Source organism: Nocardia sp. NPDC050412, from assembly GCF_044458825.1.
GTDB lineage: Bacteria > Actinomycetota > Actinomycetes > Mycobacteriales > Mycobacteriaceae > Nocardia.
Window position 1 is genome coordinate 1 of the sequence record NZ_JBITIJ010000022.1, and the last position, 56643, is coordinate 56643.

General features: G+C 63.1%; 58 protein-coding genes. 26 read left to right on the forward strand and 32 right to left on the reverse strand.

Annotated features, from left to right (window positions below):
• Positions 1–70 precede the first annotated feature (70 nt).
• Positions 71–481 carry a rhodanese-like domain-containing protein gene (locus tag ACIBI6_RS37380; RefSeq protein WP_396959676.1) on the forward strand — a complete coding sequence of 137 codons (411 nt, stop codon included), beginning with the start codon at positions 71–73 and terminating at the stop codon, positions 479–481.
• On the opposite strand, the gene ACIBI6_RS37385 is transcribed toward ACIBI6_RS37380, so the two are convergent.
• From ACIBI6_RS37385 to ACIBI6_RS37395, 3 genes are all read right to left on the reverse strand, one after another.
• The gene (locus tag ACIBI6_RS37385; RefSeq protein ID WP_396959678.1) at positions 478–765 is read right to left on the reverse strand and encodes a hypothetical protein; all 288 of its coding nucleotides are present in this window, start codon (positions 763–765) and stop codon (positions 478–480) included. The genes ACIBI6_RS37380 and ACIBI6_RS37385 overlap by 4 nt on opposite strands.
• 370 nt (positions 766–1135) lie before the next feature.
• The gene (locus tag ACIBI6_RS37390) at positions 1136–1579 is read right to left on the reverse strand and encodes a hypothetical protein (RefSeq protein ID WP_396959680.1); all 444 of its coding nucleotides are present in this window, start codon (positions 1577–1579) and stop codon (positions 1136–1138) included.
• A gap of 18 nt (positions 1580–1597) precedes the next feature.
• Positions 1598–2029 carry a hypothetical protein gene (locus tag ACIBI6_RS37395; RefSeq protein WP_396959682.1) on the reverse strand — a complete coding sequence of 144 codons (432 nt, stop codon included), beginning with the start codon at positions 2027–2029 and terminating at the stop codon, positions 1598–1600.
• Between the two features lie 7 nt (positions 2030–2036).
• Here ACIBI6_RS37395 and ACIBI6_RS37400 point away from each other — a divergent pair, with 7 nt between their 5' ends.
• Entirely contained in the window at positions 2037–2471 is a 435-nt protein-coding gene (locus ACIBI6_RS37400) for a hypothetical protein (protein WP_396959684.1), read from the forward strand.
• A 120-nt stretch (positions 2472–2591) separates the two neighbouring features.
• On the opposite strand, the gene ACIBI6_RS37405 is transcribed toward ACIBI6_RS37400, so the two are convergent.
• From ACIBI6_RS37405 to ACIBI6_RS37435, 7 genes are all read right to left on the reverse strand, one after another.
• Complete coding sequence (locus ACIBI6_RS37405) at positions 2592–2978, reverse strand: hypothetical protein (protein WP_396959686.1); 387 nt, start codon at positions 2976–2978, stop codon at positions 2592–2594.
• Positions 2979–3141: 163 nt separating this feature from the next.
• A complete protein-coding gene (locus ACIBI6_RS37410) occupies positions 3142–3654 on the reverse strand; it encodes a hypothetical protein (protein ID WP_396959688.1) in 513 nt (170 codons plus the stop codon).
• A 12-nt stretch (positions 3655–3666) separates the two neighbouring features.
• Positions 3667–4980, reverse strand: coding sequence for a hypothetical protein (locus ACIBI6_RS37415; RefSeq protein ID WP_396959690.1), 1314 nt, complete (start codon positions 4978–4980; stop codon positions 3667–3669).
• A 5-nt stretch (positions 4981–4985) separates the two neighbouring features.
• Positions 4986–5285, reverse strand: coding sequence for a WXG100 family type VII secretion target (locus ACIBI6_RS37420; protein ID WP_364352360.1), 300 nt, complete (start codon positions 5283–5285; stop codon positions 4986–4988).
• Positions 5282–5620: an ESX-1 secretion-associated protein gene (locus ACIBI6_RS37425; RefSeq protein ID WP_364352363.1), complete on the reverse strand. Its 339-nt coding sequence runs from the start codon at positions 5618–5620 to the stop codon at positions 5282–5284. Before ACIBI6_RS37425 ends, ACIBI6_RS37420 begins: the two co-directional genes overlap by 4 nt.
• A 302-nt stretch (positions 5621–5922) precedes the next feature.
• Complete coding sequence (locus ACIBI6_RS37430; protein WP_396959693.1) at positions 5923–6444, reverse strand: hypothetical protein; 522 nt, start codon at positions 6442–6444, stop codon at positions 5923–5925.
• A gap of 56 nt (positions 6445–6500) precedes the next feature.
• The gene (locus tag ACIBI6_RS37435; protein ID WP_396959695.1) at positions 6501–7046 is read right to left on the reverse strand and encodes a DUF3558 domain-containing protein; all 546 of its coding nucleotides are present in this window, start codon (positions 7044–7046) and stop codon (positions 6501–6503) included.
• Positions 7047–7445: 399 nt separating this feature from the next.
• Here ACIBI6_RS37435 and ACIBI6_RS37440 point away from each other — a divergent pair, with 399 nt between their 5' ends.
• Entirely contained in the window at positions 7446–7670 is a 225-nt protein-coding gene (locus tag ACIBI6_RS37440; RefSeq protein ID WP_396959697.1) for a hypothetical protein, read from the forward strand.
• Positions 7671–8136: 466 nt separating this feature from the next.
• Positions 8137–10185 carry a DUF262 domain-containing protein gene (locus tag ACIBI6_RS37445; protein WP_396959699.1) on the forward strand — a complete coding sequence of 683 codons (2049 nt, stop codon included), beginning with the start codon at positions 8137–8139 and terminating at the stop codon, positions 10183–10185.
• On the opposite strand, the gene ACIBI6_RS37450 is transcribed toward ACIBI6_RS37445, so the two are convergent.
• From ACIBI6_RS37450 to ACIBI6_RS37470, 5 genes are all read right to left on the reverse strand, one after another.
• Positions 10174–11727, reverse strand: a complete 1554-nt coding sequence (locus ACIBI6_RS37450; RefSeq protein WP_396959701.1) for a protein kinase — start codon at positions 11725–11727, stop codon at positions 10174–10176. The two genes, ACIBI6_RS37445 and ACIBI6_RS37450, sit on opposite strands and share 12 nt — an antisense overlap.
• Positions 11728–11791: 64 nt before the next feature.
• A complete protein-coding gene (locus ACIBI6_RS37455; RefSeq protein WP_396959703.1) occupies positions 11792–14956 on the reverse strand; it encodes a type I restriction endonuclease subunit R in 3165 nt (1054 codons plus the stop codon).
• Between the two features lie 6 nt (positions 14957–14962).
• Complete coding sequence (locus tag ACIBI6_RS37460; RefSeq protein ID WP_396959705.1) at positions 14963–16240, reverse strand: restriction endonuclease subunit S; 1278 nt, start codon at positions 16238–16240, stop codon at positions 14963–14965.
• Positions 16237–18234 (reverse strand): N-6 DNA methylase, encoded by a 1998-nt coding sequence (locus tag ACIBI6_RS37465; protein ID WP_396959707.1) that lies wholly within the window; start codon positions 18232–18234, stop codon positions 16237–16239. Before ACIBI6_RS37465 ends, ACIBI6_RS37460 begins: the two co-directional genes overlap by 4 nt.
• Positions 18231–20234, reverse strand: coding sequence for an N-6 DNA methylase (locus ACIBI6_RS37470; RefSeq protein ID WP_396959709.1), 2004 nt, complete (start codon positions 20232–20234; stop codon positions 18231–18233). The genes ACIBI6_RS37465 and ACIBI6_RS37470 overlap by 4 nt, the downstream gene beginning before the upstream one ends.
• Before the next feature lie 192 nt (positions 20235–20426).
• Here ACIBI6_RS37470 and ACIBI6_RS37475 point away from each other — a divergent pair, with 192 nt between their 5' ends.
• From ACIBI6_RS37475 to ACIBI6_RS37490, 4 genes are all read left to right on the forward strand, one after another.
• Entirely contained in the window at positions 20427–22922 is a 2496-nt protein-coding gene (locus ACIBI6_RS37475; RefSeq protein ID WP_396959711.1) for an AAA family ATPase, read from the forward strand.
• Complete coding sequence (locus ACIBI6_RS37480) at positions 22919–23299, forward strand: hypothetical protein (RefSeq protein WP_396959713.1); 381 nt, start codon at positions 22919–22921, stop codon at positions 23297–23299. Before ACIBI6_RS37475 ends, ACIBI6_RS37480 begins: the two co-directional genes overlap by 4 nt.
• Positions 23289–23948 carry a hypothetical protein gene (locus tag ACIBI6_RS37485; RefSeq protein ID WP_396959715.1) on the forward strand — a complete coding sequence of 220 codons (660 nt, stop codon included), beginning with the start codon at positions 23289–23291 and terminating at the stop codon, positions 23946–23948. The genes ACIBI6_RS37480 and ACIBI6_RS37485 overlap by 11 nt, the downstream gene beginning before the upstream one ends.
• 163 nt (positions 23949–24111) lie before the next feature.
• Positions 24112–26775, forward strand: coding sequence for a DEAD/DEAH box helicase (locus tag ACIBI6_RS37490; RefSeq protein ID WP_396959717.1), 2664 nt, complete (start codon positions 24112–24114; stop codon positions 26773–26775).
• Positions 26776–27246: 471 nt separating this feature from the next.
• On the opposite strand, the gene ACIBI6_RS37495 is transcribed toward ACIBI6_RS37490, so the two are convergent.
• Entirely contained in the window at positions 27247–27615 is a 369-nt protein-coding gene (locus ACIBI6_RS37495) for a YbaB/EbfC family nucleoid-associated protein (RefSeq protein WP_396959719.1), read from the reverse strand.
• A gap of 56 nt (positions 27616–27671) precedes the next feature.
• The gene (locus tag ACIBI6_RS37500; protein WP_396959721.1) at positions 27672–27929 is read right to left on the reverse strand and encodes a hypothetical protein; all 258 of its coding nucleotides are present in this window, start codon (positions 27927–27929) and stop codon (positions 27672–27674) included.
• 1111 nt (positions 27930–29040) lie between these two features.
• On the opposite strand from ACIBI6_RS37500, the gene ACIBI6_RS37505 reads away from it, so the two are divergent.
• The 4 genes from ACIBI6_RS37505 to ACIBI6_RS37520 are packed head-to-tail and all read left to right on the forward strand — an operon-like array spanning position 29041 to position 31254.
• Positions 29041–29376, forward strand: a complete 336-nt coding sequence (locus ACIBI6_RS37505) for a WXG100 family type VII secretion target (RefSeq protein WP_396959723.1) — start codon at positions 29041–29043, stop codon at positions 29374–29376.
• Positions 29373–29678, forward strand: a complete 306-nt coding sequence (locus ACIBI6_RS37510; protein WP_396959725.1) for a WXG100 family type VII secretion target — start codon at positions 29373–29375, stop codon at positions 29676–29678. Before ACIBI6_RS37505 ends, ACIBI6_RS37510 begins: the two co-directional genes overlap by 4 nt.
• Positions 29675–30955 (forward strand): colicin E3/pyocin S6 family cytotoxin, encoded by a 1281-nt coding sequence (locus ACIBI6_RS37515; RefSeq protein ID WP_396959727.1) that lies wholly within the window; start codon positions 29675–29677, stop codon positions 30953–30955. Before ACIBI6_RS37510 ends, ACIBI6_RS37515 begins: the two co-directional genes overlap by 4 nt.
• Positions 30956–30957: 2 nt before the next feature.
• Positions 30958–31254 carry a DUF6980 family protein gene (locus ACIBI6_RS37520; RefSeq protein ID WP_396959729.1) on the forward strand — a complete coding sequence of 99 codons (297 nt, stop codon included), beginning with the start codon at positions 30958–30960 and terminating at the stop codon, positions 31252–31254.
• A gap of 90 nt (positions 31255–31344) precedes the next feature.
• Here ACIBI6_RS37520 and ACIBI6_RS37525 read toward each other — a convergent pair whose 3' ends face one another.
• The 5 genes from ACIBI6_RS37525 to ACIBI6_RS37545 all read right to left on the reverse strand — a co-directional run bounded on the left by ACIBI6_RS37525 (position 31345) and on the right by ACIBI6_RS37545 (position 34291).
• Positions 31345–31479, reverse strand: a complete 135-nt coding sequence (locus tag ACIBI6_RS37525; RefSeq protein WP_396959731.1) for a hypothetical protein — start codon at positions 31477–31479, stop codon at positions 31345–31347.
• A gap of 243 nt (positions 31480–31722) precedes the next feature.
• Positions 31723–32241 carry a hypothetical protein gene (locus tag ACIBI6_RS37530; protein ID WP_396959733.1) on the reverse strand — a complete coding sequence of 173 codons (519 nt, stop codon included), beginning with the start codon at positions 32239–32241 and terminating at the stop codon, positions 31723–31725.
• 58 nt (positions 32242–32299) lie between these two features.
• Positions 32300–32971: a DUF3558 domain-containing protein gene (locus ACIBI6_RS37535; RefSeq protein ID WP_396959811.1), complete on the reverse strand. Its 672-nt coding sequence runs from the start codon at positions 32969–32971 to the stop codon at positions 32300–32302.
• A 226-nt stretch (positions 32972–33197) separates the two neighbouring features.
• Complete coding sequence (locus ACIBI6_RS37540) at positions 33198–33404, reverse strand: DUF397 domain-containing protein (protein WP_396959735.1); 207 nt, start codon at positions 33402–33404, stop codon at positions 33198–33200.
• Positions 33401–34291 (reverse strand): helix-turn-helix domain-containing protein, encoded by an 891-nt coding sequence (locus tag ACIBI6_RS37545; protein ID WP_396959737.1) that lies wholly within the window; start codon positions 34289–34291, stop codon positions 33401–33403. Before ACIBI6_RS37545 ends, ACIBI6_RS37540 begins: the two co-directional genes overlap by 4 nt.
• Before the next feature lie 289 nt (positions 34292–34580).
• Here ACIBI6_RS37545 and ACIBI6_RS37550 point away from each other — a divergent pair, with 289 nt between their 5' ends.
• From ACIBI6_RS37550 to ACIBI6_RS37570, 5 genes are all read left to right on the forward strand, one after another.
• Positions 34581–34724 carry a hypothetical protein gene (locus ACIBI6_RS37550; RefSeq protein WP_364352378.1) on the forward strand — a complete coding sequence of 48 codons (144 nt, stop codon included), beginning with the start codon at positions 34581–34583 and terminating at the stop codon, positions 34722–34724.
• 368 nt (positions 34725–35092) lie between these two features.
• On the forward strand, positions 35093–35767 hold the full coding sequence (locus tag ACIBI6_RS37555; RefSeq protein WP_396959740.1) for a hypothetical protein: 675 nt from the start codon (positions 35093–35095) through the stop codon (positions 35765–35767).
• Between the two features lie 35 nt (positions 35768–35802).
• Positions 35803–36078 (forward strand): hypothetical protein, encoded by a 276-nt coding sequence (locus ACIBI6_RS37560; RefSeq protein ID WP_396959742.1) that lies wholly within the window; start codon positions 35803–35805, stop codon positions 36076–36078.
• Positions 36075–36203 carry a hypothetical protein gene (locus ACIBI6_RS37565; protein ID WP_396959744.1) on the forward strand — a complete coding sequence of 43 codons (129 nt, stop codon included), beginning with the start codon at positions 36075–36077 and terminating at the stop codon, positions 36201–36203. The genes ACIBI6_RS37560 and ACIBI6_RS37565 overlap by 4 nt, the downstream gene beginning before the upstream one ends.
• A 164-nt stretch (positions 36204–36367) precedes the next feature.
• Positions 36368–36898, forward strand: coding sequence for a hypothetical protein (locus ACIBI6_RS37570; RefSeq protein ID WP_396959746.1), 531 nt, complete (start codon positions 36368–36370; stop codon positions 36896–36898).
• Between the two features lie 136 nt (positions 36899–37034).
• On the opposite strand, the gene ACIBI6_RS37575 is transcribed toward ACIBI6_RS37570, so the two are convergent.
• The 4 genes from ACIBI6_RS37575 to infC form a co-directional block, all read right to left on the reverse strand.
• Positions 37035–37832 (reverse strand): TrmH family RNA methyltransferase, encoded by a 798-nt coding sequence (locus ACIBI6_RS37575; RefSeq protein WP_396959748.1) that lies wholly within the window; start codon positions 37830–37832, stop codon positions 37035–37037.
• Positions 37833–37870: 38 nt separating this feature from the next.
• Positions 37871–38251, reverse strand: coding sequence for a 50S ribosomal protein L20 (gene rplT, locus ACIBI6_RS37580; protein ID WP_364352405.1), 381 nt, complete (start codon positions 38249–38251; stop codon positions 37871–37873).
• Between the two features lie 102 nt (positions 38252–38353).
• Positions 38354–38548, reverse strand: coding sequence for a 50S ribosomal protein L35 (gene rpmI / locus ACIBI6_RS37585; protein ID WP_040689021.1), 195 nt, complete (start codon positions 38546–38548; stop codon positions 38354–38356).
• Between the two features lie 61 nt (positions 38549–38609).
• Positions 38610–39296 carry a translation initiation factor IF-3 gene (gene infC / locus ACIBI6_RS37590; protein ID WP_364352521.1) on the reverse strand — a complete coding sequence of 229 codons (687 nt, stop codon included), beginning with the start codon at positions 39294–39296 and terminating at the stop codon, positions 38610–38612.
• A 335-nt stretch (positions 39297–39631) separates the two neighbouring features.
• On the opposite strand from infC, the gene ACIBI6_RS37595 reads away from it, so the two are divergent.
• The 4 genes from ACIBI6_RS37595 (at position 39632) to ACIBI6_RS37610 (ending at position 43199) form a co-directional block, all read left to right on the forward strand.
• Positions 39632–39976 carry a DUF1844 domain-containing protein gene (locus ACIBI6_RS37595; RefSeq protein ID WP_364352409.1) on the forward strand — a complete coding sequence of 115 codons (345 nt, stop codon included), beginning with the start codon at positions 39632–39634 and terminating at the stop codon, positions 39974–39976.
• A gap of 68 nt (positions 39977–40044) precedes the next feature.
• A complete protein-coding gene (locus ACIBI6_RS37600) occupies positions 40045–40665 on the forward strand; it encodes a TetR/AcrR family transcriptional regulator (protein ID WP_396959751.1) in 621 nt (206 codons plus the stop codon).
• A 45-nt stretch (positions 40666–40710) separates the two neighbouring features.
• Complete coding sequence (locus tag ACIBI6_RS37605) at positions 40711–42252, forward strand: FAD-dependent monooxygenase (RefSeq protein WP_396959753.1); 1542 nt, start codon at positions 40711–40713, stop codon at positions 42250–42252.
• 233 nt (positions 42253–42485) lie between these two features.
• A complete protein-coding gene (locus ACIBI6_RS37610; RefSeq protein ID WP_396959755.1) occupies positions 42486–43199 on the forward strand; it encodes an alpha/beta fold hydrolase in 714 nt (237 codons plus the stop codon).
• 7 nt (positions 43200–43206) lie between these two features.
• Here the strand turns inward: ACIBI6_RS37610 and ACIBI6_RS37615 are convergent, their stop codons facing one another.
• Positions 43207–43770, reverse strand: coding sequence for a dihydrofolate reductase family protein (locus ACIBI6_RS37615; protein ID WP_364352421.1), 564 nt, complete (start codon positions 43768–43770; stop codon positions 43207–43209).
• A 174-nt stretch (positions 43771–43944) separates the two neighbouring features.
• Between ACIBI6_RS37615 and ACIBI6_RS37620 the strand changes: the two genes are divergently transcribed.
• Positions 43945–44142, forward strand: coding sequence for a hypothetical protein (locus ACIBI6_RS37620; RefSeq protein WP_364352424.1), 198 nt, complete (start codon positions 43945–43947; stop codon positions 44140–44142).
• A gap of 71 nt (positions 44143–44213) precedes the next feature.
• Here the strand turns inward: ACIBI6_RS37620 and uvrA are convergent, their stop codons facing one another.
• The 3 genes from uvrA to ACIBI6_RS37635 all read right to left on the reverse strand — a co-directional run bounded on the left by uvrA (position 44214) and on the right by ACIBI6_RS37635 (position 49634).
• On the reverse strand, positions 44214–47249 hold the full coding sequence (gene uvrA / locus ACIBI6_RS37625) for an excinuclease ABC subunit UvrA (protein ID WP_364352427.1): 3036 nt from the start codon (positions 47247–47249) through the stop codon (positions 44214–44216).
• A gap of 115 nt (positions 47250–47364) precedes the next feature.
• Positions 47365–49461 carry a glycogen debranching N-terminal domain-containing protein gene (locus tag ACIBI6_RS37630; RefSeq protein WP_364352430.1) on the reverse strand — a complete coding sequence of 699 codons (2097 nt, stop codon included), beginning with the start codon at positions 49459–49461 and terminating at the stop codon, positions 47365–47367.
• Positions 49458–49634: a hypothetical protein gene (locus ACIBI6_RS37635; protein WP_364352433.1), complete on the reverse strand. Its 177-nt coding sequence runs from the start codon at positions 49632–49634 to the stop codon at positions 49458–49460. Before ACIBI6_RS37635 ends, ACIBI6_RS37630 begins: the two co-directional genes overlap by 4 nt.
• A gap of 605 nt (positions 49635–50239) precedes the next feature.
• On the opposite strand from ACIBI6_RS37635, the gene ACIBI6_RS37640 reads away from it, so the two are divergent.
• Entirely contained in the window at positions 50240–50872 is a 633-nt protein-coding gene (locus tag ACIBI6_RS37640) for a response regulator transcription factor (RefSeq protein WP_364352436.1), read from the forward strand.
• On the opposite strand, the gene ACIBI6_RS37645 is transcribed toward ACIBI6_RS37640, so the two are convergent.
• On the reverse strand, positions 50869–51657 hold the full coding sequence (locus tag ACIBI6_RS37645) for a sigma 54 modulation/S30EA ribosomal C-terminal domain-containing protein (RefSeq protein ID WP_364352439.1): 789 nt from the start codon (positions 51655–51657) through the stop codon (positions 50869–50871). The genes ACIBI6_RS37640 and ACIBI6_RS37645 overlap by 4 nt on opposite strands.
• A 138-nt stretch (positions 51658–51795) precedes the next feature.
• On the opposite strand from ACIBI6_RS37645, the gene ACIBI6_RS37650 reads away from it, so the two are divergent.
• Positions 51796–53535 carry a GAF domain-containing sensor histidine kinase gene (locus tag ACIBI6_RS37650; protein WP_396959760.1) on the forward strand — a complete coding sequence of 580 codons (1740 nt, stop codon included), beginning with the start codon at positions 51796–51798 and terminating at the stop codon, positions 53533–53535.
• 6 nt (positions 53536–53541) lie between these two features.
• Here ACIBI6_RS37650 and ACIBI6_RS37655 read toward each other — a convergent pair whose 3' ends face one another.
• Positions 53542–54732 carry a beta-ketoacyl synthase N-terminal-like domain-containing protein gene (locus tag ACIBI6_RS37655; RefSeq protein ID WP_396959762.1) on the reverse strand — a complete coding sequence of 397 codons (1191 nt, stop codon included), beginning with the start codon at positions 54730–54732 and terminating at the stop codon, positions 53542–53544.
• 215 nt (positions 54733–54947) lie between these two features.
• Here ACIBI6_RS37655 and ACIBI6_RS37660 point away from each other — a divergent pair, with 215 nt between their 5' ends.
• A complete protein-coding gene (locus ACIBI6_RS37660) occupies positions 54948–56291 on the forward strand; it encodes a diguanylate cyclase domain-containing protein (protein WP_396959764.1) in 1344 nt (447 codons plus the stop codon).
• 10 nt (positions 56292–56301) lie between these two features.
• The gene (locus ACIBI6_RS37665; protein ID WP_364352451.1) at positions 56302–56640 is read left to right on the forward strand and encodes an antibiotic biosynthesis monooxygenase; all 339 of its coding nucleotides are present in this window, start codon (positions 56302–56304) and stop codon (positions 56638–56640) included.
• Positions 56641–56643: the final 3 nt, after the last annotated feature.

The window sequence follows — 56643 nt, forward strand, 5'->3', positions numbered from 1 at the left end:
CCCCGGGGACGCCGTCTCATGTCAGTCCTCGAAGGACAAGCGACGAAAGCGTTCCCCGGAGGTCCCGGCCATGAAAGAAGGTAGTGCTATCAGCGCCGAGGAAAGGCTCGACCAGGCGCGGGCCAAACTGAATCGCGTTGACCCGCAGCAGACGGCGGCACTGCTGGCCGAGGGCGCATTGGTCGTCGATATCCGCCCACACGCCAACCGGCTCGCCGAGGGCGAAATCCCCGGCTCGGTCGTGGTGGAACGAATCGTGCTGGAATGGCGGCTCGACCCGACCGGCGCGCACCGGCTACCCGGCCTCACCGAGCACACACCGGTGGTGCTGGTCTGTAACGAGGGCTACGCCTCCAGCCTCGCCGCCGCCGACGTCCTCGAACTCGGCCTGCACCGAGCCACCGACCTCATCGGCGGTTTCCGGGCGTGGCAAGCGGCTGGTCTACCGGTAGTCCCCGGCGGCACAACATCCGTCCCCTAGCCCTCCGCCTCGAGCTTGCGGCGCCAAGCCCTCCAGCCCGAACTGTCGCATATCCGGTGCGCGGGCGCAGAAGGTAGAACCTGCGCCGACCACCACCGGATATCCGCAAAAATGTCCCACGTGCTGCCCGCGGTTTCGTGGTAGCACTTGTGCCCGTCGTAGCCGGTACCGGATACACCCGATCCGACCGGCTGCACCAGACCAGGAAACGCATCCTTCATCTTGTCGAGCTCCGACTTACCCTCGCCCTTGCGGATGACGACCAACGCCAGGACAGCAGCCACGACACCAACGACGAACCAGCCAGTGGGATTCGACGACCTGGGCATTCCGGGGTACGGCGGCATACCTGGCTGCGGCGCAAATCCCGCCGGCGGCGGCCAACCACCTTGATTGACAGGAAAGTTGAGGTAAGGGATGTTGGGGTGCCGGTGCGGACCAGTTCTGCCCGTTGTAGTGCATGTTTCCCCGATTGTTGATCAACGGGATGCGACACTTCTAGCCGTAAACCGCACTACCCCGGCAGCAACCTTCTTTAAGTGTTTCGCAATCTCGGAACAATCTTCAGCTGGATGAATGCCTCTCGCAGCATTCTTGTCATACGGTGACCGCGCTTGAAGGAATACCGGGCGACGAGGTGACCCGCGGCGCCAGTCATTGGTTCGACAGCTCGTCAAGTATCGGCCCGGAGTCGGGAATTCGGTGCCACCACCATGGCCTATTCGATAAGTCCGCCTCTTCGAACTCTGCAACGAGATTCTTTTCATCCGGCTGGGTGATAGAAACAAATTGTTTATCGATTTCTGTTGTCAGGAAGGAAATTTTGCCCCGAATCGAATCGGGCATCTGCGACATCGACTTTTCGAGCGAGCTCCGCATAGACATTGCTGCCAGCAAATCATAAGCGCCCCAGACCTTCGGATCTGACGTGGGCTTAGCGCGGTCTTTATCGATCTTTTCTACATGTGCAGCCCAGGCCGCGACCAGCTCCAGTACAGTGAACGACCGCCGCCCGACCCGATAGGGCTGCGACTTGATGTCCGCGAGTTCCGTGTCAGAGAACCCTTCATAGTATTCTTCGGCTCCGATATTGCCCATGTCTCATCTCTGTGGGTATTAAGTGGTGCTTTTCCAAGGCACGTCTCGATTGACGATTACCCGGACACCATTGTAAGCGTATCGAACCGAGTTTCCTTTCCCTGGCGAAGTCCTTCCCTTTTCCAGAGCCTCCTCGATCTCCGGCAGGCTCGGCCGTCCCATCGCGGGGTTGTCGTCGCCCGCATGCCCGCGAGCAAACTCTGCGATCTCATCGCGAGAAAACCCCGTACCTTCGAAATTCTCGTCCGCAGCTGAACTCCCCGGAGCACCTGTGTCATTTTCGTCGATATACACTTTCATCAGGATGATGGCCGCCAGTTTCGCGGCTTCCTGAGTGAGGTCGGGGACTTTGTCGAACGCGGTGACCGTGAAGGCTGTGGCTCCCGCGGCTCCTGCCGCGGTGCCGATTATTTTGATGAGTTTGCTGGTGTCGTAGGTGCTTTTGAGCACTCTGGCGGTGTTGCCGGCGATCGCTACGACGCCGGCGGCGACGTCGCTGAGGGCGGCGGTGATCCAGGAGGCGGCGACACCGATGACGACAGTGGTTCCGGCTGCTATCAAGGCGTTGGTGACCGCGTCCCGGAATCTGTCGCGGGTTTCGGAGGTCGCGGTGCTGTATTCGGCGACGGGTGTGGCGAGGTTGAGGGATGCGGATTATTTTGGCGCCTGCATCTACTTCACGACCGCACGCAAGCGGGAGGCGCACGGCGAACGGGAACACGCCGCCGCGCCCAAGGATCGGCAGTTGGTTCCTCGGCTTCATCCTGCAAGGGGTACCGAACGCCGAAAGTACTTTGCCGACATGCCGTTCGCCGCCAGACTCACCTGGCGCCCGCTCGGCCGCACCTTCGCCAAGGAGTGCCGCTCGATCTATGGAACAGATCCCGAATAGATCCTCGCGCAGACTGGGGCCCACAACGCGAGTGTGCATCCTGTGATCATCTAAGTAGCGGTCCGGTTCCAGCAGTTGAGGTTTGGTCAGGCAACGAGGTACCGGCGCGAACTCATCGAGTCAGTTGCCAGAATTTTGATCCAACACTGCGATGATTCTCTTGAAATCACGTACCGAACGCTGGCAGAACTCTCGATCCGTCTTCCCTAAGAGGTCTACAGCTTGCGCTTCGGTTGCCAGTCCGTGAAGTTCTTTCTCAGCCATAACTCGTGAAGGTACGAGCACGCAGTTTCGTCGGGTAGTGTCGAACACCCAGTCGATCTCTCGATTGTCGGCAAAAGCGGCCTCATGCAACAGTTCAGCAACACGAACTGGCCGAGGTTCGGGGAAACGCCAGACAACAAGCGGCGGAGCGGGAGTGCCGTCATCACCGATGCCGCCCGCATGGCGATACCACTCCAGGTCTCCGTACCATTTCAGTCGAGTAATAAAGTCACCAGAATTCATTACCCTACTTCCTTCATCGTAGCGCCGTCATTATCTCCCATAATAATCTTCCGCCATCGCTCGATAGGAATGGGTTCGAACTATGCTCGGATCGTAGACATATTTGTCGTCGATATATACCGTAGTGGCGCCGGAGAACTATCGGTCGGTGACTGAGACCAGCTCAATCGTTGATATCATCTGAGTCGTAGTTTATTTCGAGGTCAGCTGGCCGAGACGGCCACGGAGGTGCCTGAATTCTGGCTCCTGACCATTTGTCTACGGTCACAACCGGATAATCTGACTGATTTGCGATACCTGATCGATTCCAAATGAGAATATCACCCCAGAAAACCTCAGCTGGTATCTCGGGACGCCGATCGGACACAAACATGTTCCACCCATTTCGGAAGCCGATTCGCAAGCTGCCGGACTTGAAGAATACTGGCGATACGATTGGCTCTGTAAGCGTCCGTTCGATTTCGGATTTCGGCCAGTAGGTGATCGCATGACGGTCGGGATCGTCTTCGGCAAGAGATCGTGGCGACAGTTCGGCACCGTATCCGGCAGCTATCCCGAATCCGGAATCCAGGTGGAATTCGAATCCATCGGGTCGCCATTCTATATTGGCAATGCGGCTTCCACGTAAAGGTTGTATTATCCACCTGTCGTCGTACTCTTTAATCTCCGAGTTCACATCTCCCCTTCGTCATCTGTCCAGCTCATCGCGGATATTTCCAATACTATCGTCCGACGCAGTGCCGTCCGGCTTCTTCACGTATACCTCACCGGATTCCAGATCGACCACAACATCTGGATTCTTATTCGCACCATCCCCGCGCCATGCCCCGTAAGACTTGATTCTGTGGATGGCTTCTCTGACATCTTTCGCTGGCACACCGTAGTAACTGGCGATCTTGTTGATCTTCGTTGTCTGTGAGGCCGTGGTAAACGCACCGCTAGGGCTGTTTGGATTGATGTCATCCGAATCGGCATCATCGATGAGTACCTTCATGGCGATGATGGCACCGAGTTTGATGGCGATATCGGTGAGGCTGGGGACTTTGTCGAACGCGGTGACCGTTAAGGCCGCGGTTCCCGCGACTGCCGCCGCGGTGCCGATTATTTTGATGAGTTTGCTGGTGTCGTAGGTGCTTTTGAGCACTCTGGCGGTGTTGCCGGCGATCGCTACGACGCCGACACCGGCGGCGACGTCGCTGAGGGCGGCGGTGATCCAGGAGGCGGCGACACCGATGACGACAGTGGTTCCGGCCGCTATCAAGGCGTTGGTGACCGCGTCCCGGAATTTGTCGCGGGTTTCGGAGGTCGCGGTGCTGTATTCGGCGACGGGTGTGGCGAGGTTGAGGGATGCGGAGGCCAGTTGGGTGGCGCCGCCGTTGAGGGTGGTGAGGTGGCCGAGGAGGGGTTCGAGGCCTTTCTTGTCCTGGATGTCGCAGAAAAGGTTGGTGATCTCGGTGATCCGGGATGCGGCATCGGTGATGGTTTTGTGTTCGGCGAACGTTTTCCAGGTCGATGCGGCCTTGGCGAGCTTGTCTTTGTTGCCGTTGGGCAGCTTGCTGCCGAACTCTTCCTGGATCTTCCCGACCAGGGCGTCGTAGAAGCCGGGGATACTGCCCTTTCCCTCGGTGACACCGTCGCCGTTGTTGCCGACCGAAGTCGGGATGGTGACCTTGTACTCCGACATCGCAGTCACGGTTGGCCGGTCGGGCATCGGGTTGGAGTTATTGCCGAGTGCCCAGTTGTATCCGGCTGCGTAGAGCATGTTGCCGAAGTTGGTGAGGGCATCGGCCAGGTTCGTGCAGGTCTGCATGGTTTCCTGGGCGACGCGATCGTAGGTCTTGCCCCATGCTTCGCAGCCCACGGTGTCACCGGCCATGCCCGCACATTCACCTTTGACCGCATCGTGGACCGGTTTGTCGGCGGCACGGAGATCAGTGGCCAGGGCGTGGCATTTCTTGCCAGCGTCGTAGTAGGTCTGCCAGTCGATAACGAGTACACCCATGTGTCTTATCCCTGGGAGAACATTTTGTAATTCGTGTCGTGGGCGGTGGTGTAGCGCGCGTGGGCCACCTTGGCCGCGTCGCTCACATCCTTCACACCCTCGACGAATTCCCTTGCCCCAATGACCCATTGAGCGTGGGCATCGGCATATGCCTGGGCGGCAACGCCTTCCCACCCGCTGCCGACCAGGGTGGCAACTCGGTCATCGATCTCGTCGAGATGCTCGCCGATGAACCCGGCCAGACCCGACAGGCGGGTCACGACCTCATCGAGATGGTCGAGATCGACCGAAAACTGTGAGCTCATGGCAAATCCAAACTCGAAGTGCTCACGGTGGCGGCGTTGCTCTCATCACGCGCCTGATAGGTGTCGGCAGTGACGCCGAGCTTTTCCGCCATCCCGGTCAGAGCGGTCATGATCTTGGTGCCGCCATCGCGAACGTCAGTCCAGCCCTCGGAGAACTCGTTGGCCGCATCCCCGGTCCAGCTGCCATCGGTCAGCGAAGCCACGTCCTTCGCAGCGGAATCCAACGCCGCGCGCAGCGCCTCGGCCAACTCGTAGACGTACTTGCCGACCTCCCGCACCTTCTCGGGCACCACCGAAAGGTTCTGGCCAGAGGTTGATGTCCCCCCATCACTCATGACGCGAATCGTAACCGATGCCTGTTGGGGTAGCGATAGAGCGAGGTGGGCGAGCTTGGGGCGCCGGGTGCGTAGGTTAGCGTGTCGCCTTCGGCAGCTGCCTTGTTGGGGGCCGCCCGCTTCGAGTTCCATAGCGTGGCTGTGGAACTCGACATTGAGTGGGGCGAATGCCGTCATGGACAGGTCTGTCTCCCCCCATGTGGGTTGCGAAATCCTGTGCCGCGCGTACATGTCCGCCGCTGCGGGGTAGTTCAGGCGTCATTGTTCGCGCTGGTCGGCGCGCCCCTGGATACTCGAATCACTCATTTCGAGGCACCGACGGCGGGGGGCGAAATCACGCCCAGTTGGTTCGGGGTACCGATCTGGCTGGGTTCTACATTCGCCTTCAACTCGTTGTAGCGAGCGGCGAATTCTTGATCCTGCTCGACGTATTTCTGAGCGATTGTGCGGTGAAGGTTTTGGATGTCGTCGACGATCTGGTAGTGCTGTTCCAGAATGTCGTGGACATTGTTGCTGGAGTCCGTGGCTGGATTGACAATCTTGGCCTTACCGCGAAAGCGAGCCACCAGCGTGCTGGCCGAGGTCATACCATCCGTCGTCTCGCCGAGACCCCAGTGCTCACGGCGCGAGATGTTTTCCGCGATTCGTTGGAGGTACCGGATCTCTTCTTTGAAGGCTTCGCAGTCGCGTTCGATGTAGACGAACTCGTCGGCGTTGACGCGCACTTCGTTGCTGAAACTGACGGTCAGCTTGCCGTCCTGAGCGTCCTTGATCGCGCTGGCCAGTGGGCCCGCAGATGACGGTGTCGTGGATTCGGCGCTCACAGTTCGTGTCCTCCCCAAGAGCATCCGGCCTGGATCGACCGGAGGTCGATGCAAGCCTAGAGCGTAGCCGGTATCGCTGAAACGATCCCCTCCGCGAGATGCTTAGCGATGTCACAAGAGTGTTGAGAGGCAGTCAGTTTGGCCGAAGGCGGATTGCCGACGCTGATCTCGAGGCTGCCGCCTTTCAGTTCGACGTTGATTGCGCAGTCCGCCTTCGAATCCTGGCCGGTGACGTGGGACGTCAGTGCCGCCCGCCCGGCCACAGTGACCTCCTCATCGACCGCGAAGTCTTTGTTGGCTCGCACCATCGCCAAGGTGATGTTGGTGGTGTCTATCGTGGCGGCGTATCCGTCGCCACCGGATTGAACCCAGATGCAGCCGCGCCACTTGAAGCCGGCGGGCCTATCAGTGGTGTCAGCCCCCTTGTTCTTCAGCTTCTCCGACTGAATGAGAGCCTGCGGGAGGTCTTTACATGCATCGAAACCCGCTGGCACATCCGCCGCGATGGTCGGTGTCGCCGACGCAATGTTCGTATCGCCATTCGACTCCCCACCGGAATTGCACGCCGAAATCAGCATGATCAGCCCGGCAGCGAGAACCACACCTCGGACCAAACCACTCCAGCTGGCCATCTCGTCCTCTCACACCGGTGCCATCCCAGACCTGGGGCCGGACCGGCTTCTCCGCCCCCCGATAACCTCGTCTAGACCGTACTGGCCAGGTCGCCAGCACGCAAAGCCATTGGTAATCCTGCAGACTGGGGTCTACAGGGCCGCGCACGCAGAGCACGATGACGCAGGATGCGACGCCGAGATTGCGTCGGATGTCGCCAGCGGCAGCCGAACCGATGCACGTCCACCTACCGTCGTTCGACGCTGCACACACACGCGGCCGCGTTTGATGTGGCCAGCGATAAAGAGCAGCCGCAGCCGAACTTGCCGAGACGCTGGAAACCGCACACGCATTGCTCAGCGAGCACATCGCCGATGAGGAAAGGGTGGGTGTTCCCGATCATCGACGAGTACGTCAGCCTCGAAGACTGGAAGCGCGTCGAAAAGCCCGCGAAGCACGGCGGAAACCTGAAATTCGAGGTGCCACGCGTGCTCCAGCGCGCGACCGAACCGGAACTGGTGCGCTTGAAGCAGGAGGCCGGGCTGGTCATCCGGCTGTGGTTGAAGGCCCTGGTGCGCGGCTTCGATAAGCGCGAGGCCACTATCGCGGGCTGACCGCCGCTTCGGCCATTTCGCGTAGCGGACGCGAATACGACAACCTCGAACCGGTCGCCGAACTCCGCGAATCCCTGACGAACAGGTGTGGAATGTCGTCCAGAACCCGCAGCGATGGCTGGGTGCCAGGCCCACCGCTGAGGAACGTCGGATTCTGATCGACAACTTCATGGTCGCCGTCACCAGCCGCCTCACCGATCTCGTGGAGAGCCGCATCGTCGAGGAACCGCACGGAATGGGTCGAGGCTTACGCGTTGTCCGGCAACGGATCTGTCGCCCGCCGGGCCCAGGCCCTCGCCGTTCGGATACTGGAAGGAGGGGCGACTATGCCGGTAACAGGACGAGCACTGGAATCGAATGCGCTACTGACGAGCGTGGCACGCCTGATCGATACGGCGGCAGCCGAGCAAGGCGTCGTCTTCGAGTAACCGAGCAGTCGGTGCCTTTACAACAAAGGGAGAAGTAAGTGGTCGCGGCGCAGGAAACCAGTCTGCAGCGGATCCTCGAGGGGAGCTCGCAGTACCTTGTCCCGCTGTATCAGCGGCCGTACGGCTGGGGCGACGAGCAGTTGCAGGAGCTCTGGAACGACGTCACTCAACTCGCCGACGACCGGATCGATGAGCCGCAGACGACCCACTTCATCGGGTCGGTGGTGTTGGCCCCCGCACCCGCCGGGGTTGCGGGCACGGTGACGCGCTTCCTCGTCGTCGACGGCCAGCAACGCCTGACCACTTTGACTCTGCTTCTCGCCGCGATCCGTGACTTTCTCCGCGAGGTGGACGGGTCGACGAGCCGCGACAGCGACCGTATCCACAATCAACTGCTGACCAACCAATACAACGACGACCCAGATCGGTTGAAGCTCCTGCCGACCCAAGTTGATCGACCCTCCTACGCCGCGGTCATCGATGGCACGACTCGCGTTGATGACGGCGGTCGAGTCGGCTATGCGTACGACTTCTTTCGCGCTCGCCTCACCGCCCTCACGACCGCCGAGGACACGACCTACGGGCTTTCCCAAGTCGTCGACGCGGTGGTCTCGGGCCTGTCGGTCGTGTCCATCAGCGCCCACCCCAACGACAATGTCCATCGAATCTTCCAGTCGCTGAACAACACCGGCCTCAAGCTCACCCAGGGCGATCTGCTCCGCAACTACCTGTTCATGCGCCTACCCAACCGCAGCGACGAGGTGTACCGCACCTACTGGTTGCCGTTACAAGCGTCATTGGACAACGAGCGCATCGAGACCCTGTTCTGGCTCGACATGGTGCACAAACGCCCGAAAGTTAAGCAGGGACAGACCTTCGCCGCCCAGCAAGCGCGACTGGAACGGCTGACTACCGAGAGCGAGATCGTCGCCGAGATCGAACGCATTGCCCGTCTCGGCCAACTGTATCGGCTGCTGCTCGAACCAGAAACGGAGTCGGATCCACAGGTGCGGTTGCGTCTTTCCCGCCTCGCCGAGTGGGACTCGACATCGCCGGCACCCTTGATTCTGCACCTGCTGCTGCTCCGCGACCGCGGCGAAGCATCATCCGAGCAGGTCGCGCGGTCCCTGCTGTACATCGAATCCTTGTTGGTGCGACGGTTCCTGATCGGTCGCACAACTCAGAATCTGAGTCGACTGTTCGCCGACACTGTGGTCCAACTCGACACCACCTTGCCCGTGGACGTTGCGCTGCACGTGTACTTCTCCACCGGGCGCAAACATTACGCGACCGACGCGCAGCTGACCGAAGCGATCGTGACCGCGCCGCTCTACCTGAATGGCCGCGCCGCGCACCGCAAGATCCTCATGATCTGGATCGAAGACCTGTTCGGCTCGAAGGAAACAGTCGCACCAGAATCGCTGACGATCGAACACGTGATGCCGCAAACTCTTTCGGTTCAGTGGCGCGCCCAGTTGGCCGCCGAGTACGGCGCAGACGAGGTTGAAGTCCTGCACGACCGATACCTTCACACGCTGGGCAATCTCACCCTCACCGGCTACAACGAATCCCTGAGCAACAACGATTTCGCGCGCAAGTGTGAAACCTTGCGCGCAAGCAGCGTTCGGATGAATCAGGACATCGCCGCGCACGAATCGTGGGGCCCGAGCCAAATCGAGAAGCGTGGCCTGGCCTTGGCCGAGCGAATCATCGACTTCTGGCCGGGGCCGACAGATGCGTCAGCCCTACCCGAAAAACCCTTGTGGGCTGAGTTGCTCAACGTGTTGGCGGCCCTGCCCGCAGGCCGCTGGACTACCTACGGCGACCTCGCCAATTTGCTCGGCACCGCCGCCCAACCGCTCGGCAACTGGATGCGGTCGCACCCCGCACCGAACGCACACCGAGTGCTCAGCGCGCAGGGTTCCTTCGCCGAGGGCTTCCGGTGGATTGATCCCGCGTGCATCGACGACCCTCGCCAGATGCTCGAAAGCGAGGGTGTCCGCTTCTCCGCGTCAGGTCGAGCCGCCTCGGGCCAAAGGTTGACCCCTGCGGAGTTGGCGAACCTAAGTACCGGACTACTCCCCTGAGGGTCTGTCGTCGATGAACCGCTCCAACGCTTCCGCCGCTTCTCGAGTCAGCGGGTCTTCGATCCCGCGCACGAGCAGTAGATCCTCGTAAAGCTCGCTCAACGTGGTGCGCGCCTCCGCGCGATGACCGATGAGCGCGAGCAACCGCCCGAGAGCCAGCCTCAACTCGAGCGCCATTTCGCTGCCGTCGCTCTGTGTAGCGCGCACATCGTCCAGCACCGCGCGTATTCCGGACAGGGCTTCAGTGAGTTCGCCGAGCTCGATTCGGCAGTCCGCGGCGAACTTGCGACATTGAATCGTCAGCTCGTCGGCGAAACCCTTCACTCGGGCGGAGGCCGCGGCAAGAGCGTCGAATTCCGTTCTCGCTTTTCGGAATTCGCCACCAAGGAAGCGAGCGAGCGCGATATCGAACCGTAGATCCAGTACCCGCGGGCTATCGGTGCCGAAGGCGCGCCCCGCCGGCTCGAGGATGCTGCTGAGGACATCAGCTGCCTGCAGTGGGCGGTCGGCAGCGACCAAGTCGCGGTACTCGTCCAGCTGATGTTGCAGCCGTTGCTCGAGCACCTCATCGCTGATCGGTGCGGTGGCGGGCAGCGTGCCCTGGAACCGGGTCGTGGGCGCTACCTGCTCCGGACGCAGCGGTCCGTTGGGGCGTCGAAAAATCGTGGTCGGATCAGGCGCGCCCGACCAATGCCCATCGCTCGGTCCGACAGTCGACCCTGGTCGTGGCAGTAACGGAAGTAGTCGCTCGTACACGTCCGCGGCGTGACCTGGTCGCTGTTCGGGCTCCTTGGCGAGCAGGTCCAAGACTAGCCGGTCCAATTCGGCAGGTACCTCGGCACGCAGTTCGCGGGGCGAAACGGGCGCGGTGGCGGCGTGGTGGTGCAGCACGATCGGCGCCGCGCCGTCGAACACCGGGTAGCCGCATAACATTTCGTAGAGGATGCAGCCGAGCGCATACAGGTCGGTGCGTGGTGTCGCCTTGGCGCCGATGGCCTGCTCCGGCGACATATATGCCACCGAACCGAGAACCGCACCCGTCATGGTCAGTTTCGGGGCGCCAGCCGTGAGCAACGCAGCTATGCCGAAGTCGATGATCTTCACGGTGCCGCTGGGCGTGACAAGGATGTTGTCAGGCTTGAGATCGCGGTGGACAACGGGCAGCGCGTGCGCGTACGAGAGCGCGGTGGCGATCTGCGCGGTCACCGCGACTGCCCATTCGACCGGCAACGGGCTGTCGGGGTCCAGATAGTGCCGCAACGTGTTTGCGCCCTCGACGAGTTCCATCACGAGGTACACCTCGCTCAGGTCCGCGTGCAGGACCGCGTCGTAGACCTGTGGCACGCCATGGTGGTGGATCTGCGCGGTGATCCGGGCTTCACGACGAAACCGCTCGGCGAACTCGACGGCATCGGTCTGCGAGTGGATCTGGGTGAACCGGATCATCTTCACCGCGATCTCACGGTCGAGCACGGTGTCGTACCCGCGCCAGACCGATCCCATCCCACCGAAACCGATTTCTTCGATCAGGTCGTACCGCATACCGATGCGCCGAGCCGGCACTGTCTACCCCCTGCCATCCCGCGACAGCCTCACCACCGTCGCGCTACATCTCGGGCAGTCCATGCCGCCGCCCGAGCAGCCGGAACGCCGCCGTGCGCGCCTGCCGATCCAGGTCCTTCTTGAACTCGTTGTCCCGGGCGAAGTATCGCTCCCCGAGATCATTGAGGGTATCGAAGTGTTCGACCATCTTCTCGGCAAACACCTTGTCGAAGACGACGCCGAAATCGTCGACATTCTTGTTCGCCAGGCGCGCCTGCTCCACCTGCGGTTCATCCATGGCGGCGTTGAACGGCACAGCGAGGTGTTCCTCGGAGAACTCCGTACCGAACCGTTCGTTGAATCGCTCGACCAGCGCGGACAACAGCGACTTCTCGGGCTCCTTGGCCGACCCGGTGCCGTCACCGAACCCACGCAATTCCTGTGAACCTTCTGGAGCGAGTCCGAGGTCGTGTTCCCCGGTCTGCTCGAGCCGGAGGTGACTCAAGTCGACTTCGCCGATGTCGATGCCGCCATCAGCACGTCGCGGCAACCGATTCAGCAAGTGACGCCCGTACAAGTGCAGCAGCTCGAGATCAGGGTCCTGATAGGGCACGATCTGCGCGAGGAACCCGTACTTACGGACGTAGTCGTTGAGGTCAGCACGGAACGACTCGGCGAGCGCGATATCGTCTTCCTCTTCGCTGTTGAGAAACACAGTGAACCGGTCGACAGCCGGCGCCAGGTGCCGATACAGCTCGGCATGCAACTTGGCCCACTTCGCGGCCGATCCGGCCGCCTTCTGCTCGGCGACGAGATAAGCCGCGGCGAAAGCCTTCATCTCCTGCGTGATCAGGATCGGCGCAGCCAGCGCCCGGTCGCGTGCGACGTACAGCAGGTTCGGGTCGGTCGGCAGGGTGAACGCGTCCTCGTAATAGGGCGCGAACGATTCCTGGATCTTCTCGGCTTCGTTGACGAAGTCGAGCACCACCAGATCCTGCTGCGATTTGCCTTCGCGGGTGCGGTTGAGTCGCGACAACGTCTGCACCGCAGCGATTCCCGTAAGCGTCTTGTTCACGTACATGGTGGTGAGCAGCGGCTCGTCGAACCCGGTCTGATACTTCTCGGCGACCACCAGGATCCGAAATTCCTTCTGCCCCTTGCCACCGGCCTGGGTCGCGCGGTCGTCGGCCCGCGTGTACCGGAACGCCTTGGGCAGTGCAGATTCAGCGAGCCCACCGTTCTCCGACGGCTCGGTGACTTCCTCGCCATCGACCTCCAGGCTGCCGGAGAAGGCCACCAGCACACCGACATCCGGGTACTTGATGTCGTACTCCCGATCCTTCAGGTACTCCTTGATCGCCCGCGCCATCGCGACCGCGCTCTGCCGGGACGCGGTCACCACCATCGACTTCGCCCGGCCACCCAGCCGCCCACGGGTGTGCGCGATGAAGTGTTCGACGATCACCTGCGCGTGCTGCTCCACCGCGTACGGATGCATGAACGCGAACCGTGCGAGCAAGCTCGATGCCTTGGCCTCGGGCACTTCGACATCGTCGGGATTCTGGTTCACCAGCCGGTAGTAGGCCTTGTAGGTGACGTAGTTGCGCAGCGGGTCGAGGATGAACCCTTCCTCGATCGCCTGCCGCATCGAATAGGTGTGGAACGGCCTGTATTCGGCGCCGTCGGCGGTACCGAAGTTCTCCAGGGTCTTCGCCTTCGGCGTCGCGGTGAATGCGAAGTAGGAGATGTTGGAAGCTTTCGCCCGCGCCTCGGCTTTACGCCGCAGGCGTTCGTCGATGTTCACCTCGACCGCGCCTTGGTCCTCGTCGTCCGCATCGAGCCCCATATCGCGCAGCGCGGTCCGAACAGCCGCCGCAGCATCACCGGACTGCGAAGAGTGCGCCTCATCGATGATGACGCCGTAGCGGCCACCAGCCAGCTTGGTCTGCTCGCGCCGCAGATAGTCCAACAGCGCCGGGAAGGTGTGCAGCGTGACGGTGATGATCTTGCCGCTCTGCGAGCTCAACGCCCGCGCCAGCTGCTCGGACTTCGCGCCCACCTTGTCGTCGATCTTCACCACCAGGCCGGACACCTGCTCGAAACCGCCGACGGTGTCGCGAAGCTGAGAGTCCAGGTTTCGCCGGTCGGTGATGATGATGATCTTTTCGAATACCGGTACACCCGGCTGCAATCCGGCCGCCCGCGCCTCCGAGTCGAGGTTCTCCAGTCGCTCGGTGTGCAGATCGCTGAGCCGGTGCGCGAGCCAGCCGATGGTGTTGGACTTGCCGGAGCCTGCCGAGGCCATGACGAGGTAGTCATGCCCCGAACCGTGCGTCGCGGCGTGCGCGGTGAGCTTCTTGACCACATCCCACTGGTGGAACCGCGGGAAGATCGTCGAGCGAGTCGCCTTACCCCCCGGCCCCTTCTTATCGGTGGTGTGCACGAACCGTTCCAGCAGGTCCAGCCAGTTGTCCCGCTGCCACACCTGCTCCCACAGGTATGAGGTCGCGTACTTGCCTTCCAGGGTGGCCGACGGATTTCCCTTGCCACCAGCATTTCCCGGCCCCTCCGAACCGGTGTTGAACGGCAGGAACACCGTCTTCGCCGCCCTCAGCTGGGTGGTGACGAACACCAGATCCGGGTCGACAGCGAAGTTGGCGATCACCCGATGCTTGAAGATCAGCTCAGTGGGATCCCGGTCCTCGCGATACTGCCTCTTCGCTTCCTCGACCCCCTGCCCGGTCAGCGGATTCTTCAACTCCGCCGTCGCCACCGGAATCCCGTTGAGCAGCAACGCGAGATCCAGACGCGGCCGCGAAGCACCGGGCTTCGTGGCGTATGGCAGCTCGCGAACTACCGTGAGCCGATTGGCTTTATAAGCGTTTAGCACGTCCTCGGAGCCGACGAGGTTCGGCTTGAAGTAGGCAACCCGGATCAAAACCCCCCGATCCTTCACCCCTTCCCGAAGAACCCTCATCAGCCCCTTGGCAGCCAGCTCCTGCCCCAGCCGCTTCGCGAACCCCCGCTGCGTCTCATCCTGATCCTCCCCATAGGTAGCGACCAGCTCGTACCACTCCGTCTGCTGAGTCTGCGAGATGAAGGTCAGCAACTCCCCCATATCCAGCCCGAGCTCCGCGTTGTATTCGTGCGGATTCCCCTCCCGCCAGCCGTTCTCCACCATCGCCGTGACAATGGCCTCCCCGAACACCTGCTCACTGTGCACAGACATTGTTCGCTATACCCCCTGGGTGAGATTCCGCCCGGAGGCGGTGGTGACATCGAATTCGCCGGTCACGGCGGCGGTGATCAGAGATTGGCGGCGCTCAGCAAGCAGAGTGAGCTGCTTATCGCATTTGCTAGTGAACTGATTAACTCCCTGCCGAGCTTTCGCAAGGAGGTCGACGGTTTCAAGTTGGCGACTCAACGGCGGCACAGGAATCCGCACATCACGTACCACTTCCAAATTTATCCGAGACCGAGTAGACCCTCTCGACAACAGAACAGCCTGCTCCGAAACGGGGGGCGAACTCATCGCCCAGGCAGCATAGTCATGCATGACTCGAGCTTGATCAAGCCGGAGCCTAAAACAATCCGCTTTTACCATCGCTGGTCCGATACCATCCGGTACAACACAAGCGCGACCAAGCGGGTTGCCCTGGTCGCCAAGCCCCGCGACGACGAGGTCTCCAGGCCTGGCATGATGACGTCCTAATGTTCGAAAATACTCCATCGGAATGTAGGCCGCATCGCGCTCACGAAAATCCGCCCGACCAATATTGCCGAGTCGAATGACTCTCGCACCCGAATCCGAGTAGTGCGAGCTTGTCAAAGCACTTCCGAACGGACCATCAGTTATCGCAATTACGAACCGACGAATCGGCACCCAAGAGAAATCATCACCATCGGCAACGATCGCCGTTGACCATATCGCGTTCAGACGCGCATCTGCGAGCGAGCGTTGCGCACTACGTAATTCACAGAGCCGGTCCATACGAGAGGTTTCGGCGTCGAGGAAGTCGGCGATGCGGCGCTGTTCTTCCAGCAGTGGCGCCGGAATTTCCAATCCGCCGACTTGTTCGAAGTTGAGCCCGTCCCGATTTCCTCCGACCTGCATCCCGAAGATCTGATCCTGACAGACGTTCGATGACAGCGCGTACGCGAGGTAGCGTGGATCCGTACTGCTCCGAGGCCGAATGATACAAACGTGCTGATTTACATTTGCTTCACCCAGTCCTGCTCGAAAGTACGTTACACGCCCGAGGGACGCGCCCGTGATGTTCAACAGGACATCTCTCTCGCGGACTCTCGTGCCGTGCATCTCACGGTGCGTAAGGTCGTCGATGTAGGCGACGTCGGTCAGGTTCAGGCCTCCGAAGTGGATGTTCTGGCTACGGAGAAACATCACTCCCGAATCTCGGTAGGTCTCGGAGCCGCCTGATGGCGTCTTGCCGCTCCCGATCTTCGTGGCCATCTGTTTGACCCGGAGTGTCGGAGTCGCCGAGGCGTCACTCACCGCGTCACCTCCCCCAACAACTCCTGGATCTCCGCCTCCAGCGCCTTCAACTCCGCGTCGATCTCCGCCAACGGCCGCGGCGGCGTGTACACGTAGAAGTGCCGCGTGAAGGGAACCTCGTATCCCACTTTGGTTTTCGCGTGGTCGATCCATGCATCGGGAACGTGAGGCAGGACCTGGCGGATCAGGTATTCATTGACGTCCTCGGTCAACGGGACATTCTCGAAGTCGCGCAGGTCGGGGTCCGGCTCGGGGGCGCCCTTCACCATCTGGACCTCACCCTCGGGATCACGTGTGCCGACAGCCTCTCGGAAGACTTTGACGAAAGATGCACCGCTGGGCCACGTTTCACCAGCACCGACAATGGCGTCGCGCATGGCGGACACAGCATTAGCCTTCGTCTTCCAGGCAGCACCGACCAACGGGGTGAGAAGCGCTCGGAACGCGTCGGAGTCGCCGTACTGCTTCCGGACCGGCGCCGAGGAGCCCAGCTTATCCAAACCTTCGCTGGTGAGCTCGAACCGCAGCTTCAGCGGTCGCTCCACGGTGATGCGGCGGTACCCGAAGTCCTCGTTGTTGAACACCTTCACCTTGCCGTGCAGCGGGTGGGTCGGGTCCTTGGCGACCGTCAGCGCCTCGCCGTACAGCCGGGTGATTTCCCGAATCTGTTCATCGCTGAGCTGCTTACGCTTGTCACCCAGCGACTTCCGCATCTTCACCCAGTAATCCCGTGCGTCCAACAGCACCACCTTGCCCTGGTGATCAGGCTTCTTACGGTTGGTGAGAATCCAAAAGTATGTGGAGATGCCGGTGTTGTAGAACAGCTGGTCCGGCAGTGCGACAACAGCTTCCAGCCAGTCGTTCTCGATGATCCACCGGCGAATCTCGGACTCGCCGGATCCAGCAGCGCCGGTGAACAGCGGGGAACCATTGAAGACGATGGCGATCCGGCTGCCGCCCTCGCCGGAGGCGTTCACTGGCTTCATCTTCGAGATCATGTGTTGCAGGAACAGCAGCGAGCCATCGTTGATGCGCGGCAGCCCGGCACCGTAGCGACCCGCTTCACCGAGGTTGGCCGCCTCCCATTCGACATCGTCCTTGATCTTCTTCCACTCCACGCCGAACGGCGGGTTGGCGAGCATGTAGTCGAACTTGGTCTTCGAGTGACCGTCGTTGTCGTCGAGGGAGTTACCGAGGACGATGTTCTCGGAGTCCTCACCCTTGATCATGAGGTCGGAACGGCAGATCGCCCACGACTCCGGGTTCAGTTCCTGCCCGTACAGGTCCACTGTCGCCTGCGGGTTCAAGGCGGTGATGTGGGCTTCCGCGGAGCTGAGCATGCCGCCGGTGCCGCAGGCCGGGTCGAGTACGCGGCGGACGACGCCGGGCACCCCGAGCAGGTCGGCGTCCGGCGCGATCAGCAGGTTCACCATCAGTTCGATGACTTCGCGCGGGGTGAAGTGTTCACCGGCGGTCTCGTTGGACTGTTCGGCGAAGCGCCGAATCAGTTCCTCGAACACGTAACCCATCTGATGGTTGGACACCACCTCCGGGTGCAGGTCCAGGTCCGCGAACTTGCCGACCACCTGGTACAGCAGACCTGCCGCGTCGAGTTTGCGGATCTGCTGGGCGAATTCGTACTTCTCCAGAACCTCACGCGCGTTCTCGGAGAAGGCGCCGATGTAGGTGATCAGGTTCTTCGAGGCGTAGGTCGGATCGGCGGCGATCTTCTTCAAGGTGAGATCGCTGGTGTTGTAGAACACCGCGCCGGCCGCCATGGTCAAGAACTTGTGCACGTCGAGGTCTTTCCCCGCCAGCGACTCGGCCTTGGCGATGACCGTGTCCCGGGTGGGCGCCAGCACGCACTCCAGGCGTCGCAGCACCGTGAACGGCAGGATCACCTTGCCGTAGTCGGACTGCTTGTAGTCGCCGCGCAACAGGTCCGCGACCGACCACGCGTGGTTGGCCAACTCGCTGTGCTTGCCGGTGTTCACTCACTGCCTCCTCGAGGATTACTGACGTCTTCGTTTATCGCGCTGCGCGTGGTCGGTTCGAGCGCACCGGCTATGAGACCGGTGGTCAGCACCTCGGCGACCTGATCTACTGCTTCGCCGGCCTGAGTCAATGCCGCCCGCAGCTGGTGCACGCCGCGAAACGCTTCGCCGTAGCGGTGTTGCTGAGCCAACGGCAGCAAGGGTATTCGCGTTCGGTGCAGGGCGGAGTGAATCGCGGTCGTGCCACCGGAGGCAACGTCGTCGATGCCGCCGATGAATCCGGCGACGAACCACGGGTCCAGGCGTTGTGGGTCCGTGCGCACGAGTTGGACGTTCGGGCCGAGTGCGATCCCCGCCTCTTCGGGACCCGCGATCCGGAAGGCTTGGCCGCGGGGTGCGCGCACGGTCGGCACGAGAACGTCACCGATCTCGACTTCAACCGTCGGGCTGTCGGGTTCCACCTTCACCTTGCCGGACGCTGGACTACCGATGGCGATGTCGCGACCGGTGATGGCCAACCGGAGATCTTCGTCGTTGGACGCGGTCGACCTCGGTGGTTGAGCACGCAAGATACGTACGGCTCCTCCCGCAGCCAGATCGGAAATGGTCGCAGTCCGCCATGTGGCACCCGAGATCTGCGCGACCTGACCGACAGCTTCGGACGCGTGAGCCAGCTCCGCGACCGAAGCGCGGAGTCGTGAGAGCGCCGTATCAGCCTCGCCAGCAACGATTCCGGGGTCGATCGCCAACTTCACCCGCGGTCCGGGCGTGAGGTCGACTTCCTCGTCGAGCAGGTCGACAACCCTGACAACGGTCGACACGTTGGGCTCTTCGGCCTCCGCTGATCGACCCTCGACGAAGGCGGACCACACTCGCCGCACCGTTTCGGCGACCGGCGGCCAATCGACAGCGTCGCCGGCACCACTCTGCGCGGCCTCGCCCGCAGCCGTATCGACGAGAAGCACACTGTCGAGCACCGCTCCGTCGGGGTCCGCTTTCTCCATGATCCAGATCTGCAGATTCAGTCGAGTCCAAAGGAGCTGAGGGAGTCGCGGCGGCAGGTTGATGACAGCGCGAAGCGCTCCCGCCCGCAGCAGCGAACTACGGATTCGCCTGCCCGACGTCTTCGACGCGGCAAACGTGGGAAGAAGCAGAACGGCAAGTCCGCCAGGACGAAGGTGCGCGAGAGCGTGCTGTACCCAAGCAAGTTCGGAATCCATTCGCCCCGGCGTGCCATACGCCCACCGCGGGTCGTCGATATGCGCCCGATCCGAGCCCCAGTCCCGTCCACTGAGCGGACTGCACAGCACCGCATCCGCCGCTAAGCCTGGGAAAGCATCGTCGTGCAGACTGTCGCCGATGGCGATAGTTGCGTCGACCTCGGTTTCGGCCTGCACCACCAGATGAGCCAGGGCTGCTTGGGTTTCCGAAATATCCTGACCGTAGAGCTCTGTGGCACCATGCGCCGCGGCGGCGGCGAGCAGCGAACCGCCCCCACAAGCGGGGTCGAGCACTCGCGCCAGCCCGGCCCCGAGCGGCTGTAGAAGATCAGCCATGAGTGTGGCAACCGGCTCGGGAGTCCGGTAGAGACCGACGTTCTGTTCACCACCGTGCGCGTGGTCCGCGAGCGCCTGAAGGGCCGCCCGCGGTCCCTCGACTTCGGCAGCATGCGCCAATGTTTTCAGGACGCCGGACATGGCATCGGTTGTCGCGGAGTCCGACGACACCCAACCAGATTCGGACTGCTTCAGCCCGGCAAGCAGAACCTGCGCGTCGTCACTGGATAACGACGAACGCAACAGCGTCTGCAACGACAGGATCGGCGCATCGGTGGCATCTTGGCCACGGTCGGCCAACCATGCTTGCACCGCGTTCCAGTCGAATACGGGCCGAAACTCGGTGCCGCCCACCGGCTTCGGGAAGTCCTCGTGACGCTTACGCCAGTTACTCACAGTCGCGCGGGTCACGCCGACCAGCTTGGAGATTTCCGTGGCGGTCACGGGTGGAACCAGGTTCGACATGTCACCTCTCTCGTGTACATCACGATCCTGGCGCATGCTTGTGTGAAAATCAAGGCCATTTGAATCCATTGACAACATTCACACTCGGTAAGATGATGTGTACATCAGGAATGGCGCTAGTCGCGCTGACTCCATCTGGCTCCACCCGAATCACGAAAAGGGTTCACCGCCATGACCGATCCGCTTCCGGACAGCACACGCCTCGCACCATGGATTGCCGAACAAATCGACGGATCGGACCTCCCCGATGAGGTGGGACTACTGATACTGGCCGCCTTCGAAGGCGATCAAGCGCTCGACGACTACCTCGGAGGGGGTACGCCGGCTCAGCACGCCGAGAAGCCATCTGCCGCTAAAACACCATCAGATGCTCGCGGCACATTCCTCACTTCGGTGCAGGTTGAGGGTTTTCGGGGGATTGGACCTGCCACGACGTTGAATCTGCGGCCTGAACCGGGGCTGACGATTGTGGTGGGACGCAACGGATCTGGAAAGTCCAGCATCTCCGAGGCGCTGGAGCTCACGCTCACCGACAGCGCTTTTCGCTGGGCCGGCAAGAAATCGACACAGTGGCGTGACCAGTGGCGCAATCTGCACCACCCCACCGCGCGCATTGCGGTGAGCTTGGTAGAGGAGGACAACGAGCCGGTCATGGTGACCCTCGACTGGCCCGCCGACGAGACCGACGTGAACCGGCACACCACCCGCACCCAACGACGCGGTGGCAAGCAGCAGATCGGTCGCGGCGACCTTGGATGGGACGGACCGCTGCAGCGATTCCGGCCGATCCTGTCCTATGACGAGCTCGGCGCGATGCTCAACGGCACCCCCAGCGATCTGCACGACGCGATCTCGCGAGTCCTGGGAGTCGAACAGCTGACAGACGCGATCAATCGAATCTCGTTGCGGCACAAGGACCGCAAGGCACCCGGCGACGACCTCACGAAACGACGTAAAGCTCTTGCTGAGGCGGTCGCGGAGCTTGACGACGAGCGGGCCGCCGCAGTGGCGCCGCTGCTGAGAAGAACGGTGCCCGACCTGCTCCAGCTGCGAACATCACTGCACGAGACCGAAGCCGGTGCGAGCGGACCGGTTCCGGAACTGCGCGCGCTCGCAAACCTGACGGCCCCGGTCACGCCAGACAGCGCCATTGCTATCGCGAAGCGATTGCGCGACAGCGATGCCGAGTTGGCCGAGATAAATGACCTGGCCAGTGACCGCAAGCTGTCCACACTGCGGTTGCTCGAACAGGCTCTACAGGTACACGAAGAGCACGGCGACATGGCGTGCCCTGTGTGTCACGGCGGCACACTCGACGCGGCTTGGTCTCGTGAAAGCCGCGCAGCGGTGAGCGCGGACCGTCAACACCTGGCTGCGCTGAACGATGCCCGGAAACTGATGGAATTGGCACACGCCGAGGCTGTTCATGCGCTGCAGTCGGCGCCCGCCAACCTCGACCGCTCCCCTGTTCAGGATCTCGAGGAGACAGTGACTGCCGCCCGCAGCGCGTGGCAACAGTGGGCCGCGATCACACGCGGCCCTGTCGCACCGACGATGACACAGCTCGCCGACCATCTGGAGGCGAACGTCGCTGCACTCAGCGACGCGGTCGACGCGGTTACCGAGGACGCGGCGGCATGTCTCGCGGAGCGCGAGGACCGATGGCAACCGGTGAACGCCGAACTCCATGCCTGGTGCGCGGCTTGGCAGGCATGGCTCGCGGACAAACCCGTGGTCGATCAACTCAACGAGGCCAAGAAGTGGCTTCAGGACAACGATCGCCGACTGCGCAACGAACGCCTCGCGCCGATACGTGTCGGCGTCCAGCAGGCGTGGGCGATGCTGCGGCAGGAAAGCAACGTCGAGATCGGGGACCTCTGTCTGGAAGGGTCCGCGACCCGGCGCAAGCTGCGCATCGACTCACGGGTCGATGGTGTGGCCGCTGATGGACTCACCGTGCTGAGCCAGGGGGAGCTCCACGCATTGGCACTCGCCCTGTTCCTGCCTCGCGCCACTATGGCCGAATCACCGTTCCGATTCCTGATTCTCGACGACCCCGTGCAAGCCATGGATCCGGCCAAGGTGGACGGACTCGTGACGTTGCTCAGCGAACTCGCCCAGACCCGGCAAGTCGTGGTCCTCTCCCACGATGACCGCCTGCCCGCCGCGGTGCGGCGGGGAAACTTCGCGACCACGATCGTGGAGGTCAACCGCGGCAAGGACTCTCAGGTGTCGATCACCACGCTCACGGATCCCGCTCGACGCTACATCGCAGACGCGTTCGCACTGGTGCGCGAGTCCGAGGGCGGCAGACTCCCCGATGCGGCGATGCGCCGGACGCTGCCCGGCATGCTGCGGTTCGCCGTGGAAACAGCCGCTCGGCACACCTACTTCACCCGCAACATCAGGGCCGGACGATCGCTGGAAACACTCGAGAGCGAGTGGGGAGCAGCCGCCACTACCCGGCACAAGGTGATCCTCGGAGTGTTCGGAGAACCACAGGAAAACCACGTACTCGACCAATGGGCACGTGCGCAGTATCAGAAGTCCGCGCTAAATACCACGGGACCCAAGATGCACCACGGGCTCGCCCCGACCTCCGATCCAAACCAGGCGGCAAGAGATGTCGAGCGCCTGGTCGACGACATCGAGAAGGCGGGAAAGTGAGCAGCCTACTGACTATGGCCGCGGCGCAGGTCGCCCGGCAATCCCCGCACAGCAACAGAATCGCGGCCTGGCTCACCCGGACCGCGCTGGAGCAAATCGTCGATGAACTCCTGCGCGCAAAAGGAATCGAAGCAGGCGGTGCCAGCAGCCGGGCCCGCCTGGCCTGTCTCGAGGTCGCCTACCGCGATGAGCGTGACGTGCCGGCCCGATCTCAGTACGCGTGGACGCGGTTGTCCGAAGCGTGCCACCAGCACGCGTACCAACTGTCCCCCACATACCAGGAAGTGCGGCACTTGCTCGAAATCGTGCGCAGTCTGCAGGCGAGCCAACCACCAGTCCAGTCCCCCAGGAGAAAAGCAACCACCGATGAGCAGTGACCGAGATTCGATGTACCGTCGCCACGATCCGGCCCTCGGTGGGGCACCAGACCGAACGATCACCGACCACGACCGCGGTGTCACCGTCTCGCTTCGAAAGCTGGCGTCGCGACAGTGGCGTTTCGTGGTGCGGCTCGCGGAGTTCGAGCAGCACGGCGGCGTACGAATCGGCGAAACCGTCTCCGAGGGAGAGCGATCGACGACTCGGCGAGCCGAATCGTTGGCTTTGGAGCTCGCGAAAGAAGCCGAACAGCAGGCACGCGCGATGGTCTCGGCCGAGCGCAACGAACGGCATGCAGAATGGCGTCGCCGGGACAACGAGCAGATCGAGCGAGACCAGCACAATGCCTCGGCAGTAGCCGCGACGCTGCAGCAACTGCTCCACTTCGGGGATCCACTACGCAAAGCTGGAGAGTGGCGGCCTGGCGACGTCATCGAAACCGCCCCGTTCCGCCCCGGCGTCGGAAAGCCGGTGTCTGCGGCAGACCTCGCCGCATTCACCGTCATCGCCGCTGACCGCACCGACCCGGACGTCTTCGCGGTGTGCACCACTCACAGAGCAATTTACGGAACATACAGCCAGGGCCACGCGCGCGAACTGCTCTCGAAGCGCGACCGATGGTGCCCAGGTTGCAACACCGCCGGGTGAACAACTGCATGATGTTCAACACAGGCATGGTGCAGGTCGACTCGACCGCGTCGAGCGGACCAGATGATCGCGCACTGCCAAGGGCCGATATCGGCGCAAATACAGCCGTAACTAGTTGCCGGAGAGAGCCTTTCAATCTACGCCAGTCCGATAGGATGCAACTATGACGGGTGGGGAACAGCAGCAGACCGATCGATCCTCCGAACAACTCTCCTGGCCCCGGATCAAGGCACGCACACTCGAAGCGCTCGATGCCATGATCGCCTACCGGGCCGAGTCGGTGACGCTGAAGGCTGTTGCAAACGTCCCGGTGGAGCTTCCTGCACGTTCCAAGCTGCTGGCAGTTCAGACGGTCAAACCGCCGCGCGGCGGGTGGAACGGGCAAACCTTCTTCGTCGTCGATGCCGATGCGGCACGGGGGCGCAAACCGCCGATGCATGAGATCCACCTCATGTATCCGCCGCAGGGGCAGCGGGTGGTCGGCGAGGTGACCCCAGCAATCCGCCGGGCCATGGGCACGGCGACCCATGTGCGGATGATGTACTCCGACGATATCGATCTCAGCCTGCTGCGCATGTTGCGGGCCTCCCTGCAGGAGGCCACCAGAGGGCCGCTCTTGCCGGACCTCTGGTCTACCGAGGGCCTTCCGCCATTCGCCGATGTGGCCGGACTGAACCGTGAGCAGTCGGCCGCCTTCGCCGCATTCACGAAGGGTGGCGCCTGGCTGGTATGGGGTCCGCCGGGCACCGGTAAGACCACCGTTATCGTCAAAGCCGTCACCGATGCACTCGCCCACGGTCGTTCGGTGTTGATCGCTTCGAACACCCATGTCGCCGTGGACAATGTCGTGAAAGACCTCGCAGACGTGGTCAACGAACCTGGGCAGGTCGTGCGTGTCGGTGATCAGCACAAGATTGATCAGGAAGTCGCCGACCATGACTGGCTGATGCTGGACCGTGCGGCGGCCACGCTGACCAACCGCGCGACCCGCCTGCAGGAGATTGCCGACAAGCTGCGGGCCAACGACGAGCACGAAGATCGCAAGGCTCTCATCACGCTGTCCGACCGGCTCGCCGATCCCGGCCTCGATGTCGATGCGATCGTCCGCGCCTACCACGCACGAGCCCAGGCCGTTGACGCCGCCGGCCACCATGCCATCGCCGACGAATTGACCCGACAATCGGACCAGCTTGCCGCCGAAGCCGCCCTGCTGCGGCAGCGAGCCGACGAATGCGCACCCGACCCCGAGCTTCTCGTCTCGCTGCTGCTGGCCGAACAGCGCCTGTCCACCCGACAGCGGGCGCTGGCCGCGCAGCGTGACAGCTGCGAAGCGAGTGTCCGTTCAGCCCTCGATCGTTGTCAGGGATTGCAGGAAGATGTCGACGCGCTGATCGCCGAACGAGCTACCTGGAGCGGTCGTTTGCCGTGGCGGGCGGCCGAGCTTCAGCAACAACTGGTGTCCGCACTGGACCGTCGGGAACGAGCGACTCGACTCGCGGCCCAGGAGAGCGCTCGGTTGGACCAGCTCAACATCGAACTCGCCACCATCGACGCCGCGACGCCGGGCGCAGCTGCCGCGGCAGAATCAGCCCGGACTGCCGACCGCCGCGCGCAACGACTCCGTGAAAATGCCGATGATCGGGAACGTCGCAGCCGCGACGACGCCACCGCCGCCCGGGCCGCCAGGTCCGCAGCCGAACGGGCGCAAGCGGAAGCCGACACAGTTCCCGACCACGAGTTCATAATCGCCACTGCCGAACGAGAGGGCATCGCCGAGCAGATCGCTGAACGAGACCGCCTCAATCAGGTGGTCACGACGCTCGATCGGGAGCTGAAAGAACTCGAGAACGAGAAGCGCAAACTCGATGACGAATACGCGAACACCCGGCGGGAACTACTCGAGTCGGCACCGGTCATCGCCTGCACCCTCACCGCGCTGACCATGAAACCCGAACTGGCCAACCGTCGATACGACACCGTCATCGTCGACGAGGCAGCCTCTGCCCACATCCCGCACCTCGTCCATGCGGGCTCCAAAGCGGACCGCTGCTTGGCATTCGTCGGTGATTTCCTCCAGAACTCCCCGATCACCGACATCGATGATGCGCGCACCCAGCAGCAACGCGAACTGCTTCCCTGGCAACGAGACGATATCTTCGCGCTGCACGGCATCACCCACCGCGCGGGCGCCGAGCGCCACCCCCGATGCGTTGCCCTGCGCACTCAGTTCCGCTATCCGCCGATCATCGCCGGGATCGTCAACGATTTCTGCTACGACGGCCTCCTCGAAACCCGATGGCACGGCACGCTCGACGGACCGGTGGTGACGTTCATCGACACCGCGGGCCACCCCGACCGCGGCCTACATCGATATGGCACGTCGTGGACTCACCCGCTCGGGTTGCGACTACTCGATATTCTCCACGAACACCGCGACACGACAGGCACATTGGGCCTCGTCTGCCCCTACAGTGCGCATGCGCAGAAGGCCGAACTCCATGTCCAGGCCAACGGATACGACATCGCGTGCGGCACCTCGCACCGATTTCAGGGACGCCAATTCGACACCGTCATCGTCGATCTCATGCAGGACGACCAGCCGCGCTGGGTTGCCGCGGCCGACCTGTCCGGCGGCCAACGTCAGGTTTCCGCGGCCAAGCTGCTCAATGTGGCGATCACCCGAGCCAAACGGCGGCTATTCCTGATCGGCGACTGGGGGTTCGTCCGGTCGAGCCAGGCGCCGGGCATGCGGGCACTGGCAAACCTTCGACACAGCGATGAGTTCGACCTCGCCCGCGCCACGGAGATTCTTCCACCGACGAGTTAGTCGGCGGCAGTGGCACGGTCGACGCGAGTTGTGCCAGCCGAGCCAGGAGCGGGCTTCGACGTAGTCGAGGCCGAGCCGGGTCGACACCGTCGGCGAATTCTGCCGACATCATCAGAGGCGCAACGAAATTCGACGGAATCGTGATCCCAGACAATGCCTCAGCTTGATTTTCAAGTGCGCCACAGTCGTAGCGGGTGGCCACCGCCCGCCAGCCGTGCCCGGCCGCCGTGACGACACTTGCGATCACGATTGGCGACCTCATCAGACCGTTCAGGAATATCTGTGCGGATTCGCTTGCATCGCAGTCGAGTTCGATTCGATGCCGCCGAGTAAGTCCGGTCGGCGATCACCACGCCGGGTTTGCGTCGCGGTGGCCCGCCCGCAAGGCGCGGCGCCGCCGTCGCGTCGAGCACCGCCGAAGCAGCGGCGAATCGCCTGCCCGGTCGTGCGCAGAACGCCCAGACTGCAGCGTCAGTCTCTGGTCGCTGTACTCTCGGGGCCGAGTAGCTCCTGAATGAATTTCATCGCGGTAGCAGACTCCGGGTTGTCGGTGTAGGTCCGAGCGATAGATTCTGTCTGCTGGTGCGCATCCGATTGGGCCCGCTGAATTGTTTCGAGCAGCACTCGGACGAGCTGTGCGTCGCCGAGCCGCAGCGCCTGTGGCGTGAGTCGCAAGTCAGCGATGCTACCTTGCGAGTCTGCGGTCACACCCAACTCGCCACCACGGGAACTGGCACGAACGGCGATCTGGCCCAAACGTTGCCGTAAAGCCCGGTTCTTGCGCTTCCACTCCGCGGAGAGCCGACGCTGGTCCTCGTTCCATTGGCCTAAATAGTCCATGACGACAACCTCATGCTTTCATCAGAAATAGTCACCGCACGCGCGGCCAACCGTGATCACTCTCGGTAGTAGCCCACCTGGTAGTCGCATGATTCATCGACAACGAAATCGGGAGACAGGTATTTGGCGAGTTCTGGCAGCTTCGATTGCGGCACGTCGTACCCTCCAGCCTCCGGAGGAAAATTGATGCCGTCGATCTCGCAGCTGTCGTCGAAGTGAAGGATTTCTTGCAAAGTCGCTGTGTCGAGGCCCTGCAAAGGATGATCGCGGACCAAAAATTCGGTCTTCTTATCGAACGCCTCTAAATACCACATATCAGTTGTGCGCTACCACACCGCGGCAGATGATCGCTGCGGGGAACCCGCGCTGGCCGCGAAGGTACCGTTCGCAAGGGCAACCATGCCGACTACCCGGATGCGCAAATCCGCTGCCGCGCGCTGCGCGCAGGACCGGCTGCCGCAATGGCGGAAAATGTTCACGACCTCAGTCCCCACTGAACCAAAGATACCCATTCCTACGGATAGCGGTTTCGGCGGCATCGCGCAATACGACTAGCATCTCCGCCTCTTTGTCATTGTTCGGCGACAGATTTGCTAGTTCGTCCAAGAGCATGGCCAGCTGCGTTGTGTTGAACATTGTGTCTGCGTGCGCGTGAAGACCCCGAAGCATTGAGCCTGCCGGAGCATTCCCGCGACACCTGATAAGCGTATCGTCCGCGTCCCCGTATACCAGGTCGATCCGTTCGTGGATTTGATTCTGAATAATTATATCGATTCCCAATTCAACTCCTAGCATCTACGGGATCGAATACATGGAAATAATACCGCCGAATCGGTCGGTAATGATCTTGTATCGACTGGTGGCGTAACCACCCAACTGCTCTGACACGCTGCCGATGACTTTACCGGCATCAACGCGTCGTAGTAGGTCTGCCAGTCGATAACCGGTAGACCCATGTACCTTATCCTTGGGAGAACATTTTGTATTGGTGTCGTGGGGCGGTGGTGTAGCGCGCGTGGGCGACCTTGGCCGCGTCGCTGATACCCTATCCAAGACCTCCTCCAACTCACCCCCTCGGTCGCCTGGGCGGGGATCACCGTGGAGGATGTTCGATCGAAGGATTACTTTCCGACCGGATTGGCAAGACCCTGCGTAGCCTGGACACCCTCGTCCTGGATGAGATCAAGTGGACGTCGTTCGGCTGGATTACAACGGAGCAGTTCGCCGAGTTCTACGTCGATCAGCACCTCTGTCGGAATATTAACGGTGGCTGGCTACTTGGGCACATATCTCCTATTGAGTGCATTGGCGCTAGTTCTACTACGAATCGAGCCACGACCAAACACCCCGACTGCGACGACGGCCCGGCGCTAGTCGAAACGGCGCAGTGGACACCGGTCGCAGTACGCCGTTATGGTCGAGCGCATGAGCAGTGGCGGGGGGCCTGTCGGATCTGGCCAGAATCTGTCTGTTGTGCCTGATGATGTGCAGGCGATCGGCCAGTACGTCTACAACATCGCCGACACCATGAAACAGGCCCTCGATTCCGCCGCCCGCGAGGTCGAGACCCTACTCACATCCGACTGGACCGGCGACGCGGCCGACGAGTTCTCCACAGGGTGGACCGAAACCCGTGACGGTGGAACACAACTCATGCAAGCCTTGACTTCCCTCGCCGAGAAGCTGGGCATCACCGCGGCCAACTACAAGAACACCGACACCGGCAACGCCTCCGGTATCTCCAGCCTGGATCTACCATGAGCTCCCAATTCAGTGTCGACCTCGACCAACTCGACCAGATCGTGTCACGCCTCAACGGCCTGGCCGGGTTCCTGCATGATCACCTCGACGAACTCGACCACAAAGTCGCCGCCTTGCACAGGGGCAGCTGGGAATCTGCAGCAGCCAGCGCTTATGCCGACGCCCACAGCCAATGGCTCGCGGCCGCACGAGAATTCGCCGAAGGCGTCGCAACCGTGAGCGACGCGGCCCAGAAAGCGCACGGCCGCTACACCCGCGCCATCGATGTCAACCGCCGCATGCTGCAGTCGGGACAGTCGTGATCGTCGACTGGCAGACCTACTACGACGCCGCCAAGAAATGCCACGATCTCGCCGACGACCTCCGCAAAGCCGACAAACCCGTCCATGACGCGGTCAAAGGCGAATGCGTCGGGATGGCCGGGGACGCCCCCGGCTGCCAACAGTGGGGTGAGGCCTACGACAAAGCCGCCCGGCAGACCATGCAGGCCTGCTCCAGCCTGGCCAACGCCCTCACCAACTACGGCGCCGTCCTGTATGCCATGGGCTACAACTACGCCGTCAGCAACAACTGCGATCCGCTACCAGACCGCCCTGTTATCAGCCAGGTCGGCGAGTACAAGGTCAGCATCCCATCGTCGGTGGGCAACAACGGAATCGGCTTCACCGACCACGGCGGCCTGAAGGAGTTCTTGGACAAACTCATCGCCAAAGTCCTCGCCGCCTTCGGCAAACTCCCCAACGGTGACCACACCAAACTCGACAAAGCCCACACCACCTGGAACACCTTCGCCAACCACGACACCATCACCGGCGCGCCCGCCCGCATCTCCGCCATCTCGGCTCTGTTCGACGGCATGGACGACCCCACTAACCGGCAACTACTCCAAGACCACTTCACCACCCTGAAAACCGGCGCCGACACCGTCGCTACCGCCTCCCAAAAGATGGCGGCACCGGTCAAGGACTATCACGACGCGACCGTCGCCCTCGGCGACGATAACGCCAGCGCGATCAACGCACTGGAACTGTCCATCAGTCTGATCGCCATCACCGCCGGGGTCGCGTTCCTGTTCAGCCTCGGCTCCTCCGCCGTCGCCGCAGCCGCGGCCATCGACGCCGACGTTGCCCTCACCATCAACGCGATCCAAACCTCCTACCGCGCCAGCCAAATGGTCCGCGTCATCGGCCTCACCAGCCTCGCGGCCGGCGCCGTTGGCACCATCGACGCCTTCCATGCTCTGCCCGCCGTCGACCTCGACAAAGCCATCACCAACCTCGCCGCCATAATTGGTATGACGGTATTTGCCGCTGACGACACACCGGATGATACGAACGAGCGTAAGGAGAACCCGCAAGGCCCGGGTGAATCTCCGGTCTGGAAAGATCTCAAGCCTTACCGGGGAAGAACCAGAACCAACGGCAAAAATGGCAAGGCGCGCGAGTACTACGAATGGGATTACACCCACAACGATATAGAAGCGTACGACAGCAAGGGAAATCATTTGGGTTCTATTGACCCGATCACCGGTAAGATATACAAGCCTGCAGTTCCCGGACGAACGATACAAGTGGGGTAAAATTGTCAACCAATCGGCTCCGCCATACCTGCGAAGGAATGGATGCCTGGCTCGCCGATGATTCGATTCCTATCGGATATGATCCAAAATTTCGGGAATACTACATTGCCATTCCTGATCAGGACAGCCGTATTGTGATGAACTGCTGTCCATGGTGTGGCGCACGGTTACCCTCCAGCCTGCGCAGTGAATGGTTCGAGCGCATCTTTGCTCTAGAACTTGATGGTCCGGAAGATCCACGAGTCCCCGAAGAGATGCGATCTGATGCATGGTGGGCCGAGGATGGGCCCGAGACCTGAGACAGGATTGCCCGTCACAATTCCGCCAGCGCTTGACCTGCGGCGGCTGATCGTGGTGTCGCTCACGGAAGCCGGTCGGGCACAATCAGATCACGGTATACCAAGCGCCGTGTTCAGCCGGTCGTCCGGCGCGGCAGCTGGCGCACGAAGTCGACGATCGGTTCCGCCGGGACGCATGTCGATCACCACGGTGATTACCATCACGTCGAACAGGTTGACGCCCATCCCCCATCGACAACGTCGTCATCCACGGTACAGGGCGAACTTTCGGCCTACCGCAAGTCGGCTACCCGAGTGTGTTTACACTGACGGCCGCAGCCCACGACGCTGGGCATGAGGCCGCGCCCGACTACATTGGTCTGGATACCGCACAATGCATTCATCGCGGTGTCATTCCCGAAAGAACGCTGAATCGGAAGATCGTCCTTGATCGTGCTGGCCAGCACGACCTTGGATGATACGAATCACTCATTTCGAGGCACCGACTGCCGGGGCTGAAATCACGCCTAGTTGCGTCGGTGTACCGATCTGGCTGGCATCTACATTCGCCTTCAACTCGTTGTAGCGAGCGGCGAATTCTTGATCCTGCTCGACGTATTTCTGGGCGATTGTGCGGTGGAGGTTTTGGATGTCGTCGATGATGTCGTAGTGCTGTTGGAGGATGTCGTAGACGTTGTTGTCCGAGTCGGTGGCTGGATCGACGATCTTGGCCTTGCCGCGGAAGCGAGCCACCAGTGTTGCGGCCGAGGTCATGCCATCTGTCGTCTCGCCGAGCCCCCAGCTTTTTCGGTCCGCGATCGATTTCGCGATCGCTTGGAGTGCACGGATCTCGTCTTTGAACGCCTGGCAGTCGCGTTCGATGTAGACGAACTCGTCGGCGTTTACGCGCACTTCGTTGCTGAAACTGACGGTCAGCTTGCCGTCCTGAGCGTCCTTGATCGCGCTGGCCAGCGGACCTGCAGACGGTGTGGTCGTATCGCTACTCATCGTTGATCTTCCTCCCCAGTGGTCTTCGATTTTGAACTCGCCGAAGGCCGGTACAAGTCTAGAGGGTGGCAGGTATCGCTGGAACGATCCCGTCCGCGAGACGCTTAGCGATGTCGCAAGAGTGCTGGGAGGCAGTCAGTTTGGCCGAAGGTGGGTTACTGATACTGACCTCGAGGCTCCCCCCTTTCATCTCGACACTCAGGAGGCAGTGCTCCTTCAGATCGTTCTGCTCGCTTGGGCTGTAGGTAAGTGCCGCCCGCCCGCCCACGTTGAACTCCTCGGCGACCGTAAAGTCCTTGTTGGCTCGCACCATCGCCAAGGTGATAGTGGTGGTGTCGATCGTGCCGAAGTATCCGTCGGACTGAACCCAGATGCAGCCCCGCCACTTGAAGCCGCCGGGCCTGTCTGTGGTGTCCGCCCCCTTGTTCTTCAGCTTCTCCGACTGAATGAGAGCCTGCGGGAGATCTTTACACGCGTCGAACCCTACTGGTACATCCGCCGCGATGGTCGGCGTCACCGATGCACTGTTCGTGCTGCCCTTCGACTCCCCACCGGAATTGCACGCCGAAATCAGTATGATCAGCCCCGCACCGAGAACCACACTCCGGACCACCCCACTCCAGCTGGCCATCTCGCCCTCTCGTACCGGTGCCATCCCAGGCCTGGGGCCGGACCGGCTTCCCCGCCCCCACAAAGCTCGCCTTGACCGTACCGGCCAGGTCACCACCATGCAAAGGCGTGGGTGATCCTGCAGAGCGAGTTCTATAGAGCCGCGCACGTCGACAACGATGACGCACGCCGCGACGCTGCGGTTGCTTCGGATGTCGCCATCGTCAGCCGAAAGATGCACGTCCACTTACCGTCGCCGACGCGCGGCTGTCGAGCCCTGAGAAAGAAATAGCCCCAGGCGACGAAAAGCGCCTGGGGCTCATTCGGTTTCGTGTGTCGACCGCCGATCAGGCGCGATCGAACTCGCCTTCTTTGACAACCGCCGCAAAGGCATCCCACTCCGCGGGACTGAAAACCAGCGCCGGACCAGTGCGATCCTTGGAGTCGCGCACGCCAACCATGCCGCCGTTGAGGTGTGCAACTTCCACGCAGGCCTGGGCGTCCTTGCTGCGGCTGGATTTGAACCACTTCGCCCCGGATAGGTCGATGCTCACCCTTCGTACTCCCTTGCTATCTGGGCCACCAGTTCCCTGGATTTCCCCTCATCCAACGCGACACGCCGGATGCCCGCAAGCCCGGAGCGATACTGGTGAATCTCCGACTCACGTTCCAGGTAAAGGGCACCTGTGTACCCATCCACGTATACCAACGGGGGCTCCGACAGGTAGGCGGTCGGATGTTCAGGGAACTCCAGCAAGACGAAGCTCCCTATCTGTAGGCCGATATGCATTCCCGCGCTGAGCGGTACGACGCGAATCGACACGTTAGGCATCTGAGACGCCTCTTCGAGGTGGCGCAGCTGGCGTCCCATGACCGCCGGACCACCGATCGGGTACCGCAACGCCGACTCGCACAACAGAGCCTGCACAGTAAAGTTCTGGCTATCGTCCCGAAGCCGCCCTTGCCGCCGAATCGTCAACTCTACGTTGCGCTCTACCTCGGTCGGACTGGCCTGCGGCTGCAGCGCCCAGACACCGGCGCGTCGATAATCGGCGGTCTGGAGGAGACCCGGCATCAGTGTGAGCTGAAAGGTCGTAAGCTCGCTGGCAAACTCTTCCAGGCCGATGAACAGGGCGAAGACTTCTGGAATGACATCCTCGTACGGGTGCCACCAGTTCTTCTGCTCGGCCAGCTCCACGAGACCGACAAGGACCTTCGTCTCGTCCGATGCCGCTCCATACAGCTGGCAGAGCGCTTGCACATAAATCTCTTTCAGCTTCGGTCCCTGTTGTCCGGTTTCGATCCGCCACAACGTTTGCGCCGATACCCGAATGGCCTGCGCCGCAACCTTCGGCGGTACGCCCGATCCTTCCCGCAACCGCTTGAGCGCTCGGCCGAGCATACGACGCGGCAGAGTGGAACCCGTTGAACCGATGGACATTCCTTAGCCTCGCTATCGGGTGATGTCGGTTTGGAATAAGTTTGCTCCTCGCCGTGGAATTTTGGAACAAACTTGGTCAAATCACGTGCTGGAATCTTCCACCGCTGTGCTGAGAAGCGTACTACTGAAATCACCCCAGGTAGCCGGGATGTACCCGTTGCCTCAGCGAATCACTCTGTCGCACAGCTAGTTTCGGCCTCGGCTACCGGGGATTCCAGACACTCACACCCACGTTCGGAGTCTCCGTATGCATGGCCTGCCCGTAACGAACCACAGCGAATTGCCTGTGATGACAATCGAATACGCCCACGCGACGATGCAGGCCCATCTGGACTGCGCGGCGTCGATGTGCCCGGTCAAGGCGCAGGCGAAGAAGCGGCTGATCGAGGCCGGGCGGTTGGTCCCGGCTGATGTTCCACACCAGGGGTTCTGATATGGCCGCCGATCCCATCGAGCACCGATATCCGAGCCATGCGATGGCACCGGCGCAGATGCATCGGGAGATCTCCCTCGCCCTACACGCCGACTGCACGGTAGGGACGTGTGAGATGTTGCGCGGCTGTTGGACAGGCCTGATCGAAACGGGACATCCGCACCCCACCGATTCGCCCGCCGACTGCCCGGCCTGCACCAGACCCTCTGCCTGATAACAGATCTCCGAAACCGGACAACCGACGGGTGCTGTCCAGTGCCCGCTCTGTTCGTCGTGCTCACCAACCCTGTCTTATGGAGTGCGGGTGATCTATGCCGTGGGGAACTCCACACCGATCCGGGCGCGGAGAACACCAGTCAGGATGGCCGGTGACCACCCAAGCCCCGAACCACCGCCGATCTCGAGCGGTGGACCGCGATTCGGCCCTGCCGCAACCGGATCCGTTCATCGGTCGACCGGCCGTCTACAACGACGGACCAGCCGATGTGGTCGAACGGTTCGCGGACGCGGCCCCCGCGAATGGGCGAATCAGCCTGTGCCCACACAGTCGTCCCGGAGCCGAGGGCCGCATCCCCGGCACGGGCATACCAATGGTTCGTCGCAGCTCCGCCGCCGGGATGATGCCGTGTTCGCATCGGCATATCGACCATTCCGCCAAACCGCCCGGTCGGTGGCGACTGCTCCTCGGCGGCGGTGCTTACCAATACACGATCAGGAGGACAGCAAGGAATGAGCCCGGACATGGATATCTGCCAGCAGTACACGCCGTGGCGATCCACATCCGCCGATGCTTACGAGAGAAGGCCGAAATCCGCCCGCTTCGAACGGCCAATGGGCCGCAGCGCGTGATCGAGACTCGTTGTCACGCCGAGCGGCTGAACTGTCGCTATTTCGTTGACCCCAAGCCACCGGCGGCGCCCGGCCCCGACATGCAGACCTTGCTCGATGTCCTGGATGGACTGACCGATCCCGGTGCGGATGCCGCGGCACTCGCCGCACGGCTCACACCGACAGCCGCACCCCCCGACGCAAGGCAGCGATGAGGCCGCGTCCGACCGCGCTGGGTTGGATAGACCCAGTGGTCACCGAAATGCCGGAATGGGATGCCGCGCAGGTGCGGCGGCTGGCGCGGCGGCTCGGCTACGCACTGGTGTGGCCGCCGGACATCACGCTGGTGCCACTGGTCGACCAAGTTCGGGGCGCGGATGTGGATGCGGTGATCATGCCGTCGCCGCTGCACATGGATGTGCTGATGTTGCATGCGGTGATGTGTGTTGCGGATGTCGAAACTGTTGCTCCGCGGATGTCTTTCGCTCGATGGACTGCGTTCTCGTCGGGGAGGCGAGGACGATGAGTTGGAGTACGGCCGGGCTGATGCTGGCGGCTGGTGTGCCGTTGGCCGTGTTGGTGTGGGCGGTGTGCTGGCCGGTGCAGGTGTCCCAGCGTAAGCCCAAGCAGAAGTGGCGCGGAAGTGAATAGCGAAGACCCACAAGGGGTTTTAGCTTCTATATGGCAGTTGCCGGATCGGACGAGCGCATGGAAGCCACGCGCGCCAACGCGGCCTACGCCGTAGTGTGGTAGTTCTTCGATTCATGCCATAGCTTCGATTCGGTGGCTTACTGCGGGTTGCTCGAGGAGATGGTATGGGGCGGTCCCGGAAAATGATCGGCCCGATGTCGCTGGTGTGGACGCTGGGTGCCGCGGTAGCCGCGGTGGCCTTCATGGCGGGCACGCTGAACCTGGGTGCCGCGATAGCCCGGTGGACCGGTTCGCAAGTCGCCATGGCGCTGTTTCTTCCGGTGAGCGTACTGCTGGGCATAGGTGGGTGGATGCTCGTGCTAGCCGCCGCATGGCGGCTGCGCCGGAATTACCTGCGGCGGGCCGGGATCGCGATGTCCGCGCTGGTGGTCGAGTCGGATCTGCGATACAAGTACCGTTCGGGCACGCTCAACTTCGATTTGTGGCGGGTGCGGGTCGAAGTCCAGTTCCCGCACCCGGACTCGGGTGCGGATGCCCGCGTGCAGAAGCAGTACCTCTACCCTCAATTCCGCGAGGTCAAAGCGCGAGCACTGGCCGAGCGACTGAGCGTCGGCTCCTCGGTTGCCGTTGTGGTCCACAAGAATTCCGCATTGTTCGACATTCCCAAACGGCCCGTATGGACCGATATCTGGTGACCGTCGCTGACTTCGGTTGGGCCCCGTGTGATGGTTCGCCCAACCGCTGTGTGTATCGCCGAGTCGAGGGGAGGAAGTACAGGCACGCTGAGTACGAGCCCCGGCCGGAGCGTTCCGCTGTGGGTTGGCGCCCGACCTATTTCGTGTGCTGGACCCGCGCGCTCGCGTACAGGCAGATAGCGGCTGCAGCGGCCAGGTTGAGACTCTCGGCGCGGCCGTGGATCGGGATACGCACCCGGTGGTCGGCCCGGGCGGCGACTGACAGATCCAGGCCGTGCGCCTCATTGCCGAACAGCCAGGCCACCGGACCGGCCAGCAGTTCGTCGGCGTCGTCCAGGTCGACCTCGCCCTTGGCTGCGGTGGCCAAAACCGTAATGCCCGCGGCCGCAACGGCATCGAGCACCTCGCCGATATCACGATGCCGTGCGATCGGCACATGGAACAGACTGCCCGCACTCGCGCGAACGCATTTGCCGTTGTGCGGATCGACCGCATCCCCCGCCAGCACAACGCCATTCGCGCCCACCGCATCGGCGACTCGTATGAGAGTCCCCGCATTGCCGGGTTCGGCGATCTCCACCGGAACGGCGAGCAGCGTCGGCCGCTCAGCCAATACGTCCGCCAGCGGCACGTCAATGTGATCGCACACCGCGACAAGCCCTGGCGCGGTGACGGTTTCACCGAGGTGTTCGGCCGCGCGCTCACTCACCAAGGTGGTGCGCACACCCGCGGCGGCGGCCCCGGCGATCAGCGGATTCTCCCGCGTAGCGGCGTGCATCGAATAGAACAGCTCGCGCACCCGACCGGTTTCCAGCGCCGCCGCAACGGAATTCGCGCCCTCGGCGAGGAACTGCCCGGTCTTGCGGCGCTGTGCGGCGCGCTGGAGCTTGACAGCGGAAACGACCCGCGGATTGTGCTCGGAGAGCGCGTCCACGGGTCGTTCCGAATGCTGTGTCGTCACGCAGGTGCGGATCAGGCGGCCGGTGCGTTGACGTCCTGCGGGAGAGCGGCCTTGGCGACGGCGACCAGACCGGCGAACGCCTCGGCGTCGGAGACGGCGAGCTCGGCGAGGATCTTGCGGTCTACCTCGACACCGGCGACCTTGAGGCCCTGGATGAAGCGGTTGTAGGTGATGTCGTTCAGGCGCGCCGCGGCGTTGATGCGGGCGATCCAGAGCTTGCGGAAGTCACCCTTGCGCGCCCGGCGGTCCCGGTAGGCGTAGGTGAGCGAGTGCAGCTGCTGCTCCTTGGCCTTGCGGTACAGCCGCGAGCGCTGACCGCGGTAGCCCTTGGAGGCCTCGAGAACGGAACGGCGCTTCTTCTGCGCGTTGACGGCCCTTTTGACGCGTGCCATGGGTCAGTCCTTTGTCGATCTAAGGGGCGCATGCGTGGCGCCCGGATGTTTGTCGGTGGTCGGCGTCCGGAATCCCGGTCGCGCGGGGCTGGCCTGAAAGTCTCAGAGACCCAGGAGGCGCTTGACGCGAGGGACGTCAACGGACGCGACGGCCTCCGTGCCGTCCAGACGACGAGTCCGGCGGGTGGACTTGTGCTCGAGCAGGTGGCGACGGTTCGCCTGCTGACGCAGCAGCTTGCCACGGCCCGAAACCTTGAATCGCTTCGAGGCGCCGCTGTGGCTCTTCATCTTCGGCATGGATTCCTCTATCTGTCTCGTACCGGTGGTCCGCGTCGAACCACCGGTTCTCTGATCGGTATTACTGCGGTTCGGCCGGCGCGACCTGTTCGGCGGCCGGTGCGCCCGCAGCAGGTGCGGGAGCGGCAGGCGCTTCGGTGGCGGCGGGACGCGGTGCCCGCGAATCCTCCTGCGCCTTCACCCGCGTCTTCGCACCCTTGTGCGGCGCGAGGACCATGGTCATATTGCGACCGTCCTGCTTGGCGGAGGTCTCGACGAAACCCAATTCGGCGACGTCGGAGGCCAGACGCTGCAGCAGCCGGAAGCCCAATTCGGGGCGCGACTGCTCACGACCGCGGAACATGATCGTCACCTTGACCTTCGAGCCGGCCTCGAGGAAGCGAACAACGTTGCGCTTCTTGGTCTCGTAGTCGTGGTCGTCGATCTTGGGACGGAGCTTCTGCTCCTTGATAACGGTCTGCACCTGGTTCTTGCGAGACTCGCGCGCCTTCTGCGCCGTCTCGTATTTGAACTTGCCGTAGTCCATGATCTTGCAGACCGGTGGACGGGCATCCGGCGCGACCTCGACCAAGTCGAGATCCGCCTCGAGGGCGACGCGTAGTGCATCTTCAACACGCACGATCCCAACCTGTTCACCACCTGGTCCGATGAGTCGGACCTCAGGAACGCGGATGCGATCGTTGATGCGGGTCTCAGTGCTGATGGGGCCTCCTAGGTCAAGCGGTGTCGTCAGACGACCGCACGCAATAACGGCAACCCCTTTTCAACACAAAAGCCCCGGTGCGGTATTCCGCCACGGGGCCCGAGTCGACCGGCCTTCGACCACGAGCAAGCTCGCGTCGACCTTGTCCGATGATCCCGTGAGAGATCCCCGCACAAGAAACCCGCCTCGAAAGGACGGGGGACCGGACCGTTTAACCAGTACGATCGCTCGTCGGCAACGGTGGGAGTCGGGCTCCACTTATTGGCCCCGAGCAAGCCCGGGGCGGTCGTCAGCGGAAAGTCTAACATTCCCACTCGCTATCGCCGAATCGCCCCGCCCCGGCGACCGCGCCCGACTACCACGATGCCATCCTCGTTCGTATGAGTGAGCCCGACCCGACCGACGTCCGCGAGCTGGCCGAGATCCCTGCGGTCGAGATCATCAGCCGCGCCGCGATGATGCTGATGAGCGCGGCGGCAGAGAAGCTCGGGCTCGCCGACGAGGATCCGGACAACAGTCCGCGCCGCGATCTGGACGAAGCTCGTCGTCTGATCACCGCGCTCGCCGGGCTGGTCACATCGTCCATCGAGTACTTCGGCCCGCATGCCGGTCCTTACCGCGACGGCCTGAAGTCGCTGCAACTCGCCTTCCGCGAGGCCTCGGCACATCCGGATGAGCCGGGCAAGGGTCCGGGCGAGAAGTACACCGGCCCGGTCTACGCGTAGCAACTCCTCGAAATTTTGCCCAGCGGGAAACATTGCCCGCCGGGCAATTTTCGTCGTACTCTGGTGTCATGCCAGATGAGCAAGTCCTCGGCCTTCGTGAGCGCAAGAAGCTCGACACCCGCAAGGCACTCAGCAATGCGACGCTCGAGCTGGCATTCGAACACGGACTGGCCAATATCACTAGAGAGGACATAGCCGCCCGCGCGGGCGTATCGGTCCGGACCTTCAACAACTACTTCACCGGTAAGCACGAGGCGCTGGCCTACCGGCAGACCGAGCGGATCCAGCGCAGTCTGATCGCACTGCGAAACCGGCCCGCGGACGAGCCGCTGTGGATCGCGATCACCTCGGCGGTCCTCGAACCACTCGAAGCCGACGGCGCCGGAGACCACCCGCCGACCGCGCGCCAACTGGCGGTCATTCGCGAATTGCTCGAGGCACCCGAGACCCGAACCGCGGTGTCCAAGGCGGTATCCGACGACTGGATCGAGGCGATCGCGGCACGCACCGGAACCGACGCGGCCCGCGATCTGTATCCACGTCTCGTCGTCGGCGCGATCGGCGCGATCTACCAGGCCGCTACCGCGACCTATGTGTACGCGGATCCGCCGGTATTGCTCACCACACTGCTACGACAAGCCATCGACGAGGTAGCCGCGGGACTTCCCGCGCCTTCCGTCGGCGACTGACTCACCGCACACTCACTTTCAAAGGCAACAAGAGGTGTATTTGTCATGCCCGAAAGCTCTTTCGACGTAGTCATTTCCGGTGCCGGGCCGAACGGGCTAATGCTCGCCTGCGAACTCGCACTGGTCGGCGTGCGTCCCATCGTGCTGGAGAAACTGAGCGAGCCCAGCGCCGAGCCGAAGGCGAACGGCCTTGTCGGCCAGGTGATTCGGCTGCTGGATATGCGGGGCCTATACCACGAATTCGGCGGCGCGCCAGGCGCTCCGCAGCCCGTGCCCGGCTATATGTTCAGTGGGATGCCGGTGTCATTCGCCGAAGTTGCGAACAATCCGATGTACGCGCTGCTGCTCCCCCAGCCGAAACTGGTTCGCCTGTTGGAGAAAAGGGCACGCGAACTCGGTATCGAAATCCGTTGGGGCCATGAGCTGACCGATCTGGTCCAGCAGGACGGGAGCGTGACCGTCACAGTGACGGGCCCCGACCGCGAGTACGACCTGACCACCACATACTTGGTCGCGGCTGACGGCGGCAAGAGCTTCGTCCGCAAACACACCGGAATCGAATTCCCCGGCAGCACAAACGCATCGAAGTTGGTCCGGATGGCACATGTGAGCCTGCCGGAGGAACTGCGAACCGGAGACGGCGGCATCCTGATTCCCGGCCTCGGGCGACTTCCCTTCGGACATAACCGACTCGAACGTGGCATGTTCATCTTCGCAGAGCTCGAACCCGGCCGCCCGTTGGTCGCGACCATGGAGTTCGACGGCGATCCGGTACTGGAGGACACGCCGATGACGCTCGACGACCTGCGCGCAAGCCTGCGGAGGGTGCTCGGTGTCGACCTGCCGATCGCGCCACCGCCTGGATCCGGCCCGCACGCCTTGCGCCGGAACGAAGGCCAGAACACTCGACTGGCCGAACGCTATCGCGACGGAAATGTGTTCCTGCTCGGCGATTCCGCCCACGTGCACTCGGCGATGGGCGGCCCCGGCCTCAACCTCGGTTTGCAGGACGCAGCCAATCTCGGTTGGAAGCTCGCCGCACAGGTGAACGGTTGGGCACCCGTGGGACTGCTGGACACCTATCATTCCGAGCGATACCCGGTCGGCGAGCGCGTAATGATGCACTCACTGTCCCAGCTCGCACTGATGGCGCCCGGTCCGGAGGTCACCGCGCTGCGCGAGTTCATGGGCGAACTACTCAAAGCACCTGAAAGCGCTGAACATATCGCACATCTGCTCGCAGGATCCGATATCCGCTACGACATCGGCGATCCGCACCCACTGTCCGGACGCATGGTCCCGGACCTCACCCTCGAAACCTCGGACGGCCGAACGCGTATCGCCGATCTGCTGCACTCGGCACGAGCTGTACTGGTCCAATTGACCGAGCACAGCGGGTTCGCCGATATCGCGGGCGACTGGAACGACCGCGTCGACGCCGTGATCGCGACCTGTCCGGACGCGCCTGCTGACGCGCTACTCATCCGACCGGACGGATATGTGGCCTGGGCAGGTGAAGTCGGTAGCGAAGATGACCGACTCCGGAACGCATTGACGCGGTGGTTCGGCCCAGCTCGAAGCTCGTAGGCACGCCGATGTGGCCCGCCCGGAATCACGGAGATGCCACCCGGGTGGGCCGCAAGCGACGCGGGGCAATCCGTGCCGCCGTTGCCGGTCGATCTCACGGGGCAATCCCAGTCGACCCGAAGTAGTTCATCTTGTGAACAATGAAACGCTTTGTGCGCGTGGCCATCTCGGTGACCCAAGACATATTGCTGCGGATTTGCGTTCCGCCGGGTTCGGCATGCGATGCTCACTGAATGGCACGGATACTTCTGATCCCCGGATTCTGGCTCGGCGCGTGGGCATGGGACGACGTCGCGGCCGATCTGCGCGACCGGGGTGACGATGTGTTGGCGCTGACCCTGCCCGGACTCGACCCGGACGATGACGACCGGCTCGGCGCGACCCTGGAAATGCAGGCGCAGGCCATCCTCGATGAAATCGCACCGGATGAAGCGGTGGTGGTCGTCGCACACTCGGGCGGTGCGGCGGCCGCCTATCTCGCCACCGATATCGCCCCAGAACGCTTCAGCCGCGGCATTTATGTCGACGCCGCTCCGCTACCGAATGGGTTCATCCTCAATACCGCACTGGATGCGACCGTTCGCGAACTCGCGCTGCCGGATTGGGATCAGTTGGAGGCCGACGGCAATAGCCTCACCGGGCTCGACGAGGTGTCCCTGGCCCGGTTCCGCGAGCGTGCCGTTTCCGAACCCGCCGGAGTCGCCGCCGCTCCCCTGCGACTGAGCGATTCCCCGGCGCGCCTTGCCATCCCGACGACGGTGATCTGCAACAGCATCACCGCGGACCTGGTCGAACAACTACGTGACGCGGGTGAGGAACCACTGTTCGCCGAGTTGGCCAAGATCGACGCCGAATACATCGATCTACCCACCGGCCATTGGCCGATGTGGTCCCGATACAAGGAACTCGCCGAACTGATCCACACCGTCGCGAACCGCTCGGGCTAGTAGTCTCCTAGCCGGGATTGGTGGCGGGTCGGTACCGGAGGTTGACCACCGAGGTTGGGTCGCCCGCACCGACATGGCGTAGGCGGATCGGCACACCGCCCGGATTGTCATACAGCCGAATGCCCTCGCCGAGCAGGATCGGTGCGACGTGCAGGTCGATCTCGTCGATAAACCCGAGTTCGAGCAGCTGACGGCCGATGCTCGGCGAGAACACTTCCAGATTCTTGCCGCCCGCCGCCGCCAGCCCGACGCGCACCGCCTCGACCGGGTCACCGTTCAGGAAGGTCACTCCGTCGGTAGGCGTCGCATCCTCGGGATGATGCGTGAGGATGAAAATCGGCCCCTCCCAGGCACCGCCATAGGGGCGACTGCCATCGATGACGTCCCAGCCATCGCGACCTGCGAGCACCGCGCCCGTGGTCTCGACGTACTCCGCGACCAGTCCCGGGCGGAACGAAAAGCCGGTCATCCAATCCATCGCATGGTGCGGACCCGCCACGAATCCGTCCAGCGACATAGTGAAGTGCCACAGCACCTTCCCACCCGCGACCTGCGGCTCGATGTCGATCATCTGGAACCTCCGAAGATCTGATTGCATCTTGCAATCGGTAGCGCTCACGATAAGTCTTCCGATGGCAGATTGCAACCAGTTCGCCGGTACACGCACGCATCAACCAGGCGCGCATTAACAACACGACTGGTCAGTTCGATTCCATAACATGACCACCGCAAAAGCACCGGCGCTATGACCGGCATGCCACCGACCTGGCAGCGTCCGAGTGTCTGGGCTCTGTTCGGCAGTTTCTTCGCCGTGCTCGCGATAGGTTTCCTGGCAGGCGCGGGCCCGTCGATCCTCATGCATGCGACTGCGGCAGCTTTCGCTCTCTTCTGGCTGGTCGCTTGGCTGGAGGACAAGCGCGCAGCACGTCGACCCAAGAACTGAGCCGCACCCGTTGCCTCAGCGTCGACACCGAGTAGCCGATATCGGGCGAGACAACGGGTGCGCGGGCGAGATCAGCGCAGGGCGGCGGCTTTTCGGGCGGCGCGCTTCGCGGCGGTCGGGTTGGGTGCCGGAATCTTTGTCGTCGCCGGCTTTGCTGTCGACGAGTTGTTCGCCGCCGCTTTGGTGGTGGCCTTTTTGGCCGGGGCCTTCTTCGCCGCCTTTTTGGCGGGAGCCTTGGGCTCGGTCGCGGCGGGTAGGGCCAGGACTTCCTTCAAGAACTGACCGGTGTAGCTGGGTACTACTTCGGCAACGTCTTCCGGAGTGCCCTCGGCGACCACCGTGCCGCCGCCGGAGCCGCCCTCGGGCCCCATATCGACGACCCAGTCGGAGGTCTTGATGACATCCAGATTGTGTTCGATGACGATGACCGTATTGCCCTTGTCCACCAGGCCATTGATGACGAGCAGCAGTTTGCGGATGTCCTCGAAATGCAGACCGGTTGTCGGCTCGTCGAGGATGTAGACGGTGCGTCCGGTGGAGCGCTTCTGCAGTTCCGCCGCCAATTTCACGCGCTGCGCCTCACCACCGGAGAGGGTCGGTGCGCTCTGGCCGAGGCGCACATAGCCCAGCCCCACGTCGACCAGCGTCTTGAGGTAGCGGTGGATCGAGGTGACCGGCTCGAAGAACCCTGCGGCCTCCTCGATCGACATATCGAGTACCTCGGCAATGGTCTTGCCCTTGTAGTGCACCTCGAGTGTCTCCCGGTTGTACCGGGCACCGTGGCACACCTCGCACGGCACATACACATCCGGCAGGAAGTTCATCTCGATCTTCAAAGTGCCGTCACCCGAGCATGCTTCGCAGCGGCCGCCCTTGACATTGAACGAGAATCGACCGGGCTGGTAGCCGCGCACCTTCGCCTCGGTGGTGGCCGCGAACAGCGTCCGGATCTTGTCGAATACGCCGGTATAGGTCGCCGGATTCGAGCGTGGCGTCCGGCCGATCGGCGACTGGTCCACCTGCACGAGCTTGTCCAGATGATCGAGACCATTGATCCGGGTGTGCCGACCCGGCACCTGCCGCGCACCGTTCAGCTTATTCGCGAGCACGGTCGCCAGAATGTCGTTGACCAGCGTGGACTTACCGGAACCGGAAACACCGGTCACCGCGGTGAGCACGCCCAGTGGGAAGCTGACGTCGATATTGCGCAGGTTGTGCTCATTGGCACCGACCACAGTGAGCTGGCGCTTCTTGCTGACCGGCCGCCGCACCATCGGCACCTCGATGCGCTCGCGGCCGGAAAGGTATGCGCCGGTCAGCGATTTCGGGTCGGTAAGCAGTTCTTGATATGGACCGCTGTGCACGACCTCACCGCCGTGCTCACCGGCCAGTGGACCGATATCGACCACCCAGTCCGAGGCCCGAATGGTGTCCTCGTCGTGTTCGACCACGATCAGCGTATTGCCGAGATTCCGCAGCCGCGTGAGGGTTTCGATGAGTCGCCGGTTGTCGCGCTGGTGCAGACCGATCGACGGTTCGTCCAGCACATACAGCACTCCGACCAGTCCGGATCCGATCTGGGTCGCCAACCGGATGCGCTGCGCCTCACCACCGGACAGCGTCGCCGCGGCCCGCGACAGACTCAGATACTCCAGTCCGACATCCAGCAGGAACCCGAGCCGCGCCTGCACTTCCTTGAGCACCTGCCCGGCGATGGCGGTCTCCCGCTCCCCCAGCGTCAAGGAATTCAGGAATGCCGAGCAATCACCGATGGACAATTCGCTCACATCGGCGATCGACTTCTTCACACCGTTCGAAGCGATGGTGACGGCCAGAATTTCCGGACGCAGCCGAGCACCGTTGCACACCGGGCACGGCACATCCCGCATGTACCCGTCGTAATGCTCCTTCATCTGCTCGGATTCGGTGCTCTCCATGCGCCGCTGCAGGAACGGCATCACGCCCTCGAAATCGGCGTAATACGAACGCTTGCGGCCGTACCGGTTGGTGTAGGAGACGTGTACCTGATCGGAACTGCCCTCGAGCACCGCCTTGCGTGCCTTCAGCGGCAGCTCCTGCCATGGCGTATCCATGGAGAAGCCGATGGATTCGGCCAGACCCGACAGCAGCCGGGTGAAGTATTCGGCGGTCTGCCCGCGCGACCACGGTGCGATCGCCCCCGCGGCCAGGCTCAATTCGGGATCGGGCACCACCAGATCCGGATCGACCTCCTTGCGGATGCCGAGACCGGTGCAGTCCGGGCAGGCACCATAGGGCGAGTTGAACGAGAACGAGCGCGGTTCGAGATCCTCGATATCGAGAGGGTGACCATTGGGGCAGGCCAGGCGTTCGGAGAAGCGGCGCTCTCGATCGTGGGCGTGCTCGTCGCGGTCGACGAAGTCCAGCACCACGATGCCGTCGGCCAACCGCAGCGCGGTCTCGATCGAATCGGTAAGGCGCTGTTTGGAACTCGGCTTCACCTGCAGGCGGTCCACCACGACCTCGACGTCGTGCTTCTCCTGCTTCTTCAGCTTCGGCGGATCGGTGAGCGGATACACCACGCCGTCGACTCGGACGCGCGAATAGCCCTGGGAGTTCAACTGGTCGAACAGATCGACGAATTCGCCCTTGCGAGTGCGCACCACCGGCGCCAGCACCTGGAATTTGATGCCCTCCTCCATGGCGAGCACCTGGTCCACGATCTGCTGCGGAGTCTGCTTGGCGATCAGTTCACCGCAGACCGGGCAGTGCGGGGTGCCCGCGCGCGCATACAGCAGGCGCAGGTAGTCGTAGACCTCGGTGATGGTGCCGACTGTCGACCGGGGGTTGCGGTTGGTCGACTTCTGGTCGATCGATACGGCAGGCGAAAGTCCCTCGATGAAGTCGACGTCCGGCTTGTCCATTTGCCCGAGGAACTGGCGCGCGTAGGCCGACAGCGATTCGACATAGCGACGCTGCCCCTCGGCGAAGATCGTGTCGAAGGCGAGGCTGGATTTGCCTGAACCGGATAGACCGGTGAACACGATAAGACTGTCGCGGGGCAGATCGAGGTCGATGCTCTTGAGATTGTGCTCGCGAGCTCCGCGCACAGTGAGGCGTTCCGCCACCAGGTGTCCCTTCTCGATCGTGTCGATCCAACAGACGTGATATCCCCAGCGCCATGCTAGGACGACCCACCGACAAGTTTCGTCGCGCGCCGGGTTCCCCGGTCATCGGCCCAGGTCAGGAGTCGGATCGACGCAGCTTTCCAGCCAATCCGCTGAGCTGCCAACCCCCATTGTCCACGGTGACGGTGAGCACATCCGACCCCACCCGCACCCCGCTCACCCGCAGCGGCAGGTACCGATCCGGCACCGCGGGCGCGACCGAGGCCGACCCGCTGCCCGGCTCCAACCGCAACATACTCCGCATGAAGAGCAGCGGCGCCGCCGACGCCCACGCCTGCGGTGAGCACGAGGTCGGATACGGCACCGGCGCGTCGAATTCCGCGCGGTCGAAACCGCTGAACAGCTCGGGCAGTCGATAGCCGAAGCGGGTCGACGCGTCGAGCACCCCATCGATAACCTGGTTGGCGTGTTCGGTGAAGCCGTAGCGCATCAGTCCGGCGGCACAGATCGCGTTGTCGTGCGGCCACACCGATCCGTTGTGATAGCTGACCGGGTTGTACGCACCCATGTTGGTGGCCAAGGTGCGGATCCCCCATCCGCTGAACATCTCCGGCGACAGTAGGTGATCCGCGACCGAGCGCGCCTTGTCCGCATCGATGATCCCGGTCCACAGACAGTGCCCGATATTCGAGGTCAGCGCGTCGATCGGCCGCTTGTCCCCATCCAGACCGATCGCGTACCAACCGTGCTCTGGCAACCAGAACGCCTTGTTGAACGCGTTCTTCAATGCGGCCGCCTTGACGCGGAACCGATCAGCGGTCCGGTGATCGCCCACATCGGTCGCGAGCTCGGCCCGCGCCAGATACGCCGCGTACACATATCCCTGCACTTCGGCCAGCGCGATCGGCGCCTCGGGCAGCCTGCCGTCGGCGAAATTCACCCCGTCCCAGGAGTCCTTCCATCCCTGATTCGCCAGGCCGTGATCGGCCGCGCGCTGGTACTCGACGAATCCGTCACCGTCCGCGTCACCGAACCGCTCGATCCACTCCAGCGCCCGATCCGCATGCGGCAGCAGTTCGTCCCTGGTCTCGGCATCCAGTCCCCACCGGTGCAACTCGCCGAGCAACATCACGAACAGCGGTGTGGCATCGGCGGTTCCGTAATACACGGTGTCCCCGCCGAGCAGCGTCGTCGCCGCCCGCCCGAACCGCACCTCATGCGGTATCTTCCCCGGCTCCTCCTCGGTCACGGCACGCACCTCGGTGCCCTGCAGACCCGCCAGACTCTGCAGCGTGCCGACGGCCAGCCGCCGGTCCAGCGGCAACACCATCCATGAGGTGAGTAGCGAGTCGCGCCCGAACAGTGCCATGAACCACGGCGCACCCGCGGCGACCACCGCCCGCTCCGGATGACCGGGATCGAAGATGCGCAGAGCGCCGAGATCGACGACGGCGCGCCGCAGTACCGCGGCGAGGGTCTGATCGTCGGTATGCACCGACGGCGAATTCTCGTACCATTCGCGCATCCGCAGTGCTGGCGCACTGTACGAAATCGGATTCCCACACTGATGCCGCGGCGTAACCGCCGATCCGAGCGTCGCCTGGTACTGGATGCACACCGACCATTCGCCGCGCCCGGGCAGATCGACCTGCCACCGCAATTCGCGATCGACCGCGGTCGCCCCCGCGGCGGTCACCGTCACCGCCAGCGGCAGATCGGTCCGGCTGATCTCGACTGTGCCCGCCGTCGACTTACTCTTGGTGACCACCACGCTGTCGCCGATCCGCCCCTCCTTCACCTCGAACAGATCGGCGAAATCGGCATCGAGCTCCAGCGCGACCGCACATTTGATCGCCGCACCGGAGAGATTGCGCACGGTCACGTCCTCGCGCATTCCGTCGCCGACATACCGCGCGACGGTCACCAGAGCGGTGCTGTCGGCACGTCCGGGCCGCGGCGGCGTCCTGGCCAGCAGCGTCGCGCTGTAGGGCTCGGTGTGCTGGACGGCGAGCGGTTGCGGCGCCAACCCATCGACGGTCAGCCGCCACCGCGACAGCACCCTGGTATCGCGCACGAACAGTCCCTCGGCCCGATTCGGGCTGATGACACCGCCGTCCTCGCTGATACAGAAGGTCGAGCCCTCGACCAAGGTCACCCCGGCGACGGCGCGTGGCGCCCCGGTATCGGCGCCCTCGCCCCAAGGGCTCGTCAAGCGACCGGCGTGGGCTGCATGGCCCGGCTCGTCCGCTCACCGGTCAGCGCATCGGCATCTACCCGAGGCTCCAATGGCTCCTCGCGCGGTTCGGGGTCGTCGGGTCCCATCAGTGGACGCACCCGCTCAGTGTAGTAGCGACACTGCTCCGGTTCGCGGATCTTGGTGATCATCACCAGCTTTCGGCGCGCCAGCCGGACCGGCTACATGCATCAGCTCGGCCTCCCCGATCCGCGCGGTACGGGCACTCACGGCGGCACGATCAGCCCGATCTTCATTGGCACATCGACTCTTCTTCGGGTCCCGGTTCCGACTCGATCGCGGGGGCCTCCCGAATGGCGCGACCGTGCGCGAACCGCCATTGCATGCCGCATTCGCGGCAACGGAACAGAGTATCCCGGTGGTCGACAAAGGTCGCGATAGCATGCGATCCACAGTCGGGACAGCTCTGCGGCGGACCGAAAATATTACCGAAATCGAGTCTCGCCGAATATGTCATTGTCCGAGATACCTATGCATGGGGCCCTCCAAGGCCACGCTGCCAAAGACCTCTATGAATGACTTCGGCCTCAGCATACCCGGCAGCCTGCTTTGCACAACGGCTTCGGCGGTCGGTTTTTCCCGGCGTTTCGATAGCGTTAGTCGGCAAATTTCGAGTCGACATTACTCGAAATTTTCGATTCCGACATACCGATGCGGCCCGCCGAGGGCTACCTTGTCGGGTAGGACCGAAACGCCGGGGGCCGCACGAGATCCCCTGCACCGCAAAGGAGGTCGCGTGATCACAGTGTTCCTCGTCGACGACCACGAGATAGTCCGACGCGGTCTCGTCGACCTGCTGGAAAGCGATCCGGAACTCACCGTGATCGGCCAGGCCGGCGACGTCGCCGACGCCGTGGCCGGCATTCGCGCGCTGCGGCCCGATGTCGCCGTACTGGACGTCCGACTTCCTGACGGGAACGGCATCGAACTGTGCCGCGACCTGCTCGCCGAAATCGACGATTTGCATTGTCTCATCCTGACGTCCTACACCGATGAACACGCCATGTTGGACGCGATACTGGCGGGCGCGAGCGGCTATGTCGTCAAGAACATCAAGGGCATGGAATTGGCCGAGGCGATCAAACAGGTCGGCGCCGGACGTTCGCTACTGGATAACCGTGCGGCGGCCGCACTCAAGGCCCGGCTACGTTCCAGCACCGAAAAAGACGGACCGCTGGCCGGCCTCACCGAGCAGGAACGACGACTGCTCGCACTGCTCGGCGAGGGATTGACCAATCGACAAATCGCCGCGCGAATGTTTTTGGCCGAGAAGACCGTCAAGAATTACGTCTCCCGGTTGCTGGCCAAACTCGGAATGGAACGGCGCACCCAGGCCGCGGTGCTGGCCTCCAAATTGCGTCAGAGCTAGCGGATTTCAACCGGAACGACGATGGTGAGATCCCCATCGTAGCGGCGGTACAGCAGGCGGCCACGGCCGCTGTCGGCATCGGTGAAGAACAGCAGCGGCAGTCCCTTGCGGCACAGCCGGGTTACCGCCGCCTCCTCGATCAGGGTCGGCGCCGACTCCGAATCCATGATCAGGGGTAGGGAATTCACCGTCAGCGGCCGCTGCGCCGGAGCCTGCGGCGGCTGTGTCGTGCGCTGCCTGGTCAGTCGGATGCCGAACGGATCCGCCCAGCTCACCAGAGCATCCTCACCGGTTTCGGCATCGACGAACAGGTAGGAGTCGTAATCCATCGCATCCATTACCGCCGTCGCCTCGGCGGGCGTACCGGTCAGTAACGCGCAGCGCTTCCTCCGCACGATCGGGCGCGGCTCGGTGACCCTGGCCAGGGGCGGACGCGCCGGATCGGGCCACTCGCGTGACTGTTTGGTCGCCAGCCGGGCGATCTGCCGGTCCAGCCGTTCCACCGCGAAGGTCACCGCGAAGCCGCGTGGACCGGTGACCTGCACCCGGGTGGGGGTGTCGTGTACGCGTATGTTGGCCTGTACCAACGTGGGTTCGTCCGAATCCACCGGCGCGGTCACCCGCACCCGCGCCGCTGCGTCGAGGTGGTGTCGGCGCAATACGCGGCCGATCCCCCGCACCGCCCTGGTCACATCCGCGGGCGGCACCGCACCCCGGGTGGTCACGGCCAGTTCGGGGTCGGCGGCAGTGGCCCACAGCTCCGAGGAACGCAACGGCGAATTCATAGGACATCCCTACTTTCTATTCCCGGTGTGCGACCATGCCATCACCGCTACGCCACCGCGAACAGGGCCGAAAGTCCTCGATTGACCAACTAGACTGGCGTAGGCGCTGTTACGCGCCTGCCAGAACAGGATGCCGTCATGACCGAAGAGCTGGGCAACGGCCTCTATTCGGTGCGCGACACACTGTCGCAACTTCGGCTCCGGGAGCTGCTGTCGGAGGTCGAGGAACGCGTCGAGCTGATCATCGATTCACGCGACCGGATGGACGGCTTGGTCGAGGCGATGCTGACCGTCACCTCCGGCCTCGACCTCGATGAAACGCTGCGCGCCATTGTCCATACCGCCACCAGCCTGGTCGACGCCCGCTACGGCGCGCTGGCGGTGCGCGGGCACGAACAGCAGGTCACCCAGTTCCTCGACGAGGGCATGGACGAAACCATCCGGGAGCGCATCGGGCGACTGCCCGCCGGACACGGCGTACTCGGCGAGGTGTTCACCCAACCCAAACCACTGCGCCTCGACGAACTCTCGAAACACCCTGCGTCCGTAGGATTTCCGGAACACCACCCGCAGATGCACACCTTCCTCGGCGTCCCGGTGCGCATCCGCGACGAGATCTTCGGCAGTCTCTACCTGACCGAGAAGGCCAATGGTCAGCCGTTCACCGAGGACGACGATGTGCTCGTCCAGGCACTAGCGGCCGCGGCCGGTATCGCGGTCGACAACGCCAGACTCTACGAATCGGCCCGCACCAGACAGGCCTGGATCGAGGCCACCCGCGATATCGCCACCGAATTCCTCGCGGGCACCGAACCCGATCTGGTGCTCGCCCATGTCGTCGACCACGCGCGCACCCTGACCGGCTCACATCAATCGTTCCTGGCCAGCACCTCGATACCGCAACTCGAACTCGCCGCGGTCTCCGAGCTCGTCATTACCCAATGGTCCGGTCCGGGCAGCGGATTCGACGGACTGATCGTCGACGCAGACGGCACCGCGCTCGGTGAGGCCTTCACCCGCCGCACACCGCTGCGTTTCGACGACGCCGCCCTGATCGACCTCGGCGTACCACTGCACGAGGTCGGACCCGCGCTGATCCTGCCGCTGTGCACACCCGATACCACCCTCGGCGCGCTGGTCACCGTACGTCCCATCGGCGCACCGCCCTATACCGACGAACTCGTCGAGCTGACCAACGCCTTCACCGACCAGGCCGCACTGGCCATGCAGCTGGCCGAAACCCAGCGCAGGATGCGCGAACTCGATATCCTCGCCGACCGCGACCGCATCGCCCGCGACCTGCACGACCATGTGATCCAGCGGCTGTTCGCCATCGGGCTCACCTTGCAGAGCGCGGTGCCGCGCGCCGAGGTTCCCGAAGTGCGCCAACACCTTTCGACGGTCATCAATGATCTGCAGGAGGTGGTGCAGGAAATCCGCACCTCCATCTTCGATCTGCACGGCGGCAATGGCGGCAGTATCGAATTGCAGCAGCGAATCGAGGATGCGGTGCGCCAGCAGACCACCGATTCGCCACTGCGGGCCACCGTGCAGGTGACCGGGCCGCTGTCGGTGCTGGAGGCGGAATTGGCCGATCACGCAGAGGCGGTGGTGCGCGAGGCAGTGAGCAATGCGGTGCGGCATTCCGGCGCGGCGACCGTCTCGGTGGAGATCAGTGTGGCCGATGATCTGACCATCGTGGTCACCGACGACGGTTGGGGCATCCCGAATCATGTGATCCGCAGCGGATTGCGGAATCTGGAGCAGCGGGCGGAGAAGTCCGACGGGCAGTTCGCCATCGGACCCGCGGTGGCGGGTATGCATGAAACCGAGGGCATGCCGGGCACGAAGTTGTCCTGGTCGGTGCCGCTTCCGTAAGTGGGCTCAGTCGACGGGACCGAGCACGACCATCGAATTGTTGCCGCCCATGCCTAGCGACAGCTTGACCGTGAGTCCGCCCTCGAAGGGCGTCGGGCCGTCCAATAGTCGCTCGTAGGCGGGTGCGACGATCGGTGCGGCGGGCACGATGCCGCGGTCGTAGGCCAGTGCCGCGGCGGCCACCTCGACACCGGCCGCAGCGCCCTGGCAATGCCCGACAAGCGGCTTGACCGAATAGACGTGCGGGCGGTCGTCGAACATCCGCCGAAGAAGATCTCGCTCGGCCACATCGCACTGCCGGGTGCCGGTGCCGTGTGCGTTGAAATACCGCACATCCGCAGGCGCGATAGCGGCGTCGATGAGCGCGTGGCGCGCACAGTTGAAGATCTGGGTATGCCCCGGGTCGACCGAAACCACGTGATAGGCGTCATTGGTCATACCGCCGCCGAGCACGGTGACATAGGGCCGCTCGACCGAGCGGGTGAGGACGAAGGCGACTGACGCCTCACCCATACTGAAGCCGCGGCTGCCCTCCTGGAAGGGGCGGCAGGCGGCCAGCGGTTCGGCATCGCTGACCGCGGCGCCGAGCCGGACGAAGTGCTCGACCATCTCAGGGGTCGCCGACATATCGGTGGCGACACAGATCACGTCGTCGGCGATACCGCAGTCCAGCCAGAGTTTGGCGGTGATCAGCGCGACATTGGCCGAACTGCACGCCGCCGAGACATTCATCGACGGACCGTGGAAGCCGAATTCCTGTTGTAGCACCGACATCGGTGTGGAGGGCAATAGTCGCAGGTAGTCGCGGGAGCGCCGGTGACCGTCATCGACCAGATAGAAGTCGCGCCAATTGGCGACGTCGCCGAGCACGATGGCGTGCAGCAAGCCGACGGTGCGGCCCGGGCGCCACCCGCGCGCGGATGCGTCGGCGATCGCCTCGCGACCCGCCTCCTGCACGGCGCGTCCGTAAATGCTGGTGCTCACCATGGGATCGCCGCCATCGGGAATCAGCGAAACCCAGGCGTGCTGATCGCGGCCGACGCCGTAGCCTGGTTGTAGCGAGGCTGCGGATTTCCCGCTGAGCAATCCCTGCCAGAGCGTCTCCCGACCCCAGCCGTAGCCGCTGACCGCACCTATCCCGGCGATCGTCATATGATCTTGATGGTGCTTTTCATTGCCCGGGTTGGTACCCGACATGGCATCGCTCCTTCACCGGTTCCCGGGGCCGAAGCGAGGTTCGGCTCGAGAAATGTTCACAGGTCCGGGTTCTGTAAAGATCACCAGATAGCGGCCGATGGAGTGCCCGGACTGTGAGCGAAGCAATAGCGTCGACGATGTCATCTTGTACACGTCGAGACCAGAATAATCCCATGTTCCAATGGCCATGAGTGGGTCGACGATCGGGGGTTCGAGTGGATCAGGACAAGGCAGTCGACGCCGGGGTCGACGCCGAGCAACTGGCTCAGCGCTACCGGTCCCTGGTCGAGCACACCCCGGACGGGATCGTCGTGCATGAGCGTGGCACCGTCGTCTACGCCAATCAAGCCACCGCGCGCATGCTGGCCGCCGAAAGTACCGATCACGTGATCGGCCAGCCCCTGACCCGATTCGTCCATCCCGACTCGGTGCCCGGCATGGTGGACCGCATCAGCCAGCTGACCACTGCGGGCGCGGCGTCGGCTCCCACCGAGATGGAGCTGATCCGGGTCGACGGCGAGATCGTCCCGGTCGAGACTGTTTCGGTGCTCACCGCATGGCACGACCATCTCGCCTATCAGGTGGTCATCCACGATCTCACCGCCCAACGCACCGCCGAGGCCGCGCAGCGCCGGGCCGAACAGCATTTCACCACGGTCGTCTCGCAGTTGGAGGAGGGCGTGGTGGTGATCGACCGGAACGGCCGCATCGAATCGGCCAATCCCGCGGCCGTGCGGATCTTCGGCACCGACGAACGCACCGGTGATCTCATCGGCGCCACCATCGACGAACTGCCGCTCATCCTGCTCGACGCCAATGCGCAGCCGCTACCGCCGAGTCGGCATCCGGTCGCGCGGACCCTGGCGACCGGCGAAACGATCACCGGATACATCTTCGGCGTCGACCGTCACGACGGCCAGCGCCGCTGGCTCTCCGGCAGTTCGCGGCTGCTCAATCCGGGCGATCCGGATTCACCCGCGGTGTCCTCCTTCGCCGATATCACCGAATTCCGGGCCAGTCGAAGGCAATTGGAGTTCCAGGCCACCCACGACTCGCTGACCGGACTGCCCAATCGCTCGCTGATCCTGTCCCAGCTCGCCAATGCGCTGGCCGCCAGCGAAGATCTGCCGGTGTCCACCGTGCTGTTCATCGACCTGGACGGCTTCAAAGCGATCAACGACACCCTCGGCCATGCGATCGGCGATACCGTGCTGCAGATCGTGGCCCAGCGGTTGCAGCGCGCACTGCGCGGCACCGATCTGGTCGGTCGGCTCGGCGGCGACGAATTCCTGGTGCTGCTGGCCGGGCGGCCCCGGCGCGTGGATCTCGACTCGCTGGTACTGCGGCTGCGCTCGACCACGGCCGAGCCGATCATCGCGCGCGGGCACCGGATCGAAGTGAACGCCTCGATCGGCGTGACCGAACTCGCAGCGGACGACAACCGCACACCCGAGGCGGTGCTGCACGACGCCGATCTGGCGATGTACCGCGCCAAACCGACCGGTCACCGGGAAGCCACCAGCCTGGGCCGCAGACCGAATAACACGCACGCTTCCTAAGGGTTTTCCGATGATCATCGAACACGCGCTGTTGCCCGTCCGCCCCGCCGAAGCGGCGGCCTTCGAAGCCGCATTCGCCGAGGCCAGGCCGATCATCGAGAGTATGCCGGGCTTCCGGTCGCTATCGGTGTCACGATGCGTCGAGGCGCCCGACACATATTTGCTGCTGGTGGGATGGGAACAGCTGAGCGACCATGTCGATGGCTTCCGCGGGTCCGCCGGTTATCAACGCTGGAAGCGACTACTGCACCACTTCTACGAACCGTTCCCCATCGTCCAACATTTCACGCCGGTCCTGGCCACGGACCCGCTACCTGCGGTTACAGCGAGCCCGCCGAACGAGCAGTAGACT

Excerpts from the sequence above, each read along its gene's own strand:
- ACIBI6_RS37600 (WP_396959751.1), top strand. The coding sequence starts at position 40,045 with ATGCCAGATGAGCAAGTCCTCGGCCTTCGTGAGCGCAAGAAGCTCGAC.
- ACIBI6_RS37500 (WP_396959721.1), bottom strand. The coding sequence starts at position 27,929 with ATGTGGTATTTAGAGGCGTTCGATAAGAAGACCGAATTTTTGGTCCGC.
- ACIBI6_RS37655 (WP_396959762.1), bottom strand. The coding sequence starts at position 54,732 with ATGTCGGGTACCAACCCGGGCAATGAAAAGCACCATCAAGATCATATG.
- ACIBI6_RS37495 (WP_396959719.1), bottom strand. The coding sequence starts at position 27,615 with ATGGACTATTTAGGCCAATGGAACGAGGACCAGCGTCGGCTCTCCGCG.
- ACIBI6_RS37450 (WP_396959701.1), bottom strand. The coding sequence starts at position 11,727 with ATGCGGTACGACCTGATCGAAGAAATCGGTTTCGGTGGGATGGGATCG.
- ACIBI6_RS37550 (WP_364352378.1), top strand. The coding sequence starts at position 34,581 with ATGACAATCGAATACGCCCACGCGACGATGCAGGCCCATCTGGACTGC.
- ACIBI6_RS37455 (WP_396959703.1), bottom strand. The coding sequence starts at position 14,956 with ATGTCTGTGCACAGTGAGCAGGTGTTCGGGGAGGCCATTGTCACGGCG.
- ACIBI6_RS37570 (WP_396959746.1), top strand. The coding sequence starts at position 36,368 with ATGGGGCGGTCCCGGAAAATGATCGGCCCGATGTCGCTGGTGTGGACG.
- ACIBI6_RS37635 (WP_364352433.1), bottom strand. The coding sequence starts at position 49,634 with ATGATCACCAAGATCCGCGAACCGGAGCAGTGTCGCTACTACACTGAG.
- rplT (WP_364352405.1), bottom strand. The coding sequence starts at position 38,251 with ATGGCACGCGTCAAAAGGGCCGTCAACGCGCAGAAGAAGCGCCGTTCC.
- ACIBI6_RS37565 (WP_396959744.1), top strand. The coding sequence starts at position 36,075 with ATGAGTTGGAGTACGGCCGGGCTGATGCTGGCGGCTGGTGTGCCGTTG.
- ACIBI6_RS37405 (WP_396959686.1), bottom strand. The coding sequence starts at position 2,978 with ATGAATTCTGGTGACTTTATTACTCGACTGAAATGGTACGGAGACCTG.
- ACIBI6_RS37510 (WP_396959725.1), top strand. The coding sequence starts at position 29,373 with ATGAGCTCCCAATTCAGTGTCGACCTCGACCAACTCGACCAGATCGTG.
- ACIBI6_RS37475 (WP_396959711.1), top strand. The coding sequence starts at position 20,427 with ATGACCGATCCGCTTCCGGACAGCACACGCCTCGCACCATGGATTGCC.
- ACIBI6_RS37605 (WP_396959753.1), top strand. The coding sequence starts at position 40,711 with ATGCCCGAAAGCTCTTTCGACGTAGTCATTTCCGGTGCCGGGCCGAAC.
- ACIBI6_RS37485 (WP_396959715.1), top strand. The coding sequence starts at position 23,289 with ATGAGCAGTGACCGAGATTCGATGTACCGTCGCCACGATCCGGCCCTC.
- ACIBI6_RS37380 (WP_396959676.1), top strand. The coding sequence starts at position 71 with ATGAAAGAAGGTAGTGCTATCAGCGCCGAGGAAAGGCTCGACCAGGCG.
- ACIBI6_RS37595 (WP_364352409.1), top strand. The coding sequence starts at position 39,632 with ATGAGTGAGCCCGACCCGACCGACGTCCGCGAGCTGGCCGAGATCCCT.
- ACIBI6_RS37665 (WP_364352451.1), top strand. The coding sequence starts at position 56,302 with ATGATCATCGAACACGCGCTGTTGCCCGTCCGCCCCGCCGAAGCGGCG.
- ACIBI6_RS37545 (WP_396959737.1), bottom strand. The coding sequence starts at position 34,291 with ATGTCCATCGGTTCAACGGGTTCCACTCTGCCGCGTCGTATGCTCGGC.
- ACIBI6_RS37615 (WP_364352421.1), bottom strand. The coding sequence starts at position 43,770 with ATGATCGACATCGAGCCGCAGGTCGCGGGTGGGAAGGTGCTGTGGCAC.
- ACIBI6_RS37525 (WP_396959731.1), bottom strand. The coding sequence starts at position 31,479 with ATGGGCGTCAACCTGTTCGACGTGATGGTAATCACCGTGGTGATCGAC.
- ACIBI6_RS37610 (WP_396959755.1), top strand. The coding sequence starts at position 42,486 with ATGGCACGGATACTTCTGATCCCCGGATTCTGGCTCGGCGCGTGGGCA.
- ACIBI6_RS37650 (WP_396959760.1), top strand. The coding sequence starts at position 51,796 with ATGACCGAAGAGCTGGGCAACGGCCTCTATTCGGTGCGCGACACACTG.
- ACIBI6_RS37425 (WP_364352363.1), bottom strand. The coding sequence starts at position 5,620 with ATGAGTGATGGGGGGACATCAACCTCTGGCCAGAACCTTTCGGTGGTG.
- ACIBI6_RS37530 (WP_396959733.1), bottom strand. The coding sequence starts at position 32,241 with ATGAGTAGCGATACGACCACACCGTCTGCAGGTCCGCTGGCCAGCGCG.
- ACIBI6_RS37505 (WP_396959723.1), top strand. The coding sequence starts at position 29,041 with ATGAGCAGTGGCGGGGGGCCTGTCGGATCTGGCCAGAATCTGTCTGTT.
- ACIBI6_RS37490 (WP_396959717.1), top strand. The coding sequence starts at position 24,112 with ATGACGGGTGGGGAACAGCAGCAGACCGATCGATCCTCCGAACAACTC.
- ACIBI6_RS37420 (WP_364352360.1), bottom strand. The coding sequence starts at position 5,285 with ATGAGCTCACAGTTTTCGGTCGATCTCGACCATCTCGATGAGGTCGTG.
- ACIBI6_RS37620 (WP_364352424.1), top strand. The coding sequence starts at position 43,945 with ATGACCGGCATGCCACCGACCTGGCAGCGTCCGAGTGTCTGGGCTCTG.
- ACIBI6_RS37645 (WP_364352439.1), bottom strand. The coding sequence starts at position 51,657 with ATGAATTCGCCGTTGCGTTCCTCGGAGCTGTGGGCCACTGCCGCCGAC.
- ACIBI6_RS37535 (WP_396959811.1), bottom strand. The coding sequence starts at position 32,971 with ATGGTGGTGACCTGGCCGGTACGGTCAAGGCGAGCTTTGTGGGGGCGG.
- rpmI (WP_040689021.1), bottom strand. The coding sequence starts at position 38,548 with ATGCCGAAGATGAAGAGCCACAGCGGCGCCTCGAAGCGATTCAAGGTT.
- ACIBI6_RS37390 (WP_396959680.1), bottom strand. The coding sequence starts at position 1,579 with ATGGGCAATATCGGAGCCGAAGAATACTATGAAGGGTTCTCTGACACG.
- ACIBI6_RS37415 (WP_396959690.1), bottom strand. The coding sequence starts at position 4,980 with ATGGGTGTACTCGTTATCGACTGGCAGACCTACTACGACGCTGGCAAG.